The sequence below is a fragment of the Franconibacter helveticus LMG 23732 genome (assembly GCF_000463115.2).
Classification (GTDB): domain Bacteria; phylum Pseudomonadota; class Gammaproteobacteria; order Enterobacterales; family Enterobacteriaceae; genus Franconibacter; species Franconibacter helveticus.
On sequence record NZ_AWFX01000007.1, the window covers coordinates 56183 to 113853 of the forward strand.

The 57671-nt window shown below is 56.5% G+C and carries 52 protein-coding genes and 1 pseudogene (1 of these 53 cut by a window edge); 24 read left to right on the plus strand and 29 right to left on the minus strand.

Going from position 1 to position 57671, the window contains the following annotated elements; all coding sequences use genetic code 11:
- Positions 1-55: 55 nt before the first annotated feature.
- Positions 56-721 (minus strand): iron-sulfur cluster repair protein YtfE, encoded by a 666-nt coding sequence (gene ytfE, locus DW56_RS02575; RefSeq protein ID WP_024553688.1) that lies wholly within the window; start codon positions 719-721, stop codon positions 56-58.
- Positions 722-963: 242 nt separating this feature from the next.
- On the opposite strand from ytfE, the gene DW56_RS02580 reads away from it, so the two are divergent.
- Entirely contained in the window at positions 964-2631 is a 1668-nt protein-coding gene (locus DW56_RS02580; protein WP_024553689.1) for a methyl-accepting chemotaxis protein, read from the plus strand.
- A 15-nt stretch (positions 2632-2646) separates the two neighbouring features.
- On the opposite strand, the gene DW56_RS02585 is transcribed toward DW56_RS02580, so the two are convergent.
- From DW56_RS02585 to DW56_RS02605, 5 genes are all read right to left on the minus strand, one after another.
- Entirely contained in the window at positions 2647-3630 is a 984-nt protein-coding gene (locus DW56_RS02585) for a DMT family transporter (RefSeq protein WP_024562012.1), read from the minus strand.
- Between the two features lie 76 nt (positions 3631-3706).
- Complete coding sequence (locus tag DW56_RS02590) at positions 3707-4288, minus strand: DUF1349 domain-containing protein (RefSeq protein ID WP_024555298.1); 582 nt, start codon at positions 4286-4288, stop codon at positions 3707-3709.
- 50 nt (positions 4289-4338) lie between these two features.
- A complete protein-coding gene (locus tag DW56_RS02595) occupies positions 4339-5163 on the minus strand; it encodes an AraC family transcriptional regulator (protein WP_024555297.1) in 825 nt (274 codons plus the stop codon).
- Positions 5164-5248: 85 nt separating this feature from the next.
- The gene (locus DW56_RS02600) at positions 5249-5620 is read right to left on the minus strand and encodes a lysozyme inhibitor LprI family protein (RefSeq protein WP_024555296.1); all 372 of its coding nucleotides are present in this window, start codon (positions 5618-5620) and stop codon (positions 5249-5251) included.
- 102 nt (positions 5621-5722) lie between these two features.
- Complete coding sequence (locus tag DW56_RS02605; protein WP_024562011.1) at positions 5723-6580, minus strand: SDR family oxidoreductase; 858 nt, start codon at positions 6578-6580, stop codon at positions 5723-5725.
- Positions 6581-6663: 83 nt separating this feature from the next.
- Between DW56_RS02605 and DW56_RS02610 the strand changes: the two genes are divergently transcribed.
- Entirely contained in the window at positions 6664-7068 is a 405-nt protein-coding gene (locus DW56_RS02610) for a winged helix-turn-helix transcriptional regulator (RefSeq protein ID WP_024551442.1), read from the plus strand.
- Here DW56_RS02610 and DW56_RS02615 read toward each other — a convergent pair.
- Positions 7065-9011, minus strand: a complete 1947-nt coding sequence (locus tag DW56_RS02615) for a bifunctional 2',3'-cyclic-nucleotide 2'-phosphodiesterase/3'-nucleotidase (RefSeq protein ID WP_024551443.1) — start codon at positions 9009-9011, stop codon at positions 7065-7067. The two genes, DW56_RS02610 and DW56_RS02615, sit on opposite strands and share 4 nt — an antisense overlap.
- A gap of 213 nt (positions 9012-9224) precedes the next feature.
- On the opposite strand from DW56_RS02615, the gene cysQ reads away from it, so the two are divergent.
- A complete protein-coding gene (gene cysQ / locus DW56_RS02620; RefSeq protein ID WP_024551444.1) occupies positions 9225-9968 on the plus strand; it encodes a 3'(2'),5'-bisphosphate nucleotidase CysQ in 744 nt (247 codons plus the stop codon).
- On the opposite strand, the gene DW56_RS02625 is transcribed toward cysQ, so the two are convergent.
- A complete protein-coding gene (locus DW56_RS02625; RefSeq protein ID WP_024551445.1) occupies positions 9958-10515 on the minus strand; it encodes a YtfJ family protein in 558 nt (185 codons plus the stop codon). The genes cysQ and DW56_RS02625 overlap by 11 nt on opposite strands.
- A 331-nt stretch (positions 10516-10846) precedes the next feature.
- Here DW56_RS02625 and DW56_RS02630 point away from each other — a divergent pair, with 331 nt between their 5' ends.
- Positions 10847-11053, plus strand: coding sequence for a DUF1107 domain-containing protein (locus DW56_RS02630; protein ID WP_024551446.1), 207 nt, complete (start codon positions 10847-10849; stop codon positions 11051-11053).
- Positions 11054-11175: 122 nt separating this feature from the next.
- On the opposite strand, the gene paeA is transcribed toward DW56_RS02630, so the two are convergent.
- Positions 11176-12507 carry a polyamine export protein PaeA gene (gene paeA / locus DW56_RS02635; RefSeq protein WP_024551447.1) on the minus strand — a complete coding sequence of 444 codons (1332 nt, stop codon included), beginning with the start codon at positions 12505-12507 and terminating at the stop codon, positions 11176-11178.
- Positions 12508-12837: 330 nt separating this feature from the next.
- Positions 12838-13476: a peptide-methionine (S)-S-oxide reductase MsrA gene (gene msrA, locus DW56_RS02640; RefSeq protein WP_024551448.1), complete on the minus strand. Its 639-nt coding sequence runs from the start codon at positions 13474-13476 to the stop codon at positions 12838-12840.
- A 223-nt stretch (positions 13477-13699) separates the two neighbouring features.
- On the opposite strand from msrA, the gene tamA reads away from it, so the two are divergent.
- Genes tamA through DW56_RS02655 form a run of 3 tightly spaced genes read left to right on the plus strand, consistent with a single transcriptional unit; the run spans position 13700 to position 19568 of the window.
- Positions 13700-15436, plus strand: coding sequence for an autotransporter assembly complex protein TamA (tamA, locus tag DW56_RS02645; RefSeq protein WP_024551449.1), 1737 nt, complete (start codon positions 13700-13702; stop codon positions 15434-15436).
- Positions 15433-19215, plus strand: a complete 3783-nt coding sequence (tamB, locus tag DW56_RS02650) for an autotransporter assembly complex protein TamB (protein WP_024551450.1) — start codon at positions 15433-15435, stop codon at positions 19213-19215. Before tamA ends, tamB begins: the two co-directional genes overlap by 4 nt.
- Before the next feature lie 2 nt (positions 19216-19217).
- Entirely contained in the window at positions 19218-19568 is a 351-nt protein-coding gene (locus tag DW56_RS02655; protein WP_024551451.1) for a gamma-glutamylcyclotransferase family protein, read from the plus strand.
- 33 nt (positions 19569-19601) lie between these two features.
- Here DW56_RS02655 and DW56_RS02660 read toward each other — a convergent pair whose 3' ends face one another.
- Together DW56_RS02660 and ppa are read right to left on the minus strand one after the other, a co-directional pair.
- Positions 19602-19796 (minus strand): hypothetical protein, encoded by a 195-nt coding sequence (locus DW56_RS02660; protein ID WP_024551452.1) that lies wholly within the window; start codon positions 19794-19796, stop codon positions 19602-19604.
- Positions 19797-19939: 143 nt separating this feature from the next.
- Complete coding sequence (ppa, locus tag DW56_RS02665; protein ID WP_024551453.1) at positions 19940-20470, minus strand: inorganic diphosphatase; 531 nt, start codon at positions 20468-20470, stop codon at positions 19940-19942.
- Between the two features lie 401 nt (positions 20471-20871).
- Between ppa and ytfQ the strand changes: the two genes are divergently transcribed.
- From ytfQ to DW56_RS02700, 7 genes are all read left to right on the plus strand, one after another.
- Positions 20872-21828, plus strand: coding sequence for a galactofuranose ABC transporter, galactofuranose-binding protein YtfQ (gene ytfQ / locus DW56_RS02670; protein WP_024551454.1), 957 nt, complete (start codon positions 20872-20874; stop codon positions 21826-21828).
- 273 nt (positions 21829-22101) lie between these two features.
- A complete protein-coding gene (gene ytfR / locus DW56_RS02675) occupies positions 22102-23601 on the plus strand; it encodes a galactofuranose ABC transporter, ATP-binding protein YtfR (protein WP_024551455.1) in 1500 nt (499 codons plus the stop codon).
- A gap of 10 nt (positions 23602-23611) precedes the next feature.
- The gene (gene ytfT, locus DW56_RS02680; protein WP_161808545.1) at positions 23612-24634 is read left to right on the plus strand and encodes a galactofuranose ABC transporter, ATP-binding protein YtfT; all 1023 of its coding nucleotides are present in this window, start codon (positions 23612-23614) and stop codon (positions 24632-24634) included.
- Complete coding sequence (gene yjfF / locus DW56_RS02685; protein WP_024551457.1) at positions 24621-25622, plus strand: galactofuranose ABC transporter, permease protein YjfF; 1002 nt, start codon at positions 24621-24623, stop codon at positions 25620-25622. Before ytfT ends, yjfF begins: the two co-directional genes overlap by 14 nt.
- 99 nt (positions 25623-25721) lie before the next feature.
- A complete protein-coding gene (locus DW56_RS02690) occupies positions 25722-27293 on the plus strand; it encodes a methyl-accepting chemotaxis protein (RefSeq protein ID WP_024551458.1) in 1572 nt (523 codons plus the stop codon).
- Between the two features lie 199 nt (positions 27294-27492).
- Entirely contained in the window at positions 27493-28344 is an 852-nt protein-coding gene (locus DW56_RS02695) for a DUF3289 family protein (protein WP_024551459.1), read from the plus strand.
- On the plus strand, positions 28345-28872 hold the full coding sequence (locus DW56_RS02700) for a DUF943 family protein (protein ID WP_029589717.1): 528 nt from the start codon (positions 28345-28347) through the stop codon (positions 28870-28872). It abuts the gene before it with no gap.
- A 33-nt stretch (positions 28873-28905) separates the two neighbouring features.
- Here DW56_RS02700 and fbp read toward each other — a convergent pair whose 3' ends face one another.
- On the minus strand, positions 28906-29904 hold the full coding sequence (gene fbp, locus DW56_RS02705) for a class 1 fructose-bisphosphatase (RefSeq protein WP_024551461.1): 999 nt from the start codon (positions 29902-29904) through the stop codon (positions 28906-28908).
- Positions 29905-30081: 177 nt separating this feature from the next.
- Here fbp and mpl point away from each other — a divergent pair, with 177 nt between their 5' ends.
- Positions 30082-31449 (plus strand): UDP-N-acetylmuramate:L-alanyl-gamma-D-glutamyl-meso-diaminopimelate ligase, encoded by a 1368-nt coding sequence (mpl, locus tag DW56_RS02710; RefSeq protein ID WP_024562010.1) that lies wholly within the window; start codon positions 30082-30084, stop codon positions 31447-31449.
- 78 nt (positions 31450-31527) lie between these two features.
- Here mpl and DW56_RS02715 read toward each other — a convergent pair whose 3' ends face one another.
- A complete protein-coding gene (locus DW56_RS02715; RefSeq protein WP_024551463.1) occupies positions 31528-32736 on the minus strand; it encodes an aldose 1-epimerase family protein in 1209 nt (402 codons plus the stop codon).
- A gap of 278 nt (positions 32737-33014) precedes the next feature.
- Positions 33015-33566, minus strand: a complete 552-nt coding sequence (gene yjgA, locus DW56_RS02720) for a ribosome biogenesis factor YjgA (protein WP_024551464.1) — start codon at positions 33564-33566, stop codon at positions 33015-33017.
- A gap of 104 nt (positions 33567-33670) precedes the next feature.
- Here yjgA and pmbA point away from each other — a divergent pair, with 104 nt between their 5' ends.
- Both pmbA and cybC read left to right on the plus strand, forming a co-directional pair.
- A complete protein-coding gene (gene pmbA, locus DW56_RS02725; protein ID WP_035889409.1) occupies positions 33671-35023 on the plus strand; it encodes a metalloprotease PmbA in 1353 nt (450 codons plus the stop codon).
- Between the two features lie 58 nt (positions 35024-35081).
- Positions 35082-35471 carry a cytochrome b562 gene (cybC, locus tag DW56_RS02730; RefSeq protein ID WP_024551466.1) on the plus strand — a complete coding sequence of 130 codons (390 nt, stop codon included), beginning with the start codon at positions 35082-35084 and terminating at the stop codon, positions 35469-35471.
- Positions 35472-35507: 36 nt separating this feature from the next.
- Here the strand turns inward: cybC and nrdG are convergent, their stop codons facing one another.
- The 3 genes from nrdG to DW56_RS02745 form a co-directional block, all read right to left on the minus strand.
- Positions 35508-35972, minus strand: coding sequence for an anaerobic ribonucleoside-triphosphate reductase-activating protein (gene nrdG / locus DW56_RS02735; protein WP_024551467.1), 465 nt, complete (start codon positions 35970-35972; stop codon positions 35508-35510).
- 63 nt (positions 35973-36035) lie between these two features.
- Positions 36036-38171 (minus strand): anaerobic ribonucleoside-triphosphate reductase, encoded by a 2136-nt coding sequence (gene nrdD, locus DW56_RS02740; protein WP_024551468.1) that lies wholly within the window; start codon positions 38169-38171, stop codon positions 36036-36038.
- 292 nt (positions 38172-38463) lie between these two features.
- Positions 38464-39345, minus strand: coding sequence for a LysR family transcriptional regulator (locus tag DW56_RS02745; RefSeq protein WP_024551469.1), 882 nt, complete (start codon positions 39343-39345; stop codon positions 38464-38466).
- A gap of 102 nt (positions 39346-39447) precedes the next feature.
- Between DW56_RS02745 and DW56_RS02750 the strand changes: the two genes are divergently transcribed.
- A complete protein-coding gene (locus DW56_RS02750; protein ID WP_024551470.1) occupies positions 39448-39978 on the plus strand; it encodes an NAD(P)H-dependent oxidoreductase in 531 nt (176 codons plus the stop codon).
- A 24-nt stretch (positions 39979-40002) separates the two neighbouring features.
- Here the strand turns inward: DW56_RS02750 and treC are convergent, their stop codons facing one another.
- The 3 genes from treC to treR form a co-directional block, all read right to left on the minus strand.
- Positions 40003-41661, minus strand: coding sequence for an alpha,alpha-phosphotrehalase (gene treC / locus DW56_RS02755; RefSeq protein WP_024551471.1), 1659 nt, complete (start codon positions 41659-41661; stop codon positions 40003-40005).
- 57 nt (positions 41662-41718) lie between these two features.
- Positions 41719-43137, minus strand: a complete 1419-nt coding sequence (gene treB / locus DW56_RS02760; protein ID WP_024551472.1) for a PTS trehalose transporter subunit IIBC — start codon at positions 43135-43137, stop codon at positions 41719-41721.
- 131 nt (positions 43138-43268) lie between these two features.
- Positions 43269-44216, minus strand: coding sequence for a trehalose operon repressor TreR (treR, locus tag DW56_RS02765; protein WP_024551473.1), 948 nt, complete (start codon positions 44214-44216; stop codon positions 43269-43271).
- Between the two features lie 400 nt (positions 44217-44616).
- Here treR and mgtA point away from each other — a divergent pair, with 400 nt between their 5' ends.
- Positions 44617-47328, plus strand: coding sequence for a magnesium-translocating P-type ATPase (gene mgtA / locus DW56_RS02770; RefSeq protein WP_029697280.1), 2712 nt, complete (start codon positions 44617-44619; stop codon positions 47326-47328).
- A gap of 60 nt (positions 47329-47388) precedes the next feature.
- On the opposite strand, the gene ridA is transcribed toward mgtA, so the two are convergent.
- From ridA to pyrB, 3 genes are all read right to left on the minus strand, one after another.
- The gene (gene ridA / locus DW56_RS02775; protein WP_024551474.1) at positions 47389-47775 is read right to left on the minus strand and encodes a 2-iminobutanoate/2-iminopropanoate deaminase; all 387 of its coding nucleotides are present in this window, start codon (positions 47773-47775) and stop codon (positions 47389-47391) included.
- 69 nt (positions 47776-47844) lie between these two features.
- Entirely contained in the window at positions 47845-48306 is a 462-nt protein-coding gene (pyrI, locus tag DW56_RS02780) for an aspartate carbamoyltransferase regulatory subunit (RefSeq protein ID WP_024551475.1), read from the minus strand.
- A gap of 13 nt (positions 48307-48319) precedes the next feature.
- Complete coding sequence (gene pyrB, locus DW56_RS02785) at positions 48320-49255, minus strand: aspartate carbamoyltransferase (RefSeq protein WP_024551476.1); 936 nt, start codon at positions 49253-49255, stop codon at positions 48320-48322.
- 415 nt (positions 49256-49670) lie between these two features.
- On the opposite strand from pyrB, the gene DW56_RS02790 reads away from it, so the two are divergent.
- Positions 49671-50123: a YhcH/YjgK/YiaL family protein gene (locus tag DW56_RS02790; RefSeq protein WP_024551477.1), complete on the plus strand. Its 453-nt coding sequence runs from the start codon at positions 49671-49673 to the stop codon at positions 50121-50123.
- A gap of 418 nt (positions 50124-50541) precedes the next feature.
- On the opposite strand, the gene argF is transcribed toward DW56_RS02790, so the two are convergent.
- A complete protein-coding gene (gene argF, locus DW56_RS02795; protein ID WP_029697279.1) occupies positions 50542-51546 on the minus strand; it encodes an ornithine carbamoyltransferase in 1005 nt (334 codons plus the stop codon).
- A gap of 5 nt (positions 51547-51551) precedes the next feature.
- Positions 51552-51611 (minus strand): annotated as a pseudogene (gene argL / locus DW56_RS23100) (putative translational regulatory protein ArgL); the annotation flags it as partial.
- A 99-nt stretch (positions 51612-51710) separates the two neighbouring features.
- Here argL and rraB point away from each other — a divergent pair.
- From rraB to DW56_RS02810, 3 genes are read left to right on the plus strand one after another with little or no spacing between them, the layout of a single operon-like run.
- Positions 51711-52130 (plus strand): ribonuclease E inhibitor RraB, encoded by a 420-nt coding sequence (rraB, locus tag DW56_RS02800; protein ID WP_024551479.1) that lies wholly within the window; start codon positions 51711-51713, stop codon positions 52128-52130.
- 47 nt (positions 52131-52177) lie between these two features.
- Positions 52178-52936, plus strand: coding sequence for a tRNA isopentenyl-2-thiomethyl-A-37 hydroxylase MiaE (miaE, locus tag DW56_RS02805; protein WP_024551480.1), 759 nt, complete (start codon positions 52178-52180; stop codon positions 52934-52936).
- Between the two features lie 43 nt (positions 52937-52979).
- Positions 52980-53795 (plus strand): topoisomerase II, encoded by an 816-nt coding sequence (locus DW56_RS02810; RefSeq protein WP_234409174.1) that lies wholly within the window; start codon positions 52980-52982, stop codon positions 53793-53795.
- Between the two features lie 49 nt (positions 53796-53844).
- Here the strand turns inward: DW56_RS02810 and DW56_RS02815 are convergent, their stop codons facing one another.
- On the minus strand, positions 53845-54351 hold the full coding sequence (locus tag DW56_RS02815) for a phenolic acid decarboxylase (RefSeq protein WP_024551482.1): 507 nt from the start codon (positions 54349-54351) through the stop codon (positions 53845-53847).
- A gap of 98 nt (positions 54352-54449) precedes the next feature.
- Here DW56_RS02815 and DW56_RS02820 point away from each other — a divergent pair, with 98 nt between their 5' ends.
- Entirely contained in the window at positions 54450-55331 is an 882-nt protein-coding gene (locus DW56_RS02820; protein WP_024551483.1) for a LysR family transcriptional regulator, read from the plus strand.
- Between the two features lie 2 nt (positions 55332-55333).
- Here DW56_RS02820 and DW56_RS02825 read toward each other — a convergent pair whose 3' ends face one another.
- Positions 55334-55837 carry a GNAT family N-acetyltransferase gene (locus DW56_RS02825; protein WP_024551484.1) on the minus strand — a complete coding sequence of 168 codons (504 nt, stop codon included), beginning with the start codon at positions 55835-55837 and terminating at the stop codon, positions 55334-55336.
- Between the two features lie 135 nt (positions 55838-55972).
- Positions 55973-57671: the 3' portion of a valine--tRNA ligase gene (locus DW56_RS02830; RefSeq protein ID WP_024551485.1), read on the minus strand. It continues 1157 nt past the right edge of the window; the window shows 1699 of its 2856 coding nt (coding positions 1158-2856); the start codon falls outside the window, past its right edge; its stop codon occupies positions 55973-55975.

A 57671-nucleotide genomic window follows, 5' to 3' on the forward strand; every position in this document is an offset into this window, starting at 1 on the left:
GCCCACGTATCGGGCCCGAAGGGTCAAACGAAGAGGCGCTCGATGGGCGCCTTTTTTATTTTTCGCCTGCGAGGGCACGCGGGAAGAGAACGTTATTTTCCAGGCTGATGTGGTTCATCAGGTCATCAATCAGGTCGTTAATGCCGTTATACATGGCGCGCCAGGTCGTGCAGGCTTCCGGCGGCGGCGTCACGTTATTGGTGGTATGTTTGATAACTTCCAGCAGTTCGCCCGCCTCGTCATGCTCGCTTTCCATGACGCTGACCGGCCCCGCCGCATGGCTGCCCATGCCCTGTTTAATCATCGGAAACAGCACGCGCTCTTCTTTCATCATGTGGCTGGAAAGTTCTTCGTGCAGCATGGTCAGGTATTTGGCGAGACCTTTCGGTACGCCAGGCTTGTCGGCATGAACGCGCTCGACTTTGGTGGCCTGCAAAATCAGCTCCGGCAGCTGTTCGCGGTGCCGGTCGTGGTAGCGCACGATGATGTGGTCGATGATTTCCGCCAGCGGCGCGCTATGCCACGCTTTCTCCAGCGGCGTTTCTGAAAGCGAAGCAAGCTCCGCCTCGATGCGCTCCAGATCCAGATTCTGCCGGGTCGCGGCGCGTAGCAGGGTCTGCTTGCCGCCGCAGCAAAAGTCGAGTTCGTATTTACGGAACAAGGCGGAAGCGCGTGGGATAGTAAGTGCTAACTCACCAAGGGGCTGGTCGCGGAAGGCCATAAACGTTACCTCATCAACAGGAATATAAGTTGCATTTTAAATACATCTTTCAGGCGAGGCTATAACCCCTTAGAGGTGGGGGATTAAAATGAGACATGCGTCACAAATATTTTCTGCATTTAACCTGCTGATTGGCATAAAGAAAAAGCAGTTTGCAGAGGTGAACGGCTGGAGGGTTATTAAATAACCGGCTTTGCCTGCCGATAGATACACGTCTGACAACACCTGCAATAAGGCAATTCATGTTTAAACGTATAAAAGTTATAACCCTTTTGATTACCGTTCTGGTCGTTCTGGGGGCGATGCAGCTCATTTCTGCGGGCATCTTTATCAGCGCGCTTAATAACGACAAAGAAAATTTCTCTGTGTCTCAGATCTCCAGCCAGAACGTGGCGGAGTTTACCGACGCCTGGATTAGCCTCAACCAGACGCGCGTTACCCTTAACCGCGGCATGCTGCGTCTGCAAAGCAGCATGGCGAACCAGATCAACGGCGGTCAGCTCAACGAGCTGGTAAAGACGGCCAATAAACTGCTGGCAGAGGCGCAAAGCCATTACGATAAATATTATGCGCTGCCGGAAACACCGGGGATGGACGAGCATCTCGTTGATAATCTCGAAGAACACTACGGCATTTATCACGCCACGCTTGCGCGCATGAACACTTTCCTTGCTCAGGGCAACCTGGAGGAGATGTTCAAACAGAACGCCGAGCAGAAACAGGTCGCTATGCAGAAGGTGTATCGCGAGTGGCGTGCGGCCCAGGCGCAGCTCGCCAGCGCAGGCGTTAAAGACAACGAAAAAGATTACAAACGTATTCTTTGGGTGCTTACCGCCATCATGGTGGTGGTGATAGCGGTGATTGTCGCAAGCTGGATGGCGATGCGCCGGGTGCTGTTAATGCCCCTGCATGATGTTATGGGCCATATCCGCACTATCGCCGCGGGCGACCTGACGCAAACTATCGACGCGCACGGCAAAAACGAAATGGCGCTGCTGGCCCGTAATCTGCACGACATGCAGCAGGCGCTGATCAACACCGTCAGCGCCGTGCGCGACAGCACCGACACTATCTTTACCGGCGCAGGCGAAATTTCCGCGGGCAGCAACGATCTCTCTTCGCGCACCGAGCAACAGGCCGCCTCGCTGGAAGAGACCGCCGCCAGCATGGAACAACTCACGGCGACGGTGAAGCAAAACGCCGATAACGCGCGTCAGGCAACTCAACTGGCGCGCAGCGCCTCGGAAACCGCGCAGAAGGGCGGCAACGTGGTCAGCAGCGTGGTGAAAACCATGGATGAGATCGCGGCGAGTTCCGGCCAGATCGCGCAGATCACGAATGTCATCGACGGTATCGCTTTTCAGACCAATATCCTGGCGTTGAACGCAGCGGTAGAAGCGGCGCGCGCAGGCGAGCAGGGGCGCGGTTTCGCGGTCGTGGCGGGCGAAGTGCGCACGCTGGCGCAACGTAGCGCGCAGGCGGCGAAAGAGATCAAAGCGCTTATCGAAAACTCCGGCAACCGCGTTGACGCAGGCAGCACGCTGGTGCGCGAAGCGGGCGATACCATGAAGGAAATCGTCGGCGCAGTAACGCGCGTAACCGATATCATGGGCGAAATCGCCTCGGCTTCTGATGAGCAGAGCCGCGGCATCGACCAGGTCGGCCAGGCGGTGGCGGAAATGGACAAGGTGACTCAGCAGAACGCCTCGCTGGTGGAAGAGTCCGCAGCGGCAGCGGCGGCGCTTGAAGAGCAGGCGGCGCGTCTTAACGAAGCGGTCGCCGTGTTTAAATTACGCCGTCAGGCAGCAGCAACAGGCGAAATGAAAACCGCGCTCAAAACGCCGCTTGCGGCGCCCGTGTTGAAAGCCAGGCCGGCAGGCCCGGCTGACAGTAACTGGGAAACCTTCTGATGATAACGCGCCGCTTTATGCGGCGCGTTTATTTTCCCCGGCGGCGGCTGGCGCAAGCGAAGGCTTTTCCGGTCGCGCCCGCACAGCCATGATGACGCCGCCTGACAGCAGCGCGATGCCCGCCAGCGTGATCAGCGGCGGCATGCTTTGTCGCAGCAGGAAGGTATAGAGCAGCCCGGCCAGCGTTTCAAAAACAATCAGCGGCCCGAGGATCACCGTCGGCAGACGCTGGCTCGCCTGGTTCCAGCAAAGCGCGCCAATCCACGAGCAGCACACCGCAATAGCCACCATCAGGATGATAAAAATCCCCGGACGCGGCCCGAAAGGCAACGTGAAGTCAGGCTGGGCCGCATTCAGCCAGAAGCAGGCGCCGACATAACCCGCCAGCGACACCGGCAGCGTAACCAGCGCCTGAGCCGTGGCCCACATCATCGGATGCTTGTCGGGGTTTTCGCGCAGCCAGCGCGCGTTACGCAGCGCATACCACGCCCAGCAGCCTACGGAAACCAGCGCCAGCATAATGCCGCTAAGGTAACGCCAGAGGCTAAAATCGGGCAGGCCGCGGTTCAGTTCGGCAATATTGACAAAGACCAGGCCAAAAGCGGTGCAAATGAGCGCAGGCGCCATACGCCGCCATGGCAGTTTTCCGTCACGCTGGCTGTAAAGCAGGTTGGCGAAAACCGGGATCACCACCGGCAGCGTGCCGATTATCATCGTTGAAACCGGCGCGCCGGTGCGCTGGATAGCGCTTGCAAGACAGACGTAATAAATCAGGTTGCCCATCATGGTCAGCGCCAGAGCCGTTAGCCAGTCCTGGCGGGAGAGTTGCTTCAGCCGCCTGCGCCCAAGCCAGGCGACAGGCAGCGCAATCAGCCCGAGCGCCAGATAGCGTCCCATTGATTGCAGCGCCGCCGGGTATTCCGGCACGATAAGCGGCCCGACAAAAATCAATCCCCAGAAAAGCCCCGCCACGAGGGCATACACTACGCCTGTTAACATCGAAACCTCGCTTTTTTCCACTGCCTTTCAGCATAGGAAAGGGCCAGGCTGGCGTATTGTATGAAATTGCGCATTCTCAGCTGAGATCGTGCAGCGCTTTTTGCAGCGGTTCGCTGAGCCGCATCTCGCTGAAGGTGACGTTTAACCCGCCGCGTTGCGGGGAGCAGCACATCGCGCCGACAAAATAACGCGCCGCTTCAGGGAAAGGGCACAGGCGCAGCAACGGCCAGGTCTGGCCATCGGCGGAATATTGCAACCGCAGCGCCCCTTTCAGGTGGGTCAGGCGCAACCAGAAATGGTTTTGCCGCGCCGGGAAAATGCCGGTAGCCCAGTCGGAATGCAGGTTTGTCAGCACGCTGCCTATCATCGGCGCATCGTCGTTATATTCAATACCCGCCTTAAGCCAGCGCTGTTCGTCGATAAGCAACATCAGCCCGGCCTGGTCGTACAGCGTGGTGAAATCGCCTTCGACGCGCAGTTGAAAAGTGAAGTCGCCGCTCACCTCCACGCCATAGACATGGCCGGAGTGGCGCTGAAAGCCATACCAGGTGTTTTGCCAGAAGTCAGTTTCCTGGCTGGTGGTTGCCTGCAACACGCCGTTATGTAGCGACCACTGCTGCGGCGCATTCAGCCAGCGCCAGCTTTCCGCCTGTTCCATATCTGCTCCCCGCCCAAAGATGTGCCTGAAGTATAGCGGGGAAGCGCGTCTCAGCGCGCCACCTGTTTCTGGTAGCGCACCGGCGTAATGCCGTAGCGGCGGGTAAACGTGCGGGTGAGGTGTGACTGATCGACAAGGCCGGTCGCCGCCGCGACTTCTGCCGCTGGCATGCCCAGCGCAAGGAACTGCTTGGCGCGCCACAGGCGAATGGCCATCAACATTTGATGGGGCGTGACGGAAAAGCGCGCCCGGAACTGGCGCTGGAAATGATACGGGCTCAGCGCCGCCACGTCCGCCAGCGCGTCCAGCGTTAATGGCTGCATATAGTTATCGTGCAGATAGTCGCGCACCCGATCAAAGCGTTGCTGCCCCTGCGGCGCGCCGGGCGGCGCATGCCGGGCATAGGGGCGAAAAGCGTCGATAAGCTCAAGCAGCAGCCCTTGCCAGGCGAGCGGGTCCGGCTGCGCCCAGAGCTGATGGATAAGCTGTCCGACCTGGCGAGAGCGCTGCGGATCATGGCGCTCGACCTCGCCAAACCACCAGTTTTTCTCGCCGGTGAGCTGTTCAATAAGCTGCGGCTCCAGATAAATCATCCGGTAACGCCAGCCCTCTTCGGTTGCCGCCTCGCCGGTATGCAGTTCATCCGGGTTCATGGTGACAAGCGAATTTACCGCCGCTACGTGCTGCGCGCCGCGATAGCGAAACCGCTCCGCGCCAAGCTCAACGGTGCCGATACCGAAGGCTTCATGGGTATGCGGTTCAAAGGCGTAGCGGGCGATATGGGCGTGATAAAGCTCAACGCCCGGCAGTTGCGGCAGTTGCCGGAAGCGGGCGCGGTCTTTTTCATCGGGAAAATGTTCAGGTACGCCTTGCACGGTGGCCCTCCGCTAAGGGTGAGGCTTCATTATAAGAACAAGCCGCAAAGGCGCCACCGTTATTAACGTTTATTTAACGTTTCGGTTACTCAACGCGGGAGAGATTAGCGTTGTCGCAGCCTGCGTTGCGGCATTCGCGCTCAATGCTTTTCAGCAATGCAATACGGGAGGCCATTTTTTCATTTACGCAGCCCAGCAGCAGGGTGGAGCCTTCCGCACACGCCTGATCGCGGGTTTTGAGCCAGGCAATCTGCGCTTTTTTCACAATGGGTTTTTGCGCAGGCGTCAGCGCATCCATCGTGTTTTTGTACTGCTGGTTTAAATCACGATCGCTTTGCACCATTTCCAGCGCGGCGCAGTAGGTTATGTCGTAGGCGCTGCGCGGGTTTTCGCAGCTCATCGACCAGGCGGCGGAGCTGCCAAGCAGCAGAGAAAAAGCGATAAGGCGTGCCTTCATGAAACGTTCCTTTTATAAGCCACAGGCTTGAATCATCAATGAGAGCGCGCATTGTATACGGCAGGCTGAAAGCGCGCAGCCTGCCAGAATTAACTTTCTGAATTAGTTAGCCGCAAGCAGATCGCGCACGCTTTCGGCAAGGGGAGTGGCAGGGCGGCCAATCAGCGCGCTGAGCTGGCGGCTGTCGTCAAAAAGCCCGCCTTTCGATGCGCCCGCATCCGAGTTGGCAAGCAGCGCGGCAAGCGGCTCCGGCAGGCCGGCGCCCAGCAGCGCGGCTTTGAAATCCGCTTCGCTCAGGTTCTGGTAAACCACCGGTTTGCCGCTCTGCTGGCTTAACAGCGCGCTCAGATCGGCAAGCGTCCAGGCCTCGTCGCCCGCCAGCTCATAAACGTTGCCTGCCTGGTTATCCAGCGTCAGCACGCGGGCGGCCGCTTCGGCGTAGTCCGCACGGGTTGCCGAGGCAATTTTCCCGTCTCCGGCGCTGCCGATAAATACGCCGTGCTCCAGCGCGGGCGGCACGCTCGCCAGATAGTTCTCGGTATACCAGCCGTTACGCAGCAGCGCGAACGGAATACCCGACTCCGTGAGCATACGCTCGGTAGCGACATGCTCTTGCGCCAGACCCAGCGGCGAGCGGTCGGCGTGCAGCAGGCTGGTATAAGCGATGAAGCCGACGCCCGCCGCTTTTGCCGCCTCGATAACATTGCGGTGCTGCGCCGTGCGCTGCCCCACTTCGCTTGAGGAGATCAGCAGCAATTTTTTCACGCCAGAGAGCGCTGCGGTCAGCGCCGTGGCGTCGCCGTAATCGGCTCGCCTCACCTGTACTCCTTTTGCCGTAAGGTCGGCCGCTTTCGCCGGGTCGCGCGCGATGGCGACAATCTGTTCTGCCGCCACGGTTTTCAGTAAAGCGTCGATAACAAGATGACCAAGCTGGCCGGTAGCGCCGGTAATGGCAATCATGGTTTATTCCTTCATGTTGAGTGACTGTTGTGGCACACTATCACCCAAACTAACTTTTAGTAAGTACGTACAAAAAGGTAAGTATGAAAAAAACGACGCTTCCTGCAAGCCTGAGCGACCAGATGCGCAGCGGCAATCTTTTCGCCGAGCAGTGCCCTTCGCGCGACGTGCTTAAACATGTCACCAGCCGTTGGGGCGTGCTTATCCTTGTGGCGCTTCGTGAAGGCACCCACCGCTTCAGCGACCTGCGGCGTAAAGTGGGCGGCGTAAGCGAGAAGATGCTGGCGCAGACGCTGCAATGGCTGGAGAGCGACGGCTTCGTTAACCGTAAGTCGTTTCCGGTCGTACCGCCGCATGTGGAATACAGCCTGACGCCGCTTGGGCTGGAAGTGAGTGAAAAGGTGGCGGCGCTGGCCGACTGGATAGAGCTGAATCTGCCGCAGGTGATGGCGTCCCGCCCTACGGAGCAGGACGCCAGTACAGATTAATGCGCGGTTAAATCAAGCTGATAAAGCGCGAAGCCAATATCATCGCTGCCCACGTGCCGCATGGGATACTGCGCTTTCTCGTTGATAAAGGCAGCCGCTTTTTCTGAAGGCGAGGTTTCAAAGCGGATGTCGGGCTTGTTAGCGCTGTGAATGGGCGCGAGCCGCCAGTTGTTGTCCGCCGCCGGGTGAATTTCGCCTGCGCGTTTGGTTTCCGCGCTGATCCACGCCGCCAGCACCGCGCGGTTTTCATCCGGCGAGGCGAAGGCGATGTGGCTGTCGCCCGTTCCCGCAAACTTGCCGCCGTAGGCGCGGTAGTTGTTGGTGGCGACAAGGAACGTTGCGTTGGGGTCGATGGGTTTGCCGTTGAAGGTGAGATCTTTAATACGCTCCGCGCCTTTGTTCATAAGCTGGCATTCGCCGTCGTATCTGGCGGGTTGCGTCACGTCTATCTGATACTTCACGCCATCAATCACGTCGAAGTTATAGGTACGAAATCCATCCCAGTTGATAAGCGGCTGCGGTTTCGTGCTGTTGACGTCAATCTGGTTAAACTGCCCGGCGGAACACTCCAGCCACTCTTTCACTTCCGCGCCCGTCGCTTTCACCACCACCAGCGTATTGGGATAGAGGTAAAGATCGGCGGCATTACGGAAGGTCAGTTGGCCTTTTTCCACTTCGACGAAGCTTGCCGGGTCGTTCTTGCGCCCGCCCGCTTTAAACGGCGCAGCGGCGGAGAGCACCGGTAAATCCGCCAGGTTTGGGTCGCCCTGAATAAAGTGTTTTACGTAAGCGAGCTGGGCGTTGTTGACCACCTGCACCGTTGGGTCGTCCTGCACCAGCGAAAGGTAGCTGTACATGTTATCGGCGGATTTCCCGATGGGCTGGCTGACAAATTCCCGCGTGGCGTCATGGTCCGCCTTCAGCACCTTCACCAGGTTTGCGTCTTCCGCCGCCAGCGACTTCTTCGCCGCCGCGTCGTAAACAGGCCGCGCCTGCGCTTTGCCCTGCGTAACCTGCCATTTGCCGCCGTCGTTGTTAAGCGTTAAATCCACCACGCCCAGGTGATCGCCCCACATGCCCGGCATGACCGCAGGCACGCCGTTGAGCGTGCCTTTTTCTATGTCGGCGCCTTTAATCGCGGCGAAATCTTTGCCCGGAAAGACAGCGTGCGCGTGGCCGAACAGAATGGCGTCTACGCCCGGCACCTGGCTTAAGTAGTAGACCGAGTTTTCCGCCATCGCTTTATAAGGTTCGGCGGCGAGGCCGGAATGCGCCACCACAACCACCAGATCGGCGCCTTTCGCGCGCATTTCCGGCACATACTGGCGCGCCGTTTCGGTAATGTCATTCACCGTGACTTTGCCGCTCAGGTTAGCTTTATCCCAGGTCATGATTTGCGGCGGCACAAAGCCGATATAGCCAATCTTCAGCGTGTGGGCTTTGCCTTCTTTATCTTTAACTTCAGTCTTCTGGATAAGATAGGGCGTGAAGAGCGGCTTATGGGTTTTTGCATCGATAATATTGGCGTTAACGTAGGGGAACTTCGCCCCCGCCAGCGCCTTATGCAAATAATCCAGCCCGTAGTTAAATTCGTGGTTGCCCAGGTTGCCGACGGCGTAGTTCAGCGTATTCAGCGCCTTATAAACCGGATGCACATCGCCTTTGTTCAGCCCCTTCGCCGCCATGTAATCGCCAAGCGGGCTGCCCTGAATAAGGTCGCCGTTATCCACCAGCACGCTGTTGGCCGCTTCTGCGCGCGCAGCGCTGATAAGGCTTGCGGTACGCACCAGCCCGAACTTTTCAGTCGGCGCGTCTTTGTAGTAGTCGAAGTCCATCATGTTGCTGTGCAGATCGGTGGTTTCCAGAATGCGTAACTCCACCGTGGCGGCGTGAGCGCTGGCGGCAACCAGCGTGGCGAGCAGCGTTGCACTAAACTTAATCATCATGCAGGTCCTTTTTTAAGAGCAGAGCCACAAAAGTTTATGTATCTATCTTCTGTTGCTTACAAAAGTGTGAATCCTGACAGAAAAAAATGCCCGGAACCGGGGAACGCTTCACAGATAGCGCAAACTGCATCGTGTGATATAAAAATCATATCGATAAAACAATGTGTTAATCTGCGCAGATGCACTGTCGCGACACAAAAGAGGTGGACGATGTTAGAGAAAATTTGCCAACTGGCGCGCGAAGCGGGGAGCGCCATCATGGACGTCTACGAAGGGAAAAAGCCGCTTGAGGCCACCAGTAAATCCGATGATTCCCCGGTGACGGCGGCGGACATTGCCGCGCATAAAATTATCGCCGACGGGCTTCAGGCGCTAACGCCGGACATCCCGCTGCTTTCTGAAGAAGATCCGCCAGGCTGGGAGGTTCGTCAGCGCTGGCAGCGCTACTGGCTGGTAGACCCGCTTGACGGCACCAAAGAGTTTCTCAAGCGCAACGGCGAGTTTACCGTGAATATCGCGCTGATTGAAAACGGTAAGCCAGTGCTTGGCGTGGTGTACGCACCAGTGCTGAACGTGATGTACAGCGCCGCGGAAGGCAAGGCGTGGAAAGAAGAGTGCGGGGTGCGCAACCCTATTCATATTCGCGACGCCCGCCCGCCGCTGGTGGTCATCAGCCGCTCTCACGGCAACAACGAAGAGCTGAAGGAATACCTGCAACAGCTGGGCGAGCATCAAACCACATCGATCGGTTCGTCGCTGAAATTTTGCCTGGTGGCGGAAGGGCAGGCCCAGCTTTATCCGCGCTTCGGACCGACGAATATCTGGGATACGGCCGCCGGCCACGCGGTAGCGGTAGCGGCCGGGGCGCACGTGCACGACTGGCAGGGCAAAACGCTGGACTATACGCCGCGCGAATCTTTCCTGAACCCCGCCTTTCGCGTCTCTATTTACTGAGCAACTTATGCAGCAGGTCCATTACCTGCTGCACTTCCTGCTGCGTCAGCGCGCCATCTTTCGCAAACTGAATGCGTCCTTCTTTATCCAGCACCACGACCGCCGAGCTTTCTGACTCCAGCTGCCAGGCTTTGGCCACTATGCCGTTGCTGTCGACAATAAACTGCGACCAGGGGTAGAGCTTTTTATTATCTTCAAGGCTGCTGCGCACAAACATGGCGGAGCCGGGGATGGCGTCGTCGGTATTAACGATAGTGGTGGTCTGGTAAACGTCATGCGGCAGATTTGCCGCTTTGATGGCCTCCACCAGCGCCGCGTTTTTCTCTTTTGCAGAAACGCGCCCGGCAATATGTTGCACCACTCGCACTTTTCCAGAAAGCTGCGCGCTGTTCCAGTTTTTGTAGCTAAACTTGTCATTACTGTACAGCAGCTCGCCCCGGTCGCTGATGCCGACAGGCGCTACGCGCTGGTTCTTCTCGAAGTTGTGTGCCGAAGCCATCAGAGGCAGCAGCAGGCAGGTAAGCGCCAGTGTTCCGCGCAGGGTCATACTTGATTCCTTATCTTTGTGGTTTGCAGGTGATCGGACCACTTGGTCCCGGCCCGTTAAGCATAAACGCTCCCGGCCGCCTTTACCCGCAACAGAAATGCCAGTTTTGCGGGCTAAGCCACATATCCTAAGAAAAAAGTATGGTTGTTCTGCACTTTTAAAGGTTATGAAAAGATAATTCTGAAAGATTGTAATAAAAGCGTAAATAAGACCGGGTAAAGTGCGCATCAATGAGCTTCTGGTCTATAGTTTTCTGGCAACAAAATTTGCGCCTTAACTATGTCGGGCCGAATGTGGACCGCAGGGGCGTATGATTACGCAGGAGAGAACAATGAAAATTTTCCAACGTTACAACCCGCTTCAGGTGGCGAAGTACGTGAAGATCCTGTTTCGTGGACGGTTGTACATCAAGGATGTTGGCGCTTTCGAGTTCGATAAGGGCAAAATCCTGGTCCCGAAAGTGAAGGACAAGCAGCATTTATCGGTTATGTCCGAAGTAAACCGTCAGGTTATACGTCTCCAGACTGAGATGGCTTAACGAAAAGGTTGTGCATGCAGTGCAGTAAAACAAACGGCCCCCGATGGGGCCGTTGATGTTTCTGGCGGCAGGCCACGATAAGCGCGGACAAAAGAAAAGGGCGGCCAGGCCGCCCTTAATCATTAAGCCGCCGATTGCTCATCCGGCAGCTTTGGCGCAAGCGTCGTAGGCTTGCTGTCGATACGGGTCACCAGCAGCTGGTCGATGCGATAGTTATCAATATCCACCACTTCGAACTTATAACCGGAATATTTCACTGAGTCGGTGCGTTTGGGGATCTTTCGCAGCATAAACATCATGAAGCCGCCGATGGTTTCATAGTTGCCGGACTGCGGGAACTCGTCGATATCCAGTACGCGCATGACGTCGTCAATGGGCGTGCCGCCGTCGATAAGCCAGGAGTTTTCGTCGCGGGCGACAATCTGCTCCTCCAGCCCCTGACCCACCAGGTCGCCCATCAGCGTGGTCATTACGTCGTTAAGCGTAATCAGGCCCACAACCAGAGCATACTCGTTCATGATAACCGCGAAATCTTCGCCCGCGGTTTTAAAGCTTTCCAGCGCTTCGGAGAGCGTCAGCGTATCAGGCACAATCAGCGTATTGCGGATTTGCACGCCGCTGGTGAGCGCAAGGCTCTGGTTAGCCAGCACGCGGTTGAGCAGATCTTTGGAGTCAACGTAGCCGATAATGTGGTCGATATCCTGATTGCACACCAGAAATTTGGAGTGCGGATGCTCGGCCACCTTGTTCTTCAGGCTCTGTTCATCTTCATGCAGATCGAACCAGACGATGTTTTCGCGCGACGTCATGGAAGACGGCACGGTACGCGACTCCAGCTCAAACACGTTCTCAATCAGCTCATGTTCCTGCTTACGCAGCACCCCGGCCAGCGCGCCTGCTTCCACCACCGCATAAATATCGTCGGAGGTGATGTCGTCTTTACGCACCATCGGCAGTTTGAAGATGCGGAAGATAACGTTCGCCATGCCGTTAAAGAACCAGACCAGCGGGCGGAAGATAAACAGGCAGAAGCGCATCGGGTTGATGATGCGCAAAGCCACGGCTTCGGGCGCAATCATACCGATGCGTTTCGGCGTCAGGTCAGCAAACAGAATGAACAGGCTGGTGACGAGCGTAAAGGAGAGGATAAAGCTGACCTGCTCGGCCGCTTCCGGTGACATAAAGTTGATCAGCATGCCGTAAAACGCCGGGGAAAACGCCGCGTCGCCGACGATACCGCCCAGAATAGCGACAGCGTTAAGGCCTATCTGCACCACGGTAAAGAAGGTGCCGGGGTTTTCCTGCATTTTCAGGATGCGTTGCGCGTTAATGTTGCCTTCATCGGCCATCAGCTTGAGCTTGATTTTGCGGGAAGCGGCCAGCGAAATCTCAGAAAGCGAGAAGAACGAACTGACGCCGATCAGACAAAGTATTATCAAGATACTGTTTAACATATCTTATCCAGTCATTGACCGGATCCTCGGAAGGGAAGTGGATTTGGGTTGAGTAAAACACAGGTGAATGCTGTCTCGTAGCGTGTGAGTCCAGCAAATTCAACGGCTAGTATAGCGTAAGCCCCAATAAGGCTGCCAGTGGGCGAAAGTGGGTACGCCAATTGATGATAAGCATTCTCATTTAAATAATGTTCGCCGCGCCAACTATAACCAACTCCGGGTGAACGTGACAGAAAGAAATGAACATTTTTCATTCAGTGTTCAGCGCGAAACGTAAAAGCCATGCAGAAGGCAGAAAGAAAAGGCAGCTTAACGCTGCCTTTTTGCGCGTTACGCCTGAGCAGGCAAACAAACGCCGATGCCGCCAATGCCGCAATAGCCATACGGATTTTTATGCAGATACTGCTGATGATCGTCCTCTGCATAGTAAAACGGCGTGGCGTTAGCTATCTCGGTAGTAATATGACGATGGTCGCCTGCCGCTTCCATCGCCGCCTGGAAACGCTTAATGCTTTCATGCGCCGCCGCATCCTGCTCCGGCGTTAATGGATAGATCGCCGAACGGTACTGGCTGCCGATATCATTCCCCTGACGCATGCCCTGCGCCGGATCGTGATTTTCCCAGAACACGTGCAGCAATTGTTCATAGCTGACCACTTTCGGGTCATACACCACGCGTACCGCTTCCGCATGGCCTGTTCGGCCGCTACACACTTCGCGATAAGTCGGATTAGGTGTATAGCCACCGGTATACCCTGCCGCAGTACTATAGACGCCCGGCAACTGCCAGAAGAGGCGTTCCACGCCCCAGAAGCAGCCCATGGCAAACAACGCTATCTCCATACCGTCCGGTACATTGGTCATAGAATGGCCGTTAACGGCGTGCAGCGTCGCGACCGGCATGGGTGTATTACGTCCCGGTAACGCCTCGGACTGAGTAACCAGCTGTTTCTTATCAAAAATACTCATAATGAGGGCCTCCAGGTATGGGATGGAAGAGCAAAAGCGGCGCGGCGGTTGTCACGAAGCGACTCTTTGCTCACAATAAATCTGGTGAATACGACTAGATTAAACATAAGAAATATTTGGGGTGTCGTCGCTTTTTCAACTCCATTATTGGAGATTTGTTAAGCCGCGGAGCGGCACTAAAGTTTCCTGACAGGGGTGGAAACAAGGCTATTCAGGAGAAATTGTGCCACGAATCCGTATGTTATGCTGCGCCAGCCTGCTGCTGGCGGGCGGAGCCGTTGACGCTGCCAGCGTCCGGCTCCAGGTAGAAGGGCTGAGCGGGGAGCTGCAAAAAAACGTCCGCGCCCAACTGTCCACCATTGAAAGCGATGAAGTGACACCAGACCGGCGTTTTCGCGCACGCGTGGATGACGCCATTCGCGAAGGGCTGAAAGCGCTAGGCTATTACGAACCGAAAATTGATTTTACGCTGCGTCCGCCGCCGGCGAATGGCGGCAGACAAGTCTTGATCGCCCGCGTTTCGCCGGGCGAGCCGGTGCGCGTCGGCGGCACGAATGTCATTTTGCGCGGCGGCGCGCGAAATGATGAAGAGTACCTTTCTTTATTAAAAAAGCGCCCGGCCATTGGCACCGTGCTTAACCACGACGATTACGATAGCTTCAAAAAGGGGCTGACCAGCGTGGCGCTGCGCCGGGGCTACTTCGACAGCGAGTACAAAAAAAGCCAGCTCGGGATCTCGCTTGAGCGCCACCAGGCGTTCTGGGACATCGACTACGACAGCGGCGAACGCTACCGTTTCGGCGAAGTGACCTTCGCCAATTCACAAATCCGCGAAGAATATCTGCAAAACCTCGTCCCTTTTAAAGAGGGCGAATATTACCACTCAAGCGACGTAGGCGAGCTGAGCCGCCGTCTCTCCGCCACCGGCTGGTTTAACTCCGTGGTGGTGGCGCCGGAGTTTGAAAAATCCCGACAGACGAAGGTGCTGCCGCTGCGCGCCGTGGTATCGCCGCGCACCGAGAACACCATTGAAACCGGCGTGGGGTACTCCACCGACGTCGGCCCGCGGGTAAAAGCGACCTGGCGCAAGCCATGGATTAACTCTTACGGCCACAGTTTCACCACGACCGCCAGCGTCTCAGCGCCGGAACAGCAGCTTGATTTCAGCTACAAAGTGCCGCTTCTGAAAAACCCGCTGGAGCAATATTATCTGGTGCAGGGCGGCTTCAAGCGTACCGATCTTAACGACACCGAAGCGGATTCCACCACGCTTGCGGTTTCCCGCTACTGGGATCTCTCCAGCGGCTGGCAGCGCGCCATCAACCTGCGCTGGAGCCTTGACCACTTTACGCAGGCAAACGTCACCAATACCACCATGCTGCTCTACCCGGGCGTGATGATAAGCCGCACCCGTTCGCGCGGCGGCCTGATGCCGACCTGGGGCGATTCACAGCGCTATTCCATTGACTACTCCGACACCGCATGGGGTTCGGATGTCGATTTCGTGGTGTTGCAGGCGCAAAACGTCTGGATCCGCACGCTCTATGACAAGCATCGTTTTGTGGCGCGCGGCAATCTTGGCTGGATCGAGACTAACGATTTCGAACGCGTGCCGCCGGATCTGCGTTTCTTCGCGGGCGGCGACCGCAGCATTCGCGGCTACAAATACAAATCCATCTCGCCGAAAGATGACGACGGCAAGCTGACCGGCGCGTCGAAGCTCGCCACCGGATCGCTGGAATACCAGTACAACGTAACCGGTAAATGGTGGGGCGCGGCGTTTATCGATTCCGGCGAAGCGGTGAACGACATCAAACAAAGCAACTTCAAGACCGGCGCGGGCGTCGGGGTGCGCTGGCAGTCGCCGGTCGGCCCCATCAAGCTCGATTTCGCCGTGCCGGTTGGCGATAAAGAGGAGCACGGTTTGCAGTTTTACATCGGTCTGGGGCCTGAATTATGAGTCGTTGGAAGAAAATCAGCCTCGCCGTGCTGGTCTTTGTTTTATTACTGCTGGGCACAGTGGCGTTTCTGGTGGGCACCACGACGGGTTTGCATCTATTGTTTAACGCTGCGAACCGCTGGGTGCCAGGCCTTGAGATAGGCAGCGTGACGGGCGGCTGGCGCAATCTGACGCTTAAAAACGTGCGCTACGAGCAGCCGGGCGTAAACGTCGCCGCAGGGGAACTGCATCTGGCGGTGAAGCTCGCCTGTCTGCGTGACAGCAGCCTGTGTGTGAACGACCTGTCGCTCAAAGAGATCAACGTCGTGGTCGACACCAAAAAAATGCCGCCCGCAGCGCAAGCCGAGGAAGAAGACAGCGGGCCGCTTAACCTCTCAACGCCTTATCCCATCACGCTTTCGCGTGTGGCCCTCAATAACGTCAACATTAAAATCGACGATACCACCGTTTCGGTAATGGACTTTACCTCCGGGCTAAGCTGGAAAGATCGCGACCTGACGCTGATGCCCACTTCGCTGCAAGGGCTGCTTATCGCGCTGCCGAAGGTAGCGGAAGTGGCGCAGGAAGAGGTGGTGGAGCCGAAGATTGATAAGCCGCGCCCGGAGGAGAAACCGCTTGGCGAAACGCTACGCGACCTTTTCTCAAAACCGGTGCTGCCGGAGATGACCGATGTGCATCTGCCGCTCAACCTCACGATTGAGGAATTTCGCGGCGAACAGCTGCGCCTGACGGGCGATACGGACATTACCGTGCGCAATATGCTGCTGAAAGTGAGCAGCGTCGACGGGTTGACGAAGCTCGATGCGCTGGATATTGATTCCAACCAGGGCACCGTGAACGCCACCGGCACCGCAGAGCTGCGCAACAGCTGGCCGGTAGACATTACGCTTAACAGCACGCTGAATGTGGAGCCGCTTAAAGGCGAGAAAGTGAAGCTGAAGCTTGGCGGCGCGCTGCGCGAACAGCTGGAGCTTGGCGTCAACCTCTCCGGCCCGCTTGATGCGGTGCTGCGCGCCCAGACGCGGCTTGCCGAACCGGGGTTGCCGCTAAACCTCGATCTCACCAGCGAACGGCTTTCCTGGCCGTTGACCGGCCCTGAGCAGTACCAGGCGGATGACATCAAGCTGAAATTCACCGGCAAGATGACGGACTACACGCTCTCGTTCCGCACCGCCGTGCGCGGCGAGCAGCTGCCGCCCGCCACCATTACGCTTGACGGCAAGGGCAACGAACAGCAAATCAATATCGATAAACTGGACGTGGCGGCGTTGCAGGGCCATACCACGCTAAAAGCGCTGCTCGACTGGCGACAGGCCATCAGCTGGCGCGGTGAACTGGCGCTCAACGGCATTAATACCGCGAAGCAGTACCCGGACTGGCCTTCGAAGCTGGATGGCCTGATGAAGCTGCGCGGCAGTTACTATGGCAGCAGCTGGCAGCTTGATGTGCCAGAGCTGAAGCTTGCCGGCAACGTGAAGCAAAATAAAGTGAACGTTGAAGGCAAGCTTAAGGGCAACAGCTATATGCAGTGGACCATTCCGGGCCTGCATCTGGCGCTTGGCCGCAATAAAGCGGACGTAAAAGGGGAGCTGGGCGTAAAAGCGCTGGCGCTGGACGCCAACATCGACGCGCCGGGTCTCGATAATGCGCTACCGGGTCTGGGCGGTACGGCGAAGGGCGTTGTGAAGATTCGCGGCAACGTAGAAGCGCCGCAGGTGCAGGCGGATGTGACCGCTCGCGGCCTGCGCTGGCAGGAACTCTCTGTCGCCGATGCGCGTTTGCAGGGCGACATTACCTCTACCGATCAGATAGCGGGTAATCTCGATTTACGCGTAGAGCGGCTGGTGCAGGGCGATATCAATATGCGCCTGATTACGCTGAACGCGAAAGGCAGTGAAAAAGCGCATCAGCTCCAGTTGCGCGCGCAGGGGCAGCCCGTTTCCGGTCAGCTTGATCTGCGCGGCAGCTTCGATCGCAAGACCACCCGCTGGCGCGGCACGCTGGATAACACCCGTTTTGAAACGCCGGTTGGGCCATGGTCGCTGACGCGCGCCATCGCGCTGGATTACCGCGGCGAAGAGCAGAAAGTCAGCATTGGACCGCACTGCTGGGCGAACCCGAATGCCGAGCTGTGCGTGCCGCAAACGGTAGATGCAGGCGCCGCCGGGCATGCGGTTGTTAACCTTAACCGCTTCGATCTCGCTATGCTCAAGCCGTTTATGCCGCAAGCGACCCAGGCAAGCGGCACCTTCAGCGGCAACGCGGATGTTAGCTGGGATACCACCAAAGAAGGGTTGCCGCAGGGCAAGGTGCAGCTGGCGGGCCGGGGCGTACGCGTAACGCAAATCGTTAATGACAATGCGCTGCCGGTCGCTTTCGACACGCTCAACCTGAGCGCGGAGCTGCGTAACAACCGCGCCGAACTCAACTGGCTGATTCGCCTGGTTAACAATGGCCAGTTTGATGGACAGGTGCAGATAAGCGACCCGCAGAACCGTCGAAACCTGGCGGGGAATGTGAACATTCGCAACTTCTCGCTGGCGATCGCCAACCCGGCGTTTTCCCGCGGTGAAAAAGCCGCGGGTACGCTGAACGCCAGTTTACGGCTTGCCGGTAACGCTGAACGTCCCCAGCTCTTCGGCCAGATGCAGCTTAACGGCGTGGATATCGAAGGGAATTTTATGCCGTTCGATATGCAGCCAAGCCAGCTGGCGATGAACTTCAATGGCATGAGCTCGACCTTGCAGGGCGTGGTGCGCACGCAGCAGGGCGAGATTGCCCTGAACGGCAACGCCGACTGGAGCCAGCTTGATAACTGGCGGGCGCGCATCGCCGCGAAAGGCAGCCGGGTGCGCATCACGGTGCCGCCGATGGTACGGCTGGACGTTTCGCCGGACGTCGTACTGGAGGCAACGCCGAACCTGATTACGCTTGACGGCAGCGCCGACGTGCCCTGGGCGCGTATCGTCGTGAAAGATCTACCGGAAAGCGCGGTCGGCGTCTCGAAAGATGAAGTGATGCTCGATGAAAATCTAAAACCGGAAAAAGACCCGAGCGCATCCATTCCAATTAATAGTAATCTGACCGTCCACGTAGGTAACAACGTGCGGATAGATGCTTTTGGGCTGAAGGCGCGGCTGACGGGCGACCTGAAGGTCGGCCAGGATAAACAGGGGCTGGGGCTTAACGGTCAGATCAACATTCCGGACGGCGAAGGACGTTTCCACGCTTATGGCCAGGATTTGATTGTGCGCAAAGGGGAGATCCTCTTCGCCGGCCCGCCAGACCAGCCGGTATTTAACATCGAAGCTATCCGTAACCCGGATTCCACCGAGAACGACGTCACTGCGGGCGTGAAAGTCACCGGCACGCCGGATGCGCCAAAAGTTGAAGTCTTCTCTGACCCGGCTATGTCCCAGCAAGAAGCGCTCTCTTATCTGCTTCGGGGACAAGGGCTTGAGAGCAATCAGAGCGACAGCGAAGCGATGACTTCCATGCTGATCGGTCTGGGGGTTGCACAAAGTGGGCAGGTTGTGGGTAAAATCGGCGAGACGTTTGGCGTGAAGAATCTGGCGCTGGATACCGAAGGGGTGGGCGATTCGTCCCAGGTGGTGGTCAGCGGCTATGTACTGCCGGGTCTACAGGTGAAGTATGGCGTGGGTATTTTCGACTCGCTGGCAACGCTCACGCTGCGCTACCGCCTTATGCCTAAGCTATATCTGGAAGCGGTGTCTGGCGTAGATCAGGCACTTGATTTGCTCTATCAGTTTGAGTTTTAGCAATGCGAATATTTGTCTACGGCAGTTTACGACGCAAACAAGGCAACAGCCACTGGATGACCAACGCCCAGTGGCTGGGCGACTACGACATCGACAATTACCAGCTCTACAGTCTTGGCCACTACCCAGGGGCGGTGCCAGGCGAAGGAACGGTAACGGGGGAAGTCTATCGCATTGACGCCACGACGCTTTCCGAACTGGATGCCCTGCGCACCAGCGGCGGCGAATACAAACGGCAGTTGATCCAGACGCCGTACGGCAGCGCCTGGATGTATGTTTACCAGCGCCCGGTCGAAGGCTTAAGGCGTATCGACAGCGGCAACTGGCTGGATCGTGACAAAGAAATAAAATAATTTGCGCTCGCGCGTTGCGCGGCCTGGGTATAGTCAGTAAGTCTTAATTAAAAAGCCACTCTTGCGAGTGGCTTTTTGCTTTCTGCCAGGCACGCTTTCGTCACGCAGCCCCGGACGAAACACGTTGACCGTTGCAGGCAACCGCTGCGCCTGCTCCTGCATTGACTGCGCCGCCACGGCGAAGCTTCGCCCTTCGCTGCCGGCGCGGGCCGCTTCCAGAATAAACATGATCGGCTTAACAGGTGGAGCCGGAAGGGATTTACTGAATCGTGAGAGTTTTATGAAGCGCGCGGATCGCTGTAAAAAGCGGCGGAGGAGCGGAGAAACAAACACACCGCCCGCAGGCGGTGTGCAGCAGAACGCGGGAAGAATTACTTCTTCGCAGCGCGTTCGAAAGAGGTGCGGATCTCTTCTTTTGCGGCTTCGGCGTCAGCCCAGCCATCCACTTTAACCCACTTGCCTTTTTCCAGATCTTTGTAGTGCTCGAAGAAGTGAGCAATCTGCGCTTTCAGCAGTTCCGGCAGGTCATTCACATCTTTAATGTGATCGTATTCTTTAGAGAGCTTGGTGTGCGGTACGGCAACCAGCTTCGCATCTTCGCCCGCTTCGTCGGTCATTTTCAGTACGCCAACCGGACGGCAGCGGATCACGGAACCCGGCTGCAACGGATACGGCGTCGGGACCAGCACGTCAACCGGGTCGCCATCCAGGGAAAGGGTGTTATTGATGTAGCCGTAGTTGCACGGATAGAACATGGCGGTGGACATAAAACGGTCAACGAACAGCGCGCCGCTCTCTTTATCCACTTCGTATTTGATAGGGTCGGCATTCGCCGGGATTTCAATAACAACGTAGATGTCTTCCGGCAGATCTTTGCCCGCAGGTACGTTCAGTAAGCTCATGTCTGTTTCCTTAAAAATGTATGGCAAACAAGTGCCCGGTATTATAGCCAGGTGGAAGTAAATGTCTTTGCCTGTTTTCGAAGACCAGGCGCAGCGGGGCGATTTTAAGACCTTTCAGGCGCCCGGAAAATCCATAAAGCCAGCCGCTTTCTTAATAAATTTATGTAACCGCTTACAAAGCAGGTTCAGGACAGATTTATTGTTCCTAAAAAGCCCTTCGTAGCATCTGGTGCGGCAGCCGCGCCAGAGCTAGTCCTGCGTCACCTTTTGTCACTCACGGGATTTAACGTTTTCGTTACTTTTTTGAATTGTGATGTAACGCATTCAGTTACATCTCGTATTGTCTATAGTTTCGGCGCAGGTGGAGTTTTAACCAACAATAACCCTACGAGGATGCACTTATGTGGAAGCGCTTACTTCTGGTCACAGCAGTTTCGGCAGCCATGTCGTCTATGGCGATGGCTGCCCCGTTAACCGTGGGATTTTCTCAGGTAGGTTCCGAGTCTGGCTGGCGAGCGGCGGAAACTAACGTCGCCAAAAGCGAAGCGCAGAAGCGAGGCATTACGCTGAAGATTGCCGACGGGCAGCAAAAACAGGAAAACCAAATCAAGGCGGTGCGCTCTTTCATCGCCCAGGGCGTGGATGCCATCTTTATTGCGCCGGTCGTTGCGACGGGCTGGGAGCCTGTGTTGCAGGAAGCGAAAGAGGCAGAGATCCCTGTCATCCTCCTTGACCGCTCCATCGACGTGAAAGACAAGTCGCTCTATATGACTACCGTTACTGCTGACAACGTGCTGGAAGGCAAGCTGATAGGCGACTGGCTGGTCAAAACCGTCGCCGGTAAGCCATGTAATGTGGTGGAGTTGCAGGGCACCGTTGGCGCAAGCGTGGCGATTGACCGTAAAAAAGGCTTCGCCGAAGCCATTTCCAAAGCGCCAAATATCAAAATCATTCGTTCGCAGTCCGGCGACTTTACCCGTTCGAAAGGTAAAGAAGTGATGGAAAGCTTTATTAAAGCGGAAGGCAACGGCAAGAACATTTGCATGGTTTACGCCCATAACGACGACATGGCTATCGGCGCCATCCAGGCCATCAAAGAGGCTGGCCTGAAGCCGGGTAAAGATATTCTTACCGGCTCAATCGACGGCGTGCCGGATATCTTCAAAGCGATGATGGACGGCGAAGCCAACGCAAGCGTTGAGCTGACGCCGAACATGGCGGGCCCGGCCTTCGACGCGCTGGAAAAATTCAAAAAAGATGGCACCCAGCCTGAGAAGCTGACCATCACCAAATCCACGCTCTACCTGCCGGATACCGCCAAAGAGACGTTAGAACAGAAGAAAAACATGGGGTACTGATAAGCCTTAAGCAGTGGCGGCAGCCCGGGTAAATCTTTTTCTGGCGAGGGGGCGGTGAGAAAGAAACATTCTCACCGCAGCCCCCTCCCTGGAAAGCCAACAGAAACCCGGCAAGCGGGCATAACACCATTTCGCCCGGACCAGTTATCACAAATAAAGTCACCCTGTTATCGCTTCCTTCAAAAGGAAGGGGACACAGGCTCTGAAAGGTTCCCGGGAGCGCGCGCAGCGTAGCCGCAACCCGGAAGGTGCGTAGGTAAGGGGAGTCCGGCAATGCATAACGAACAGCAGGAGATCCTGCGCACGGAAGGCTTAAGCAAACATTTTCCGGGCGTAAAAGCGCTTGAAGAGGTTAATTTCAGCCTGCGGCGCGGCGAGATTATGGCGCTGCTTGGCGAGAACGGCGCCGGAAAATCGACGCTGATTAAAGCCCTGACCGGCGTTTATCAGCCGGATGGCGGCACCGTCTTTCTTGAAGGCAAACCGGTGCGGCCGAGAAACACCGCCCATGCTCAGGAGCTTGGCATTGGCACCGTATACCAGGAAGTTAACCTGCTGCCCAATATGTCGGTGGCGGATAACCTGTTTATCGGCCGCGAACCCCGGCGCTTTGGGCTGCTTCGTCGCAAAGAGATGGAACAGCGCGCCGCCAGGCTCATGGAGTCTTACGGTTTTAAGCTCGACGTGCGCGAGCCGCTAAACCGCTTTTCCGTGGCGATGCAGCAGATTGTCGCCATCTGCCGGGCCATCGATCTCTCAGCCAAAGTGCTTATCCTGGACGAGCCCACCGCGAGCCTCGACACCAAAGAGGTGGAGATGCTTTTCACCCTGATGCGCCAGTTGCGCGACCAGGGCGTGAGCCTGATTTTCGTCACCCATTTTCTCGACCAGGTTTATGAAGTGACCGACCGCATCACCGTGCTGCGCAACGGCAAATTCGTCGGCACCCGCGAAACCGCCGAACTGCCGCAAATCGAGCTGGTGAAAATGATGCTGGGGCGCGAGCTGGAAACCAACGCGTTGCAGCGCGCCGGGCGCACGCTGCTGAGCGAAAAACCGGTGGCGGCCTTCAGCGGCTTTGGCAAGAAAGGGGTGATTACGCCTTTTGACCTGCAAGTGCGTCCGGGGGAAATCGTCGGTCTTGCCGGGCTGCTCGGCTCCGGGCGCACCGAAACCGCCGAGGTGATTTTCGGCATTCATCCCGCCGACAGCGGCACCGCCATCATCAAAGGCAAGCCGCAGACGCTGCGCTCGCCGCATCAGGCCTCCTGCCTTGGCATCGGCTTTTGCCCAGAAGATCGTAAGACTGACGGCATCATCGGCGCCGCCTCGGTGCGCGAGAATATCGTGCTGGCGCTCCAGGCCCAGCGCGGCTGGCTGCGGCCCATTCCCAGGCGCGAGCAAACAGAGATAGCCGAGCGTTTCATTCGCCAGCTTGGCATTCGTACCCCCGGCACCGAGCAGCCGATAGAGTTTCTCTCCGGCGGCAACCAGCAAAAGGTGTTGCTGTCGCGCTGGCTACTCACGCGGCCGCAGTTTTTGATTCTGGATGAACCGACGCGCGGCATCGACGTAGGCGCGCACGCCGAAATCATTCGCCTGATTGAAACGCTTTGCGCCGACGGGTTGGCGTTGCTGGTGATTTCATCAGAGCTGGAGGAGCTGGTGGGCTATGCCGACCGGGTGGTGATCATGCGCGACCGGCAGCAGGTGGCGGAAATTCCGCTTGAGCAGCTTTCGGTCAGCGCGATTATGAATGCCATTGCGGCATAAGGAGTCTGGAGTGATGGGATCATTACCTGAAGTGGGCAGGCCAAAACGCCGCTTTCGCTGGCCGCCGGGCATGCCGCAGCTTGCGGCGTTGCTGCTGGTGCTGCTGGTAGACAGCCTGGTGGCGAGCCACTTCTTTGAGATTGTGTTGCAGGATGGGCGCCTGTTCGGCAGCCCGATCGATATCCTCAATCGCGCCGCCCCGGTGGCGCTGCTGGCGATTGGCATGACGCTGGTCATCGCTACCGGCGGCATTGATCTTTCCGTTGGCGCGACCATGGCCATCGCCGGAGCGACTGCCGCGGCAATGACGGTGGCGGGCCACAGTCTGGCGGTCGTGTTGCTGGCTTCTTTAGGCGTAGGCGTGCTGGCGGGGCTGTGGAACGGCATTTTAGTGGCGGTGCTGAAAATTCAGCCCTTTGTCGCCACGCTGATACTAATGGTGGCCGGTCGCGGGGTGGCGCAGCTTATCACCTCGGGGCAAATCGTCACTTTTAATTCACCTTCGCTCTCCTGGCTTGGCAGCGGTTCGCTGCTGCTTTTCCCAACGCCCGTTATTATCGCGCTCGTGACGCTTGTGGTTTTCTGGCTTTTCACCCGCAAAACGGCGCTCGGCATGTTTATCGAAGCGGTGGGGATTAACATCCGCGCGGCAAAAAACGCCGGTGTTAACACCCGCAGCGTCGTGATGCTGACCTACATCCTGAGCGGCGTCTGCGCCGCTATCGCCGGGGTTATCGTCGCCGCGGATATTCGCGGCGCGGATGCCAATAATGCAGGGCTCTGGCTTGAGCTGGACGCGATCCTCGCGGTGGTGATCGGCGGCGGCTCGCTGATGGGCGGGCGCTTTAACCTCGCGCTTTCGGTGGTGGGCGCGCTGATTATCCAGGGGATGAATACCGGCATTTTGCTTTCTGGCTTTCCGCCGGAGCTGAATCAGGTGGTGAAAGCGGTGGTGGTGCTCTGCGTGCTGATTGTCCAGTCGCCGCGCTTTATTGGTTTGCTGAAGGGAGTGCGCCGTCATGATAAAACGTAACCTGCCGCTGATGATTACGCTTGCGGTGTTTGTGCTGGGCTACCTCTATTGCCTGACGCAGTTCCCCGGCTTCGCCTCGACGCGTGTCATTTGCAACATTCTTACCGATAACGCTTTTCTGGGGATCATTGCGGTTGGCATGACGTTTGTGATCCTCTCCGGCGGGATCGATCTCTCGGTCGGTTCAGTGATCGCCTTCACCGGCGTCTTTCTCGCCAAAGCGATAGGCTTCTGGGGACTCTCGCCGCTGGTGGCTTTCCCGCTGGTGCTGGCGATGGGGTGCGCCTTTGGCGCCTTTATGGGGCTGTTGATCGACGCGCTGAAGATCCCGGCGTTTATCATTACGCTTGCGGGTATGTTTTTCCTGCGCGGCGTAAGTTATCTGGTCTCCGAAGAGTCGATTCCCATTGATCACCCGATTTACGACACCCTCTCAAGCCTTGCCTGGAAAATCCCCGGCGGTGGGCGTTTAAGCGCGATGGGGCTGCTGATGCTGGGCGTGGTAGTGATTGGCATTTTCCTTGCTCACCGCACCCGCTTTGGCAACCAGGTTTACGCCATCGGCGGCAGCGCGGTTTCGGCGAACCTGATGGGCATCTCCACACGCAGCACCACCATCCGTATTTATATGCTTTCCACCGGGCTCGCCACGCTGGCTGGCATCGTTTTCTCTGTTTACACCTCGGCGGGCTATGCGCTGGCGGGCGTTGGGGTGGAGCTCGACGCCATCGCTTCGGTGGTTATCGGCGGCACACTGCTCTCCGGCGGTGTGGGAACCGTGCTCGGTACGCTGTTCGGCGTGGCTATTCAGGGGTTGATCCAGACTTATATTAACTTTGACGGCACGCTCAGCTCGTGGTGGACCAAAATCGCCATCGGCATCCTGCTGTTTATTTTTATCGCGCTGCAACGCGGCCTGACCGTGCTGTGGGAAAACCGCCAGAGCGCCGACGTTAAGCGCGTTAGCACCATTTCAACAAGCCAGTAACACCCTGAAATGGCTAAAAATGATTAAACTTTCTCCGGTAATTGCCGATAACGCTCTATTCATCCGTTTTGAGCTATCGCGATTACCGGGAAAAGTACCATGCTGAAAAATCTCTCCATACGTACCGGCCTGCTGACTCTGCTGGCGGCCATGACGTTGTTGCTGTTGTTAGTCAGTGGAATAGGTATTTACGCGCTGACGCAAAGTTCCACTTCGCTCCAGCGAATCAATGCCCTACAGGGCGAAAAGATGGTGCGCCTGAACGAAGGCTACACGCTGCTTTTGCGGGCGCGTAACGAAGCCGGGCAAGCGGTGCGCCAGATGGAGGTCGGCCTGCTGGACGACGCCGGTAAATCGGTGAAAAACGTGACGGCGGAAGTTGCCCGGGCGCAACAGACGCTGAAAGGATTGATAGCGAGCGGCGTCGGCGTGGATGACGAACAGGGCGCCGCGCTGCTGAAAAAACTCACGGAGAGCTACACCGCCTACAACAGCAAAGGCATTACGCCGATGCTGGCGGCCCTCAACAAACAAAGCCCCGATGACTATTACGACCTGCTGGAAAACGGGCTGATCCCGCTTTCACTGCGCTTCGATAATGACATGCAGGCTTTTCAGCGCTGGGGCGAGCAGCGCGGCAATGAAGAAGTGGCTACGGTACTCGCACACAAGCGAACCGTAATGGGGCTGATGGTGTTCGCCGTGTTGCTTACCGCCGCGTTAATCGCGCTGGTATGGCTGGCGCTGCGCCATTTGCTGTTGCAACCGTTGAGCCGCTCTATTGAACAGCTGGAGGTCATTGCCGCAGGCGATCTCACTCATACAACCCCGGATGCGGGAAGCAACGAACTGGGGCGGCTGGCAACCGCCATTGAAAGCATGCGCCAGGCGCTGATGGCTTCGGTATTGCGCGTGCGCGACGCCAGCGCGCAAATCGATACCGGCAGCCGCGAGCTTTCAGCAGGCAACGTCGATCTTTCTCAGCGCACGGAATCCACCGCGACCTCTCTTGAGCAGACCGCCGCAAGCATGGAAGAAATCACCGCCACGGTGAAACAGAACGCATCCAACGCCGAAGCGGCGCATAAAATGGCGCAAACCGTTTCCGATACCGCCGATCGCGGCAGCGAAATGGTCTGCTACGTTATCGAGAAAATGCGCGATATCTCTGGCAGCGCCGGGCGCATCGCCGACATCCTGAGCGTTATCGACGGCATCGCCTTCCAGACCAATATTCTGGCGCTGAACGCGGCGGTGGAAGCGGCGCGCGCCGGCGAGCAGGGCAGAGGATTCGCGGTGGTGGCGGGCGAAGTGCGCAGCCTCGCCAGCCGCAGCGCCGAGGCGGCGAAGGAAATTCGCACGCTGATCAGCGATTCGCAAACCCACGTCGGCGAAGGCAGCGAGCTGGCGCAGCAGGCGGGTGAAACCATGGATGAGATAGCCGAAGAGGTGTTGCGCATGACGAAGCTGATGCGTGAAATCGCCAACGCATCGCATGAACAGAGCCGCGGCATTGAGCAGGTCAATATCGCCGTCAGCCAGATGGACGAAGTGGCCCAGCAGAACGCCGCGCTGGTGCAGCAATCTTCCGCAGCGACCCGCTCGCTGGAGGAGCAGTCGCAGCAGTTGGTCGAAACCATGTCAGGTTTTAAGTTGCAGATGCAGGCATAAATACGCTTTGGTAAATTCATAAAAAACGCCAGCGACTGACTGGCGTTTTTTTTACGGTGTTAATGGTGTGCTGAAAAATCATATTGCTTAATAATCCTGTCTCAATATGGACATGATTATTAATGTTATTAGGTCTGCTTAAATCAATATACTTGTACAAGTATAAATGAAATTTATATATTGATTTAAGGAATGATTCATGAACTTCGATATGGCTTTATTTATACAATTGCCGTATGATATTTTTCGTTCTGCCAAATCCTTTAATGATAAAACAACTGATGATATGCAATATGGAGATTTGGATGATGATGATTTTATAAGGATGGGGATTACTGATATATCTGCTCGGGTTAATCCCTTTAAATTAATACGTTATGATAATCCCAGTCTATCTCAATCCCTTGATACAGGTTTCGGTTCACCAATCCCATCAGGAACTTCAATTACCAAAGATGAATGTAAACAGATTTTATTTGATGAAATGAAAGAACTTTCAACGATGTTTGCGCAAGAGAATAGTAAATATCGTATTCATGAGTTAATTGAACATTTTCATTATGGCGATGGTGCTCCCTGGCGAAGTGTGCAACTGGATCTTGCTTATAAAGAGATTATTGAATGGAAGGACCCAAAAAGTACACTAGGTAAAATCGTAAAAGCCATAGATAACTTTTTTATTTATAAACAAAAAATTAAGTTTGATCTTTTTGTGGCTAAAGAAGTCAGAGATTCTGTTTATGATAGCAGGCTTCCTAAATTCAACCGCTTCGAGGACAACTATAATGGCCTCGGAATAAGTGTGCATGATATTTATGCACAAAATATAAAGTTAATTCGCTTGCAAAGAAATGCACTATCGTGGGAAGGGTTGTTATATTTTAGCGGACAAGATCACTTTGGTTTAGATAAAACTGATGTGACCAATGGTGTTTATAAAAACTTCCGTTTTTTCAGAATATGGTTCTTTTTGCAAAGACATAAACATTATGCCTTTAAACCCTTTTTCACCAATTTTAACGCTTATGTTAATATCAAGGGGGGAATATAAGTGAGATGGTATAAAAAAATAAAAATTGTGATTTTTGTTGCTCTATTGGTTTATCCTTTTTTGTTTTTTTTATGGCAGTTACGTCCCGTTAAAATTATAACAGCAAGTCGTTATCCCGCTTATGAAGACAGCTATTATAGAGGAAGCGATGAAGGATTTACTGAGCGAGTTATGTATTTTGTTGTGGTTGATCATCTTCCTTTGTCAATTGATGATAAGGTAAAATGGTATCTTGCAAATAAAAATAATTTAAAAATGAATTATTCAATCCCCATGTCATTGTCATATACTATTATCGTTTGGGATATTGGTGATGGGTTTATTGACTTAAACGCTTCCGATGATAGTGATTTAATTTGCTTCCCTAAAATTGAAGCCGCAGAAAGATGCATAGAAAAGAATGATCTACTGTCTGTCACTACAAATGAAGAGGGTAAAGAAAGCTTCTCTTTTGCTGATGATGATAATTCATGGTCATTGACAGATCAGGGCAATCTGACAGATGGAAAGATCACCTTTGGACTATAAAAAAGCCGGGCATTATCACCCGGCTTTGTCGTTTTACGCGTCCGGGTATTCGCGAATGAAGCGCTCAACGTCATCGACCATATGGTCGGTGCCGACGAAGAACGGGCGGCGCTGGTGCAGGCTGTCCGGCACGATATCCAGAATGCGCTGTTTGCCGTCGCTCGCTTTACCGCCCGCCTGTTCCGCGAGGAACGCCATCGGGTTGCATTCATACAGCAGGCGCAGCTTGCCTTCCGGATGGCTGGCGGTGCTTGGGTAAAGGTAGATGCCGCCTTTGAGCAAGTTGCGGTGGAAATCCGCCACCAGCGAGCCGATATAGCGCGAGGTGTAAGGACGCTGGGTCGCTTTATCTTCTTCCTGGCAGAATTTGATGTACTTCTTCACGCCGTTCGGGAATTTAATGTAGTTGCCTTCGTTAATGGAGTAGGTGTTGCCTTTCTGCGGGAAGCGCATACGCTCCTGGCAGAGGCAGAACACGCCCAGCGAAGGGTCGTAGGTGAAAGCGTGAACGCCGCAGCCGGTGGTATAAACCAGCATGGTGGAGGAGCCGTAAACCACATATCCCGCGGCGACTTGTTTGCTGCCAGGCTGCAAGAAATCTTCCATGGTGACCGGCGTCCCAACCGGGGTGACGCGGCGGTAAATCGAGAAGATGGTGCCGACAGAGACGTTAACGTCAATGTTAGAAGAGCCGTCCAGCGGGTCCATCAGCACCACATACTTCGCATGCTCGCACCCTTCGAAAACGACGATTTCATCTTCTTCTTCAGACGCGATGCCCGCCACGATGTCGCGCGCGCGCAGCGCTGCTTTCAGCTTTTCGTTGGCGAACAAATCGAGCTTTTGCTGCACTTCGCCCTGTACGTTTTCCGCGCCGCTGGCGCCGAGGATATCAACCAGGCCTGCTTTATTGATATCACGGTGGATGATCTTCGCGCCCAGCTTTATTGCCGACAGCAGCGCCGTCAGTTCACCGGTCGCATGTGAAAATTCATGCTGCTTTTCGACAATAAACTCACCTAACGTTTTCATAACACTTTCCCTGCATCCTGAGTTTTGAGTAAAGCGATCACAACAATATTAACAAAGTTTCAAATTGTCGCGCAGAAGTGAATCGTGTAAGCCAAATACAGATAATCCTGAAAGGCATTTCTCCGGCCCCCTTCCTGCGGGTAGAATATGCGCCGGACTAATAAAGGACAGTGACGTATGCGCATTCATATTCTGGGTATTTGTGGCACTTTCATGGGCGGACTCGCGATGCTGGCGCGTTCGCTTGGCCACGAGGTGACGGGCTCGGATGCTAATGTCTACCCGCCAATGAGCACCCTTCTTGAGAAAGAAGGTATCGAACTAATCCAGGGCTACGACGCCGCGCAACTGGAGCCGCGTCCGGATCTGGTTATCATCGGCAACGCCATGACCCGCGGCAACCCCTGCGTAGAAGCAGTGCTGGAGCAGGGCATTCCTTATATGTCCGGCCCGCAGTGGCTGCATGATTTCGTGCTGCGCGACCGCTGGGTCGTCGCCATCGCTGGCACACACGGGAAAACCACCACCGCCGGTATGGCGACATGGATCCTCGAAGCCTGCGGCTATAAGCCGGGCTTTGTAATAGGCGGCGTGCCGGGTAATTTTGACGTATCGGCACGGCTCGGCGATAGCCCATTCTTCGTAATTGAAGCAGACGAATACGACTGCGCCTTTTTCGACAAGCGCTCCAAGTTTGTTCACTACGCGCCGCGCACGCTGGTGCTGAATAACCTGGAGTTTGACCACGCCGATATTTTTGACGATCTGAAAGCGATTCAGAAACAGTTCCACCATCTGGTGCGTATCGTGCCGGGGCAGGGGAAAATCATCTGGCCGGAAAGCGACGCCAATCTGAAGCAAACGCTGGCGATGGGCTGCTGGAGCGAACAGGAAACGGTTGGCGAGCAGGGCCACTGGCAGGCGAAAAAGCTGAACACCGACGCGTCGCACTGGGAAGTGTGGCTCGACGGCGAAAAAGTGGCGGAAGTGAACTGGGGGCTGGTTGGCGAGCACAACATGCATAACGGGCTGATGGCGATTGCCGCTGCGCGTCATGTCGGCGTAACCCCTGCCGACGCCGCGCAGGCGCTGGGGTCGTTTATCAACGCCCGTCGCCGCCTTGAGCTTCGCGGCGAGGCGAACGGCGTAACAGTCTATGACGACTTCGCCCACCACCCGACCGCCATTCTCGCCACGCTTGCCGCGCTGCGCGGTAAAGTGGGCGGCACGGCGCGCATTCTGGCAGTGCTGGAGCCGCGCTCCAACACCATGAAGATGGGCGTCAGCAAAGACGATCTCGCGCCTTCGCTCGGGCGCGCCGATGAAGTGTTTCTTTTCCAGCCGCACCATATTCCGTGGCAGGTCGCGGAAGTGGCGGAAGCCTGCGTGCAGCCAGCCCACTGGAGCGCCGATCTCGACACGCTGGTGGAGATGATTGTGAAAACCGCACAGCCGGGCGACCACATTCTGGTAATGAGCAATGGCGGTTTCGGCGGCATTCATCAGAAGCTGCTGGAGGGACTTGCGCAAAAAGCGCAGGCCTGAAAATAAAAAGGGCGTCTCCCGCGCCCCTGGCTTCATCCCTGCAAAAACGAAAGGCCGCTTCCTGAGAAGCGGTTTTTTTTACTCTCTGGCGATGGGCGTGTCGCTGGTCTGCGTTGATTTGTCGCCCTGGATGGCGGCGATTTGTTTTTCCACTTCCGCCACCTGTTCGCTGCTGTGCAGCAGGGTATAGGTTAAGTCGAACTGCGTGCTGGCGCCCGGCGCGAGTTGCTTCACGCGCTTTTGCTCGCGTTCAATGGTGACCGGATAGGCGTAGCTGGTGCCCGGCTCAATGCCGGTGACATAGCCCTGTTTCTCTGTATCGGTGTTTTTCCACATCGTCAGTACCGGCAACTGCGAGACGTTAAAGCCGATGGCGGCCCCTTTGTCGCCCGCCTTGTTGACCACGGCCGCTACGGTTTGCTGGTTCGCATCGGCAAGCGGCGTCAGGTTAAAGACCATTTCGTCAAAGCCTTTGGTCGGCGCGCTGTAGGTATTCCACGTTTTCATGCCGCCTTTGGCGTAGTCATTGAACGGACTAACGTTCGCCAGCGGGGCGATAAAGCGCGCGCCGTCTTCCAGCACCGGCTTGCCGAAGTTGCTGTGATAAATTATCTGGTAGTCGTGAGGATAATCAGCATGGTTCGTCAGCACGTCATGCAGGCTGAAACTGTTGCTGCCGGGCACGTAGCGCAGTTCGGTCATGGTTTGCAGGTCCGCTTTTTTAAAGGTGCTCTCTTTAATGAGCCCGCGGATGCGAATTTCATACGGCGCGCTTTCGCTCACCTCGACTTCCACGCGGGAAGCTGGCGTGTTGCCCGCTTTGCCGTGTAGCGTGTAAAGCTGGCCCTCAGCCGTGGTGGGGTGGCCGGTCCATTCATAACCGCAACGCACCATCATCTCATTGAACCCTTCCAGCCAGCCCAGGCCGTTGCGGCTCTCAAGGTTAATAAACGCCGGGTTGACCACCTCTTTAACAGGCGAATCCCAGCCCAGGCGTACGCCAAACCCTTGCGCATGCAGCAGGTTCATGCCGCGGGTCGGGCTTAAGACGATAGTCAGGCCGTTTTCACTGGTCAGCGTAATGATTTTGCTGCCTTCCTGCTTACCGCCATGCAGAACTTTTTGTTCAATGCTGAAGTTGGGGCCTTGCAGGTTCAGCTTTTGGCTGCTGATGCTCCAGTCTCCTTTGTCTGTGCCTTTTTCAGCGTTAGTCAGCACCCAGGTCTGGGCAGAAACCTGAGCAGAAACCAGCAGCGCGAGCGAGGTCAGAAGCAGCGTCTTTTTCATCTTTTTATCCTTTTGCTGAATCGTTTTAAGTTAATGGCCTGTGAAGACTAGTTTCTGCTGCCCGGGAGAAACGTGATCTTTTTCACTGCGTGAGAAAAAGCGTAATGGGAGAGGTTTTTTTGCGAGGTAACTCTTTTTTCTATGAAAAAGAGATAGGCGGTTACGGTAAAAGTGTGAAGGGAAACATGATTAGCTTTAACGTTTCAGCTTCTGTCTGTGAAAGATGCAGAGAAGGCGTGCTCAGGGCGAAAAAAAGCCCGGCTAAACCGGGCTTTTTATTATTGCTGGCCTTCAGCCAGTTCGCGAAGGTACTGGAAAATCAGGCGGGCGGATTTCGGCGGCTTGTTGCCTTCCTTTTCCTTTTTCGCGTTGCGGATAAGCGAACGCAGCTGCTGGCGGTCTGCCTGCGGCCACAGGTTCAGCACTTCCGGCACCGCATCGTCGCCTTCTTCAATCAGGCGGTCGCGCAGGTGTTCAAGCTTGTGGAACAGCGCGACCTGCTGGTTGTGGCGGTTTTTCAGCTTATCCAGCGCCTGACGAATGGGCTCATCATCCCGCTGACGCAGCATTTTACCGATAAGCTGCATCTGTCGGCGGCGGCCTTCTTTCTTAATACGCTGCGCAAGCTCAATGGCTGCGCGCAGATCTTCATCCAGCGGGATCTTATCAAGGGCGTTTTTGCCCAGATCCACCAGCTCGGCGCCGAGACGTTTTAACTCTTCGGCATCGCGCTTAATTTCGCTTTTGCTGACCCAGATAATTTCATCATCGTCGTCTTCGTTTTCATTATCAGGGACTTCATCGAGCCAGTCTTCGGGCTGCTTTGTCATCTCAGGCTCCTCAAAAAAAGAGGCTAATACTACCAGTTAAGGCGCGCACTGCGAAATGGTTCTCTGTTAGACTCAAAAATACGTTTCTGTTTTCACCTTACATTATGGCATTCGCGATGAAACTAATCACACAAGTTGCGCAACAGCGCAAAACACTGGAAGAGGCCGTCGCCACTGCGCTGGAACTGGCGTCCGGCAAAGCGGACGGCGCGGAAGTGGCGGTGAGCAAAACCACCGGGCTTAGCGTCAGCACCCGCTACGGTGAGGTGGAAAATGTGGAATTCAACAGCGACGGGGCGCTCGGCATTACTGTTTATCACCAGAACCGCAAAGGCAGCGCGTCATCAACGGACTTAAGCCCGCAGGCTATCGCCCGCACGGTGCAGGCGGCGCTGGATATCGCTCGTTATACCTCGCCGGATCCATGTGCAGGCGTGGCGGATAAAGATCTGCTGGCGTTTGACGCGCCGGATCTGGATCTTTTCCACCCGGCGGAAGTGGACCCGGATCACGCTATCGAACTGGCGGCGCGCGCCGAGCAGGCTTCGCTGAAAGCGGATAAGCGCATTACCAATACCGAAGGCGGCAGCTTCAACAGCCATTACGGCATTAAAGTGTTCGGCAACAGCCACGGCATGTTGCAGAGCTACTGTTCAACCCGCCACTCGCTTTCAAGCTGCGTGATTGCCGAAGAGAACGGCGACATGGAACGCGATTACGCCTACACCATTGGCCGCGCGATAGACGATTTGCGCTCGCCGGAATGGGTAGGCGAAGAGTGCGCGCGCCGCACCCTGTCGCGCCTCTCGCCGCGTAAGCTTTCCACCATGAAGGCGCCGGTGATTTTCGCCCATGAAGTGGCGACCGGGCTGTTCGGCCATCTGGTGGGCGCCATCAGCGGCGGCGCGGTTTATCGTAAATCCACTTTCTTACTGGATTCGCTGGGCAAACAGATCCTGCCGGAATGGCTGACCATTGAAGAGCATCCGCACCTGCTGAAAGGGCTTGCCTCTACGCCGTTCGACAGCGAAGGGGTACGCACCGAGCGCCGCGATATTATTAAAGATGGCGTGCTGCAACAGTGGCTGCTGACCAATTATTCCGCGCGCAAGCTGGGGCTGAAAAGCACCGGTCACGCGGGCGGTATTCACAACTGGCGCATCCAGGGTCGTGGCCTGAGCTTTGACGAACTGCTGAAAGAGATGGGCACCGGGCTTGTGGTGACCGAACTAATGGGGCAGGGCGTAAGCGGCATCACCGGCGACTATTCGCGCGGCGCGGCGGGTTACTGGGTGGAAAATGGCGAAATCCAGTATCCGGTGAGTGAAATCACCATTGCCGGCAACCTGAAAGATATGTGGCGCAACATGGTCACCATCGCCGACGATATTGAAACCCGCAGCAACATTCAGTGCGGTTCCGTCTTGCTGCCGGAAATGAAAATAGCCGGGCAATAATCCCAGGGGCGCCCGCAGCGGCGCCCTTTTTTTGTCAACATAATAATAAGGTAAGCCGATGCGTAAGCACCTGTTAGCAATGTTAGCGGTCTCCTCCGTGCTGTTCGCCAGCACCGCAGCCCTGGCGGCGGATCTGGAGGATGATATGGATATCCTCAATGAAAACCTGAAAACGGTACAAAAAACCAGCGATGCAGCGGAAATGAAAACGGCATTAACCAAAATGCGCGAAGCGGCGCTGGATGCCAAAAACGCCACGCCGCCGAAGCTTGAAGACAAACCCGCAGACAGCCCGGAGCTGAAAGATTTTCGTCACGGGCTGGATACGCTGGTCGGTCAGATTGACGGCGCGCTGAAGCTTGCCGAAGAAGGTAAAGTAAAAGAGGCGCAGGCGGCGGCGGAAGAGTTTAAAACGACCCGCAACACCTATCACAAGAAATACCGTTAATAGCCGCGCAGCCAGCGGCCCCGCTGGCTTTTGCGTTTAACGTAAATAATGAATGACCTGGTTGCTGCTGCCGCGCCAGATAAGCGCCGGGTCTTTTAAATCCTGCACGAACTTGCCGTCCACCAGCACATTAATAAGCCCGACGACCTCAAGCTGGGGCGCCGTTAACTCCTCAAGCTTATAACCCGTCCAGACCCAGATATCTTTGCCAGGGCATTCGCTGCGCACCCGGCGCGCCAGGCGAAGAATATCCGGCACGTTCTGCGGATGCAGCGGGTCGCCGCCCGAAAGCGACAGCCCCTGGCGCTTCACCCGAACATCGTTGAGATCCTGGATTATCCGCTCTTCCATTTCAGGCGTAAAAGGCACGCCGGAGTTAAGCCGCCAGGTGCTTTTGTTATAACAGCCAGGGCACTCATGAACGCAACCCGCCACAAACAGCGTGCAACGGGTACCCGGTCCGTTGACGATATCAACCGGGTAGTACTGGTGATAATTCATTCCGCTTCTCAATTGACACCATAGCGGCGTTAGCCGCGCTCGCTTGTTCGCTTGCTGCCTGGCTTACCCAAGCTGCCCGTTGCCCAGATGCTTCACGCGGCGTTTAACTTCTTCCTGTTTGCCGGCGTTAAACGGACGGGCGTCCGGGCTGCCGAGATAGCCGCACACGCGACGGGTAACAGAGACGCGCGCGGCGTCGTGGTTGCCGCATTTCGGGCAGGTAAACCCTTTGCTGGTGCACTCGAACTCACCGGTAAAACCGCACTCATAGCATTCGTCTATCGGCGTGTTAGTGCCGTAGTAAGGCACATGCTGATAGCTATAATCCCAGACATCTTCCAGCGCCCGCAGGTTATGCTGAATGTTCGGATACTCGCCGTAACAGATGAAGCCGCCGTTCGCGAGCGGCGGGGAGGGCGCTTCAAAGTCGATTTTGTCGTAAGGGTTAACCTTTTTCTCGACATCCAGATGGAAGCTGTTGGTGTAGTAGCCTTTGTCGGTGACGCCAGGCACCACGCCGAATTCGGCGGTATCGAGACGGCAGAAGCGGTCGCAAAGGTTCTCGCTTGGCGTGCTGTAAAGGCTGAAGCCGTAGCCGGTCTCTTCTTTCCACTGGTCCACCGCTTCGCGCAGCCGCGCCACAATGGCGATGGCCTTGGCGCGCAGCGCCTCGCTGTCATAGACATGCTGGTTGCCGCTGAGCGCGTTAATCGTTTCATGGATGCCGATATAGCCAAGGGAAATCGAGGCGCGGCCGTTTTTGAAAATTTCCGCCACCTCATCATCCGGTTTCAGGCGCACGCCGCAGGCCCCTTCCATATAGAGAATCGGCGCCACGCGCGCTTTTACGCCTTCAAGGCGGGCGATACGGGTCATCAGTGCTTTGCGCGCCAACGCTAAACGCTCATCCAGTAATTTCCAGAAGGCGGCTTCGTCGCCTTTCGCCTCCAGCGCGATGCGCGGCAGGTTAAGACTGATTACGCCCAGGTTGTTGCGTCCGTCGTGGATCTGCTCGCCATTCTCTTCGTAAACCCCGAGGAAGCTGCGGCAACCCATCGGCGTTTTAAAAGAGCCGGTCACTTTTACAACCTGGTCATAGTTAAGAATGTCCGGGTACATGCGTTTGCTGGCGCACTCCAGGGCCAGCTGCTTAATGTCGTAATTCGGGTCGCCAGCTTTATGGTTCAGGCCGTCGCGAATAGCGAAAACCAGTTTCGGGAAAACGGCGGTTTTACGGTTTTTTCCCAGGCCCGCAATGCGGTTGCGCAGAATGGAGGTCTGGATCAGGCGCGACTCCCAGCTGACGCCGAGGCCGAAGCCGAAGGTGACGAAAGGCGTCTGGCCGTTGGCGGTATGCAGCGTGTTAACTTCATATTCCAGCGACTGGAAGGCGTCGTAGCACTCTTTCTCCGTGCGGCTGCGGGCGTAGCCTTCCGCATCCGGGATCTGCCACGCTTGCGCCACTTCACGGTGCTTTTCAAAGCTTGCCGTGACGAAAGGCGCCAGCACCTCGTCGATGCGGTTGATAGTGGTGCCGCCGTAAATATGGCTTGCCACCTGAGCGATGATTTGCGCAGTGACGGCAGTGGCGGTAGAGATAGACTTCGGCGGTTCTATCTCGGCATTGCCCATTTTGAAACCCTGCGTCAACATGCCTTTTAAGTCGATCAGCATGCAGTTGAACATCGGGAAGAAGGGCGAGTAGTCGAGGTCGTGGTAATGGATTTCGCCACGCTCATGGGCCAGCACCACGTCGCGCGGCAGCAGGTGCTGACGGGCGTAATGTTTGGCGACGATGCCCGCCAGCAGGTCGCGCTGGGTCGGGATCACTTTACTGTCTTTGTTGGCGTTTTCATTGAGCAGCGAAGCGTTGGTTTGCTCCACCAGCCCCTGAATTTCGCGGTTCAGGCGGCCGCGCTTTTCGCGCTCTACGTCGCGGTCGTGGCGGTATTCAATATAGGCGCGCGCCAGTTGCTTGTGGTTGCCCGCCATCAGCTGGTTTTCAACGGCTGTCTGGATCTCATGGATATCGACCTGGCTGCGCCCCTGCATTTGCTGGCTGACCAGGGCGGCGACGGTGGCGCAATAATCGGCGTCATCGACTCCCGCTGCTTTTGCGGCACGAAGAATCGCTTCCTGAATGCGCGCTGAATCGAAAGGCACTTTGCACCCGTCTCTTTTCACTACATGCGGTGTCATGATCTCTCCATCTTAAACAGGTTATCCACAGAGGTGTGCAGGAGGTCAGCGCAGAGTTTTTGTTTCTTTTACCAGCGACTTCCCGCATTCCGGCCCGTTTATCCACAGCCTGAACGTTATTTCAGCGCAGCGTGAACTGTTGAAATAATAGACTAAAAATACAACATATTGGGCCGGGTGGGATTTTAAAGCCTATATATAGTGCTTTGCATCAAAGATTTTTGCGCTTTTATTGATGGAGGACAAAGCAATCGGGGCAGGGCGCAAAGGATGGGCGGTAAACATCCGGTATTCACTTTGTAAATGTTCTGAGTAAAAAATCGACAAATACCCGCGCGCGTGGCGCCAGCTGGTGGCTCGGGTACTTTACCCATAGCGGTTGCGGCTCAACCCATGCTTCGCGCAGCAAGGGCAGCAGCCTGCCCTCCGCTATGTGCGGCTCCAGATACCAGTCCGCGAGCGAAACAATGCCCATGCCCGCCAGCGCGGCATCGACTAACACATCCGGAAACGTACTAATAAGCCAGACATGTTGCTCCTCAAGCGTCAGCCCCTGGGCCAGCCAGCTTTGCAGGCGGCCATTGCCAGGGTTGCGGTGCGCCAGGCAGCGGTGATGCAGTAAATCCTCGGGCGAACGGGGCGTGCCGAACCGCGCAAGGTAAGCCGGCGAGGCGGCCAGCATCATGCGCATTGGGGCGATTTCCCGGGCGACTATCCGGGTGTCCTGTACGCTGCGCTGGCCAATGGCCACATCGATGCGCTCGCCAATCAAATTTACACGCCGCGGATCCATCGCCAGATCCAGACGCACTTTCGGGTAGCGCTGCTGAAAACCCGCCAGCGCAGGCATAAGGCGGTAGCGGCCGAACCCCGGGATAACGCTTATTCGCACCAGCCCTTCCGGCTCGTCGGCAGGTTTTTCAAGCGCCTGGTTGAGGGCGTGCCACAGCGGCGAAATCTGCTCGCGCAACGACACACCCTCTTCGGTCAACACGACATAGTGCGTGTTGCGCTGAAACAGCACCCGGCCCAGCCGCTGTTCGAGCAAACGCACGCTTTTGCTTACCGCGGCGGGGGTTATGCCCAGCAACCGCGCCGCTGCTGAAAAGCTCTCGCTCTGCGCCGCAGCCAAAAAAGCGGGAAGCAAGCGATGCACATCGGAAGGGAGCGCCATAGTTGATACCTTTAGTTGAAACAGAAATGCCAGAGGCCTGTCTACAGGTTACCCCTCCGGCCTGACAACATGAAGCCAACACCTTATAGCGAGGAGCGAAAAATGAAAAAAGTGTTGGTTCTGGCAGGCCATCGCACGCCGGATGAATCGCGTGTGAATCGTGCGGCTGTCGAGGCGTTCAAAACATTGCCGCAGGTCACGGTGCATGAGCTGATGCGCGAATACCCCGATTTTAAAATCGATGTCCGGCGCGAACAGGCGCTGCTACTGGCGCACGATGCCGTGGTTATGCTGTTTCCCTTCTGGTGGTACAGCTCGCCCGCTATTCTCAAAGAGTGGCAGGATAACGTGCTGGAGCATGGTTTCGCCTACGGTACCGGCGGCGACAGGCTGCACGGCAAACCCTTCCTGCTGATGGTTTCCACGGGCGGCGGCGAGCAGGCCTATTCGCCGCGGGGGTACAACCGTTATCCGATAGAAGAATTCTGGCTGCCGTTTAAAGCAATGGCGAACATGACCGGCATGGTCTGGCAGCCGCCCGCGCTTATCCAGGGCACGCACGTGCTGACGGATAGCGATCTTGATGCGGGCGTCAGCCGCTGGTTAAGCCATCTTCACGCCCTTTCTGTCTGAGAATGCCAAAGCCCGGCGCCAGGCTCAGGACTGAAGCCAGTAGACCGCCTCGAACGGCCGCAGCGTCCCTTCGCACGGCCTCGGCGCCGCGTCGGGATAGTTGCTCATCAGCACTTGCCAGTTGCCGCTGAACTCGCCCGGCATATACCACTGGTTCTCGCGGCTCAGGTTCGCCGCGACCACCAGCTGCTGGCCCTGCCGTTCACGACGGTAGCACCAGATAAACGGATGCTCCGCCAGCAGATCCTGATAGTTGCCCCAGGTGAACACGGCATGTTCTTTGCGCAGGCGTATCAGCTTCTGATAGGCGTAAAAGACCGAATCAGGATCCTCCAGCGCGGCTTTGGCGTTAATCGTGCGGTAGTTATCGCATAATCCTATCCACGGCGTGCCGGTGGTGAAGCCGCCATTGTCGCCGTCGTCCCATTGCATTGGCGTGCGGCTGTTGTCGCGGGATTTGCTGGCAAGGATAGCGAGCAGGTTTTCCGGCTGGTGCCCCTGGGCGCGCAGCTCGGCGAACATGTTGTGGCTCTCCACGTCGCGGTAATCAATGATGCGGGTAAAGTGCGGGTTGGTCATGCCCAGCTCTTCGCCCTGATAGATATAGGGCGTGCCCTGCATGCCGTGCAGCGCCATGGCTAACATTTTCGCCGACGGGACGCGCAGTTCGCCTTCATCGCCAAAGCGCGAGACGATGCGCGGCTGGTCGTGGTTGCACCAGAACAACGCGTTCCAGGCGACGTTGTGCATGCCCTGCTGCCAGTGGTTGAAGATAGCTTTCAGCGCCACGTAGTCAGGCGCCGCCAGCGTCCATTTTTGCCCGGCAGGGTAATCGACCTTCAGATGGTGGAAATTAAAGGTCATGGAAAGCTCTTTGCCATCGAGCGCCGCGTAGCGCTGGCAATTAGCGAGTGTCGTTGAGGACATTTCCCCCACCGTCATCAGCCCACGAGGGGCAAACACATCGCGGCTCAACTCCTGTAAATAATCATGGATGCGCGGCCCGTCGGTGTAAAAACGCCGCCCGTCGCCGCCGTTAACGTCGTCCGGAAAATCCTGGTCTTTGGAGATAAGGTTGATCACGTCGAGACGCAGCCCGTCCACGCCGCGGTCGGCCCAGAATTCGCAAACTTTTTTCAGCTCGGCGCGCACCTGCGGGTTTTCCCAGTTCAGGTCCGCCTGTTCCGGGGCGAACAGGTGCAGATAATATTGCCCGCTTTCGGCGTGCCAGCGCCAGGCGCTGCCGCCAAACTTCGAGCGCCAGTTATTCGGCGCCGCTTCCGGCGAGCCGTCGCGCCAGATATAGAAATCACGTCGCGGGTTCTCTTTATGCACCGCTTCATGAAACCAGGCGTGCTGGGTGGAGGTGTGATTAAACACCATGTCGAGAATAATGCGGATGCCGCGTTCATGCGCGCCCGCCACCAGCCGGTCAAAATCGTCCAGCGTGCCGTAAGCGGTATCGATGGCGGTGTAGTGGGCGACGTCGTAGCCGTTGTCCACCTGCGGCGAAATGTAAAACGGCGTGAGCCAGATGGCGTCCACGCCGAGCGTTTGCAGATAATCGAGACGCTGGATAACGCCCGGCAGGTCACCGGTGCCGTTGCCGCTGGTGTCCTGAAAACTCTTTGGGTAAATCTGATAAATAACGCCTTGTTGCCACCAGGGCGGGGTCATTTTCATCGCACTGTCCTGCTTTTGCTGAAAAGGCGCGGTTGCCCGCGCCTGTCATCACCGAAATTACACCACCAGCAGCGTGCCCTGGCGGAACTTACGCTTGTAGAGGAACGAGGTCAGGATCAAAGGAATAATTATCGCCACCCCCATCGCCAGCGCGAAAACCTGCCAGTAGCCGGGCTGAATAGAGAGGATCCCCGGCAGGCCGCCAACGCCGATGCCGTTCGCCATTACGCCGTTCAGGCCGCACAGCAGACCGGCAAGGCCGGAACCCACCATCGCGCAAAGCATCGGGAAGCGGTATTTCAGGTTAATGCCGTACATGGCAGGCTCGGTTACGCCAAGGAAAGCGGAGATAGCCGCTGGCACGGAGATCTCGCGCTCGTTGTGCTTGCGGCTGCTGATAATGATGCCTACAACGGCTGAAGCCTGAGCGATATTGGAAAGCGCAATCAGCGGCCATACCGGGGTGCCTCCCATGTTCTGGATCATCTGCATGTCGATGGCGAGCGTTGTCTGGTGCACGCCGGTGATAACCAGCGGCGCATAGAGGAAACCAAACAGCGCCGCGCCGATGGGCGCAAAGCTGCCGGTCATCAGGTAACGCACCGCAAATGCCACGCCGTCGCCAATCAAACGGCCGAATGGCCCGATAAAAGCGTGCGCCAGGAAGACCGCCAGGATCAGCGAGCAAACCGGCACCACCACCAGATAAAGATAGTCCGGTACCCACTTTTTGAGACGCGTTTCAATAAATCCGAGCGCAAGCCCCGCCAGCAGCGCGGGAATAACCTGCGCCTGATAACCCACTTTGGCTATCTGGAACAGGCCGAAATCCCATACCTCTGGCGTTTGCTGACCGAGCAGGTAAGCGTTCATCAGCTGCGGGGAAACCAGAGTTACGCCAAGCACGATGCCAAGGATCGGCGTGCCGCCCATCTTGCGCACCGCAGACCAGCAGATGCCGACCGGCAGATAGAAAAAAATCGCCTCGCCAATCAGCCATAAAAAGTCGTAAATCGATTTCAGTGCCGGGAACATTTGCGCCAGCGTCTGGCCGTTGCTCATGGGCAGGTCGCCGATGACGTTGCGAAAACCGAGGATCAGGCCGCCGCTAATCAGCGCGGGCAGCAGTGGAAAGAAGATTTCCGCGAAGTGGGAGATAAGGCGCTCATGCCACTTCATGTTCTGGCGCGCCGCAAGCTTTGCCTGCTCTTTATTGGCGCTGCTGTGGCCGCTGGTGGCGATAAGCGCCTGGTAGTAATCGCCCACTTCAGTGCCTATCACCACCTGAAACTGGCCGGCGTTAGTAAAGCAGCCTTTGACCATTGGCAGCGTCTCAATGGCTTTCGGATCCGCCTTTGCGGGGTTATTAAGTACAAAGCGCAGCCGGGTAATGCAGTGACTGACCGTCGCAATGTTTTCGCGGCCACCCACCAGTACTATCAGTCTGTCGATATCCTGTTGGTTTATTTTTCGCATAATGACGCCCCATAACGGAGAAAAAAGTAGGCTGAGGGTAAGACGGGCCAAGCTTATCCGTTTCCCTTAAACGGGAAAAAGGGAACGTTCCCGAAACAGGGCGACGATCACAATATATCCGCAGGCGGGAATTAACTCAGGGCGGCGGGAATGACTATCTGGCGTAGCGCTGCGTGTTGGGTCACCTGGGCGATAAGCTGCAACGCCGCTTGTTTGCCCGCCTGCGCGTAGCCGGGATCGACCGTGATGATCTCCGGGTGGAGAAACTTCAGCAGCGGGGTGTTACCGACGCTTGCCAGCTGCAAAGGGCTATGGGGGTGCTGTTGCAGATATTTGCTCGCGCCGATGGCGAGCGTGTCGGTGGCGCAAAGCAGAGCGGTGGTCTGTGCGTGCAGCACTGTCGAGACATGCTCATACCCTTGCTTCATCGCAAGCCCTGGCAGCACGGCATGAGGCGTGAGCTTATGCTGACGACAAAAAGCAAGATACGCTTCGTGGCGGCGCAGACCGGTCGTGATGTCGCTTTCCGGCACGCCAAGATAGCTAATGTGCCGGTGTCCCTGTTCGTAAAGGCGCTGCATCAGAATGCGGATAGCGCCCTCATCGTCATAACAGACCGAGGTGAAGCCTTCGGCATCCCGCGCCATCAGCACCAGGGTTTCGCGCCAGGGGTTAAGCATCGCCTCGTCGATGCCGGTAAAGCCGAAAAGGATCACGCCGTCGATATTGCGGCGGCTCAGCACGTCCAGGTGTTCCTGCACCAGCTTCGTTGAAAACTGGCTTTCCATCATGATGGGGTCATAGCCCTGTTCGTAAAGACAGGGGAGCATGGTCTGCACCGCGAGGTTTTCGGAAAGCGAATCCAGACGGGTAACGATTATCGCCACCACTTTGTCGCTCTGTCCGCGCATGGCCCGCGCCGAACGGGAAGGCGAAAACCCTTGTTGACGCATTACCGCTTCCACCCGCTCGCGTGTGCGTTCGCTGACGCCGCTTTCGTTGTTAAGCACGCGTGATACGGTCGACTTTCCCACGCCGCTTAAGCGCGCTATGTCTTTAATGGTCAGGCGGTTTTGCATCAGTCCATTCCCCTGGCTTATTTAAGGTTTTTATATTCAACAGCTTAGGTTATCGCTTTTACTGCAAGGCGCAATGGGTATTGTCTGGTTTAGGTTTGATTTAGTTTATTAAGGTTACTATAGGCCCACCTTTAACAAGGTTTAAGGTGAAAGCGTACCCGCTACCTTCGCCTGTCGCGTTCCGTTTTTCAACCACTTACCGGAGGCTGCATGGACCCCGATCCGACCCCTCTCCCTGAACGGGAGAAATTAACCCGGTAAGCCAGCCTGTTGTCGTTGTCTTGCCGGTCTTTCAGGACAGCGACGTGAATTCGTCCCTGTAAAAGAAAATGTCCTGCGGACAGGCTTGCCCCTGCCCGCAGAAAGCAACGCGCCGTAACCTGGCGCGGAGGGACCGCTTATGCACATTAAACACCGTACCTGGCGCTGGCTTTTCGCTCTCAGCCGCCATATTCCCCGCCGTTTTACAGAACGCGATCCGCTGCCGGACCGTCAGCGTCTGAACGGCGCGGCTATTCCGCCTTCGCTGAGCGAGACCTGTCTTAAAGCGGCGCGCGCCACGCAAGCGCAGCTGTGGCAGATGTTTAATAGCCATCCTGAAGGGCTAAACGCCCGGGAAGTGGTACAGGCGCGAGAAAAATATGGCGTAAACCAGATCCCCGGCGAACAGCCCTCGCCCTGGTGGGTTGACCTGTGGCGTTGCTACCGCAACCCCTTCAACCTGCTGCTGACGCTGCTTGGCGTTATCTCTTACGCCACGGAGGATCTGTTCGCCGCCGGGGTGATCGCCCTGATGGTCGGCATTTCCACGCTGCTGAACTTTATTCAGGAGAGCCGTTCCGGCAAGGCGGCGGACGCGCTGAAAGCGATGGTCAGCAACACGGCCACCGTGCTGCGCGTTATCAATAAAAAAGGGGCGCATGACTGGGTAGAGATCCCGGTCGATCAACTGGTGCCCGGCGACATTGTGAAGCTCTCGGCGGGCGATATGATCCCGGCCGATCTGCGCGTGTTGCAGGCACGGGATCTTTTCGTCGCCCAGGCCTCGCTGACCGGGGAGTCGCTGCCGGTCGAAAAAACGGCGCACAGCCGCCAGCCTGAGCAAAATAATCCGCTTGAGTGCGACACGCTCTGCTTTATGGGCACCAACGTGGTAAGCGGTACGGCGCAGGCGATGGTTATTGCAACGGGCGGCAACACCTGGTTTGGGCAGCTTGCAGGACGCGTGTCGGAACAGCCGGAAGAGCCGAACGCTTTCCAGCAGGGAATAAGCCGCGTGAGCCTGTTGCTTATCCGCTTTATGCTGGTAATGGCGCCAGTGGTATTGCTGATAAACGGCTTTACCAAAGGCGACTGGTGGGAAGCGGCGCTGTTCGCCCTCTCGGTGGCGGTGGGTCTGACCCCCGAAATGCTGCCGATGATTGTCACCTCTACGCTTGCGCGCGGGGCGGTGAAGCTCTCTAAACAGAAAGTGATCGTTAAGCATTTAGACGCCATTCAGAACTTCGGCGCCATGGATGTGCTTTGCACTGACAAAACCGGCACGCTGACCCAGGACCGCATTGTGCTGGAGACGCACACCGACATTACTGGCGAAGTGAGCGATCGCGTGTTGCAGGCGGCGTGGCTTAACAGCCACTACCAGACCGGCCTTAAAAACCTGCTTGATACCGCCGTGCTGGAAGGGGTTGAGGCGGAACAGGCGCAGCAGGCGGCGGCGCGCTGGCAAAAGGTGGACGAGATCCCCTTTGATTTCGAACGCCGTCGCATGTCGGTTGTGGTTCAGGAAATACCGGATTCGCACCTGCTTATCTGCAAGGGCGCTTTGCAGGAGGTGCTGGCGGTTTGCACTCACGCTCGCCTTGGGGAGAGCGTGACGCTGCTCAACGACGCCAGGCTGGGGCAAATAAAAGCGGTAACGGATACGCTCAACCGCCAGGGCTTGCGCGTGGTGGCGGTTGCGACCCGTCAACTTGCGGCGCGGGAAGGCGACTACAGCCGCGTGGATGAGTCAGACCTTATTCTCGAAGGCTACATCGCCTTTCTCGATCCGCCTAAAGAGACCACGGCGCCGGCGCTGAAAGCGCTGAAAGCGCATGGCGTGACGGTGAAAATCCTCACCGGCGACAGCGAGCTGGTGGCGGCGAAAGTCTGCCGTGAAGTAGGGATGGAGCCGGGCGACGTACTCACCGGCAGCGATATTGAGCAGCTGGAAGATGACGCGCTGGTCGGGCGCCTTCATAACACGACGCTTTTCGCTCGCTTAACGCCGCTGCATAAAGAACGCATTGTACGGTTGCTGAAAAGCGAAGGACACGTGGTGGGCTTTATGGGCGACGGGATTAACGACGCCCCGGCGCTGCGCGCGGCGGATATCGGCATCTCTGTTGACGGCGCGGTAGATATCGCCCGCGAGGCGGCAGATATCATCCTGCTGGAAAAAAGCCTGATGGTGCTGGAGGAGGGCGTCATCGAAGGGCGCCGTACCTTCGCCAACATGCTGAAATACATCAAAATGACCGCCAGCTCTAACTTCGGCAACGTCTTTAGCGTGCTGGTAGCCAGCGCTTTTCTGCCGTTTTTGCCCATGCTGCCGCTGCACTTGCTTATCCAGAACCTGCTTTATGATATCAGCCAGGTTGCTATCCCGTTTGATAACGTGGATGACGAGCAAATTAAAACGCCGCAGCGCTGGCAGGCGACTGAGCTGGGACGTTTTATGCTCTGCTTCGGGCCGATAAGCTCGTTATTCGACATTATTACTTTTTGCGTGATGTGGTGGGTATTTAAGGCCAACGTGCCGCAAGCGCAGACGCTGTTCCAGTCTGGCTGGTTCGTGGTAGGGCTGCTGTCGCAAACGTTGATCGTGCATATGATCCGCACCCGTCGCGTGCCATTCCTGCAAAGCCGTGCGGCATGGCCGTTGCTGGTAATGACGCTGGTGGTGATGACGCTCGGCATCGCGCTGCCGTTCTCGCCGCTTGCGGCATACCTGAGCCTTGAGCCGCTGCCGCTGGCCTACTTCCCGTGGCTTGTGGTGATCCTCGCCGGGTATATGGCGCTAACGCAGTGGGTGAAGAATGTTTACAGCCGTCGCTATGGCTGGCAGTAGCAGATGAGCGAACAGAGAAAAGGCCACCGAAGTGGCCTTTTTTATGCACGATTGCCGCGATTAACGACGCACGGCGATCGCTTCGATCTCAATCTTCACATCTTTTGGCAGTCGAGCCACTTCGACGCAGGAGCGTGCCGGGAAGGTCGCCTGATGTTCGGTGAAAAATGCCTCATAGGCAGCGTTAACGGTAGCGAAGTCGTTCAGATCTTTCACAAATACGGTGGTCTTGACGATATCGCCGACTTTCAGGCCCGCCGCTTCGACGATAGCCTTTACGTTTTCCAGCGACTGACGCGCCTGGGCTGCCACATCGTCCGGTACGCTGCCGGTTTTGGGATCGACCGGGATCTGGCCGGAGGTGATGATCATGTTGCCCAGATCAACGCCCTGAACATACGGGCCGATAGCTGCGGGTGCATTTTCCGTCGCGAGTGTGCGGGACATAATTTCTCCTGAGTTAAGCGGTTAGGCTCCCGCCATTATAGGGAGCCAGTTTCTCATTGCCAGCGTGAATTAATCCGCCAGCACCACGTGGTGGGCAAACTCTTTCTCGCAGTATTTGCACTTCAGCAGGATCTCATCATTACGCTGCTTTACGGCGAAACCGGAATCCACCGGCTCGCTGCGGCTGATGCAGTTGCTGTTCGGGCAGACCAGCACTTTATCGATGCGCGAAGGCAGGTGCGGACGGCTTTTTCCAACCACTTCATACTCGTCAATGCGGTTAACCGTCGCCTTCGGCGCATAGAGCGCCAGCTGGTTTACCTGCTCATCGGTCAGGAAGGTGTTTTCGATTTTAATCAAATCTTTGCGGCCCAGTTCGCCGGAAGGCAGATTCAGGCCGATGGTGATGCGCTGGTCGGTTTCGGTGAGCTTAAACAGCGTCAGCAGCTTAAAGCCCACCTGCGCGGGGATATGGTCAATCACCGTGCCGCGCTTAATCGCTTCTACCTGTAATTTATTATCGTGTGTCATTTAAGTTTCCTCCTTACAGAGCCAAATCGCGATTCAGAACCAGCGCCAGCAGCGCCTGGCGGGCGAAGATACCGTTGCCGGCCTGCTGGAAATACCAGGCGTGCGGCGTTTTATCGACGTCCGTCGTGATCTCATCCACGCGCGGCAGGGGGTGCAGCACTTTCATATTGGCGCGGGCGCCGTCAAGATCCGCCGCCCGCAGAATAAACTGCGCCTTCACGTTGGCGTATTCAGACGGATCCAGACGCTCTTTTTGCACGCGGGTCATGTAGAGAATGTCCACGTCGGCCACGACCTCATCTATCGCCTCGTGGCGGCTCCATGCAATGCCTTTTTCATCCAGCATGTCGAGAATGTATTGCGGCATCGCCAGCGCGTCCGGGGCGATAAAGTAAAAGCGGTTGCCATTGAACTTCGCCAGCGCCTGGGCGAGCGAATGGACGGTGCGGCCATATTTCAGGTCGCCGACCATGGCGATATTCAGGTTCTCCAGCCGCCCCTGAGTCTCCTGAATAGTAAAGAGGTCGAGCAGCGTTTGCGTCGGGTGCTGGTTTGCGCCGTCGCCTGCATTCAGCACCGGCACGCCGCTGGAAAATTCAGTGGCGAGGCGCGCCGCGCCTTCCTGCGGATGGCGCATGACAATCGCGTCCACATAGGTGCTGATAACCGAAATGGTGTCCGCCAGCGTTTCGCCTTTTTTGCCAAGCGAGGTGTTGCTGCTGTCGGAAAAGCCCACCACCGAAGCGCCAAGGCGGTGCATGGACGTTTCAAACGACAGACGGGTGCGGGTGGACGCTTCGAAAAAGCAACTGGCGATCACTTTATGCTTCAGCAGCTCCGGCTGCGGGTTGGCCTTCAGCTTCGCCGCCGTTTCCAGCACCAGTTCAAGCTCCTCCCGGCTGAGATCGTTAATGGAAATGATGTGTTTCTTGTAGAGCGAATTAGCCATTTCTGTCTCCTCTTCAGGCCGGCGGTCAAACGCAGGACAAAAAAAAGCCCCTCAAATGAGGGGCTTTCATAGAAATTGAATAGCGGAAAGAAAAACGGCGTGGTCGCCGCCAGCGTTGTGGCGACGCGGTAAGCGAGTGTGTCGAACAGACCTGACCATGCTTCCTCCCGGCAAATTGCCCGGCATTATACGCGCGCAGGCCAGCTTCGCAAGGGGATGAATGCACAATTTGACGTCGGTAATCGGTTTCGTGGCATAAAAAATCATTTTATTTGAATTTTTATTTATCTGGCGAATGAGCGAAAACGGGAATGTTGTTCTGACGCAGGTTTCTGGCAGAAAGCAGTAGCCGCTCAGGCTATTTCCTCGTATAAAACATAAAAATGAAACGGTGTTTTATATAAAGGAGAGTCTGATGATTATCGGCAATATTCACCATTTACAACCCTGGTTGCCAGCCGAACTACGCGACGCGATTGAGCATGTGAAGCAGCACGTGACGGCGGAAACGCCGACCGGCAAGCATGACATCGACGGCAACCGTCTGTTTTATCTTGTATCCAACGATACGACGCAGCCGATTGCCGAGCGCCGAGCCGAGTATCATGCGCGCTATCTGGATATCCAGATGGTGTTGAAAGGCGTGGAAGGCATGACCTTTAGCTGCCTGCCTGTGGGCGCGCCGGAAACCGACTGGCTGGCGGATAAAGACATCGCCTTCCTGCCGGAAGGGGCGCAGGAAAAAACCGTGGTGCTGGAGGAGGGCGATTTTGTGGTCTTCTACCCGGGTGAAGTGCACAAGCCGCTGTGCGCCGTAGGGCAGGCCGCGCCGGTGCGTAAAGTGGTGGTGAAGCTGCTGGTGGAGTAAGCCTTTTCTGGCAGGGTAACTTTACTTTCCTGCACATGCGCAACCAGTGATATATTCCGTTCACTATAGAGCTGCGCCCCTGTGAAATCTCTTATCCTGTGAACGTGCAAAGGGGGCTCGCCGCCGCCCCCTTTGCAATCCCGGCTCCCGGCGGAAAATCGCCCGCTGAAGCGGGAAACCTCATCTTTTCCCTGCTGGCTTAGGGTCGGGCATGACGGCACGTCCGTGTGCCGACATGCCCTCGCACCGGGTCCAACCGGTGCGACCCTGCCATCGTGAAAAAGCTGAGGCGATTTTTAGCCGGAGCAGGCTCTCTACTTTAGCGCTGGCGCCTTTTAAAAAGGAAAAAGCCTGGGCCGCTTTTTCCCTCTCCCCTTAAAAAAGAGCGCTGGGGTGATCGACAATCGCCAGTCGTCAGTTATTGCGCGAGTGTCGCCACCATCACCGCTTTGATTGTGTGCATGCGGTTTTCCGCCTGGTCGAAGACTACGCTGTTGGCGGACTCGAACACTTCATCGGTTACTTCCATGCCGCCGTGCAGGCCATACTGTTCCGCCATCTGTTTGCCAAGCGTCGTCTGGTCGTCGTGAAACGCCGGCAGGCAGTGCAGAAACTTCACCTGCGGATTGCCGGTAAGCGCCATCATTTCGCGGTTCACCTGATAGGGCCGCAGCAGCGCGATGCGCTCCGCCCACTTCTCTTTTGGCTCGCCCATAGAGACCCAGACGTCGGTATAAATAAAATCAGCGCCTTTAACCCCTTCGGCTACGTTTTCGGTTAGCGTGATCTTCCCGCCGGTCTGCGCCGCCAGCGCCTGGCACTCCGCCACCAGGCTCGCTTCGGGCCAGCAGGCTTTCGGCGCGACAAGGCGTAAATCCAGACCCGTCAACGCTGCCGCTTCAAGCATCGAGTTGCCCATGTTGTTGCGCGCGTCGCCCGCATAGACCAGCGTCATGTCGCTAAGCGCTTTGCCCGGCAAATGCTCCTGCATGGTAAGCAAATCTGCCAGCAGCTGAGTGGGATGAAACTCATTGGTCAGCCCATTCCACACCGGCACGCCCGCATACTGCGCCAGCGTTTCGACGATTTCCTGACCGTGGCCGCGATACTGAATGCCGTCATACAGACGGCCCAGCACCCGCGCGGTATCTTTTATTGATTCTTTATGCCCAATCTGACTGCCGCTCGGGCCAAGATAAGTGACCCGGGCGCCCTGGTCGTAAGCGGCAACTTCGAAAGAGCATCGCGTGCGGGTTGAGTCTTTTTCGAAGATGAGCGCAATATTTTTACCGGTCAGCTTTTGCACTTCACGCCCTTGTTTCTTATCGCTTTTCAGCTTCGCAGCAAGGGCGAGTAAATCGGTGATGTTAGCAGGCGTGAAATCCAGCAGTTTCAGAAAATGTTTTTGATAAAAGGTCGACATCATGTCCTCACATGGCGAACGCCACTTATTGAATTAAAATTCAATCTATATGTATGAATATTCATTTGCAACCCTGCATCGCAAAACTTTGCGGTGAAAGGTGGAGGCATTGGCGGCGGTATGTGAAAATAAAGGATATTCGGCGACACACAGAGGAACGAGCCATGGCAAACCCGGAATTACTGGAAGAGCAGCGTGAAGAGACGCGCCTGATCATTGAAGAACTGCTGGAAGACGGCAGCGATCCCGACGCGCTTTACACTATCGAACATCACTTCTCCGCGGATGATTTCGAAACGCTGGAAAAAGTCGCCGTAGAGGCGTTTAAGCTGGGTTACGAAGTCACCGATCCAGAAGAGCTGGAAGTGGAAGAGGGCGAAACCGTCATCTGTTGCGATGTGCTGAGCGAATGCGCGCTCAACGCCGAGCTTATCGACGCGCAAGTTGAGCAATTACTTAATCTCGCCGAAAAATATGAAGTGGACTACGACGGCTGGGGCACTTACTACGAAGATCCCAACGGCGAAGGCGAAGAGGACGACGAAGACTACGTGGACGAAGATGACGACGGCATCCGCCACTAAGTCGTTCAGGGCGGCAGCTTCAGGCTGCCGCATCGCAAGGATCCTGCATGAATTACGAAGAACCGCTCGCTCCCGTTCGGGAGTTTTTACATTGCGCCACGCCCGCCGCCTGGATTGAAAAAGCGCGCGCGCCGGAAAACCTTCCCCTGCTGCTCACCGATCACCTCGTTTGCGAACTGAAAGCGGCGCAAACCGCCATGTTGCTCATCCGCAAATATGTGGCGGATAAAAACGGGTCTGACGAACTGTTAGGCTGGCTGAAGCCTTATGAAGAGTTCACCTTCCGGGAAGGGCCGGAGCCCGATTTTATCGCCCTGCATAAGCGTATCGGCAAAAGCGTCATGCCTGAAACCGATGACCCGTGGGGGCAGGCGCTTATCAACAGCATGGTGCTGCTGATTAAAGAAGAGCTGCATCATTTCTGGCAGGTGCGCGAGGCGATGCTGGCGCGCAACATTCCTTATGTGAAGATCACCGCCAGCCGCTACGCTAAGGGCATGTTGCGGGAAGTGCGCACGCACGAACCTCTGACGCTGGTGGATAAACTTATCTGCGGCGCCTATATCGAGGCGCGTTCCTGCGAGCGTTTCGCCGCGCTGGCTCCTTATCTGGATGATGATTTACGCAAGTTCTACCTGTCGCTGCTGCGCTCGGAAGCGCGCCACTATCAGGATTATCTGGCGCTGGCCCGCCAGATCGCGCCGAAAGAGGTGGATGCCCGCGTGCGCTTTTTCGGCGAAGTGGAAGCATCGCTTATTACATCGCCAGACGACGAGTTTCGTTTTCACAGCGGCGTGCCGGTATAGCGGAGCGCGCTATGCTTAACGCATCAGTCACTATTCAGGAGCCATGATGGCCTTTATCCCTCTTATTGCCGTAGTGGGCGCAATGATTATTGTCGCCGCTTACCTGCTGACGCGTAAGCGTTCTAAAGCGATGCGCGCTGGCGCGCTGGTGGCCGCCTTCGCTATTGTGGTCGCGCTTAGCGCCTGGCTGCGTTATGCCCAGCAGCCCGTCGTGACGCAAACGGCAAGCGACAGCGCTTTCGACGCCAGCATGAGCCGTATTCCGCTCTGGCGCGCCATTCTCGACCATGACCCGGCCACGGCGCAGCAACTGCGCGATCAGGTAACGGCGATGGAGCGACAAGGGCGCAGCGAACAGGAAAAAATCGATGCTATTCAGCAGCAGATTTTGCTTATTTCCATGCAGCGTCTGCAACAGACCTCTGATGCTGAAGCGGTGGCTTATATGCGCTCGAACATGGAGATGACCGCCGCGCTGCAAAAACATGGCGATGATATCTGCTTTCGCTACCTCTTTCCGGCGGTAAAAGGGGGTGTGAACCCGGTGCGCTACCTTACGCAGGAGCAAATCGACAGCCGCATGGCGGCGGATGCCGACATGTATAACGCTTCCTTTGGCGCAAACAAACACAGCGTGACGGAAGCGGAGCGCGAACAGGCGCATCGCGATCTCCAGCCTATTTTGCAACGTATGAACGCGCGCTATGGCGCGGACCTGGACCTGATGGCGCACCCGGAAAAGGCGCAAGGGAAAGAAGGACAGCTATGCTATATGGTGCAGGGGTTATGGCAGGAAGTGTTTAATCTGCCGATGGCGAGCGCGGCAGGCGTGATTCGCTACTCAGTCAGCAGCCGTTAAAAAAAACGCCACACGCGGCGCGGGCGGCGTGTGGCATGGCTGTTGATGATTAACGCAGATTATTCGGGAAATCGGCGGGCAGCTCGCTCGCCGCACAGTTAATCACGCTGTCATCATCCGGGCCGCAGTCGCGCACGAAAGTGATCGTCGCGAACTCGTCAATCACTTCGGTCGGATAAGCCGGGCCCGCTTCACGATACGATTCCATTTCAGCGATGTGCTCATTCTGGAAGCAAACGGTTTTTTCCGGGTTATTCATCACCCAGCGCGGGAAGAAAATGGTGCCGTGGAACAGGCGGTCGCCAAGGTTCACAATCAGGCTGACGTCTGTACCGGTCGGCTCGGTCCAGGAAATTTTATAGATGCTTTCCCCTACGCGAACAATATAAGCGCGCTGGTCTTTCACCCAACGGTTGCCCACCAGCCCGCTGTGAATGCGGTAGTCCAGCGTGGTCTCGTTTTTCACATAAATTTCATAATTCCAGCCGTTGTCGTAGGTATAGACAAGGTGTTTACCCACGAAACCACTCAAATCTTGTTTATCGAACTGGCTCATAATGACCTCCTTTGTTTTGATGAGGTTATTCTATTGCTTCATTTTTTGAATGAATAACGCTAAATTTGAATTAAACCCATTCAAAAAATAGAACGGTTATGCATAAAACGACGCTTGAGCAGTGGAGCCTCTTAGAAAGCGTAGTGGAGCTTGGCAGCTTCGCTCGCACGGCGGACGCGATGTACCGTAGCCAGTCGTCGGTCAGCTACAACCTGGCGCAATTACAGGAGCGGCTCGGCGTTACGTTATTAACACTCGAGGGCCGACGGGCAGTGCTGACGCCGGCGGGCCGACTGTTGCTTGATCAAGCAAAGCCGTTGCTGGCCGCTTTTCATGCGCTTGAGAGCCGGGCGGCGGATCTGCACAACGGCGCGCGCGGCAGCATCGATCTGATCGTGGATACGGTTTTCCCGCGCCAGCGGCTGTTCGCCATACTGCGAGAGTTTCAGCAACGCCATCCGGCAACCCAGGTGCGGCTGACGGAGGTGCTGGAAAGCGACCCGGAAGCGATTGCCGCCAGTAAAGATGCCGATGTGCTGGTGTTGACGCGGCGGGAGGAGAGCGTCGGGCGGGGCGAATGGCTAATGAATGTCGACTTTGTCGCGGTCGCCCATCACGAGCATCCGCTGCACCAGTTAGCGTCAGCGGAAGTGGATGAGGCGCTGTCGCGCTATCCGCAGATCCGTATCGCCGGGCGCGAGCGCGAGCAGGCAGCGCGGGAGTCGCGCACCTCAGAGCAGTGGACCTTTTCCACGGCCGACGCAGCGATAGAAGCGGTGATGTACCAGGTGGGCTACGGCTGGCTGCCGCAAGAGCGCATTCAGGCGCAGCTTGCGGCAGGGACGCTAAAAGCGTTGCCGTTGGCCCACGGCGCCAGACGCGCCACGCCGCTGCATCTTATCGTTAAAGAGGCGCTGTCGCCGCCCGATGAGCAGGTGGCGACATTACTGGCGCTGTTTAAGGCGAACAGGGAAGCGTGACGTCAGAGGCTTTTCAGCATGCGTACTTCGCAATCCACATGGCCGGTGCAGCCGAGCGGCTCGTCAATATGCTCAAACCCAAGGCGTTCATAAAGCGCGATAGCCTGGGTCAGCGAGGCGGTGGTTTCCAGGTAGCAGCGGCGAAAGCCCTGCTCGCGGGCGAACGCCATCGCCTGCAAGGCCAGCTTTTTGGCAAGCCCCTGGCCGCGCGCCTGCGGCAGAAAATACATCTTCTGAAGTTCGCAGATATCCGGCTCGCTGCACTGTAAAGGCGCTATGCCGCCGCCGCCCACCACGTCGCCTTCATGCTCAACCACCCAGTAAGCATGGCCAGGCTGGCTGTAGACTTCATAAAGCGTATCCAGATTCGGGTCGGCGACCGTATAGCCTTTGTCTGCGGTTAAACCATATTCAGCGGAAACGGCGCGGATAACGCGGGCGATAGCAGGGTTATCCCTTGCGGTCAGCGGGCGCATAGTTAACTGAAGGGGAGTTACAACACTCATAGATAGATGACTTATTTACTTTGAACACATAGGCGCAGTAAATAGCACTACGTTTCTCAGGGCGCAAGCGAGGATCTTTCAGGCAGGGTATTGAGGTCAACAAAAAGGCCGGTTGCCCGGCCTTTTTTGGTTTGCTTACAGCGCGCTAATCACGCCTTGCTGTTCCACCAGTTTGGCTTTCGCCTCGTGGTAGCCCTGCAATTTTTCACGCTCTTTAGCGATAACCGCTTCCGGCGCGCGGGCGACAAAGCCCTCGTTGCCGAGCTTGCTTTCGATGCGGCTGATTTCATTTTCGATCTTCGCCACTTCTTTCGCCAGGCGCTCCAGCTCCGCCGCCTTGTCGATAAGCCCCGCCATCGGGATCAGCAGCTCCGCGCCGTCGATAATTTTGGTCACGGAAACCGGACCTTTATCATCGGCAGGCAGGACGGTGATGCTCTCCAGACGCGCCAGCGTTTTCAGGAAGTTCAGGTTGTCGTTAACGCGACGCGCAGCATCAGCGCTGCAACCGCGCAGCAACAGCTCCAGCGGTTTACCCGGCGCGATATTCATCTCAGCGCGAATGTTACGCACGGCGATGATCGCCTGCTTCAGCCACTCGGTATCCGCCGCCGCCGCTTCATCTACCCGCGCGGCGTCATAGGCCGGGAAAGGTTGCAGCATGATGGTGTCGGCGGTAATGCCTTTCAGCACTTTCACGCGCTGCCAGATGGTTTCCGTGATGAACGGGATTATCGGGTGCGCAAGACGCAGCAGGCCTTCCAGCACGTTTACCAGCGTGTTGCGGGTACCGCGCAGCTCGGCGTCGGAGCCGCCGTTCATCACCGGCTTGGTCAGCTCCAGATACCAGTCGCAGAACTGGTTCCAGGTGAACTCGTACAGAATGTTGGCGGCGATATCAAAGCGATAGTTATCCAGCGCGTCGCGATAGGCTTTCACCGTGCGGTTAAATTCCGCGAGGATCCAGCGGTCCGCCAGCGAGAAGGTCATTTCGCCGCCGTTGAAGCCGCAATCCTGCTCTTCGGTGTTCATCAGCACGAAGCGGCTGGCGTTCCACAGCTTGTTACAGAAGTTGCGGTAGCCTTCAAGGCGCTTCATGTCCCAGTTGATGTCGCGGCCGGTAGAGGCCAGCGCCGCGAGCGTGAAGCGCAGGGCGTCGGTGCCGTGCGGCTCAATGCCGTTCGGGAACTGCTTCTCGGTGCGCTTGCGGATCTTCTCTGCCAGCTGCGGCTGCATCATGTTGCCGGTGCGTTTTTCCAGCAGCTCTTCAAGGGAAATGCCGTCTACCATATCCAGCGGGTCGATAACGTTGCCCTTGGACTTGGACATTTTCTGCCCTTCGTCGTCGCGGATAAGACCGGTCATGTAGACGGTCTTAAACGGCACCTGCGGCTTGCCGTTTTCATCTTTGATGAAGTGCATGGTCATCATGATCATGCGGGCAATCCAGAAGAAGATAATGTCGAAGCCAGAGACCATGACGCTGGTCGGGTGGAACTGGCGCAGGGCGTCGGTGTTTTCCGGCCAGCCGAGGGTGGAGAACGTCCAGAGCGCGGAGGAGAACCAGGTATCCAGCACATCTTCGTCCTGGCGCAGCGCCACGTCGGCGCCGAGGTTGTTCTCAAGGCGTACTTCGTCTTCGTTGCGACCAACATAGACGTTGCCTTCGTTGTCGTACCACGCCGGAATGCGGTGGCCCCACCACAGCTGGCGAGAGATACACCAGTCCTGGATATCGCGCATCCAGGAGAAGTACATGTTCTCGTACTGCTTCGGCACAAACTGAATGTCGCCGTTTTCAACGGCTTCAACGGCCGGTTTCGCCAGCACGTCG

Bases quoted from the DNA above. Each gene is read 5' to 3' on its own strand.
- fbp (WP_024551461.1), bottom strand. From the start codon at position 29,904: ATGAAAACGTTAGGTGAGTTTATTGTCGAAAAGCAGCATGAATTTTCA.
- DW56_RS02825 (WP_024551484.1), bottom strand. From the start codon at position 55,837: ATGAGTGTTGTAACTCCCCTTCAGTTAACTATGCGCCCGCTGACCGCA.
- ytfE (WP_024553688.1), bottom strand. From the start codon at position 721: ATGGCCTTCCGCGACCAGCCCCTTGGTGAGTTAGCACTTACTATCCCA.
- DW56_RS02790 (WP_024551477.1), top strand. From the start codon at position 49,671: ATGATTATCGGCAATATTCACCATTTACAACCCTGGTTGCCAGCCGAA.
- treB (WP_024551472.1), bottom strand. From the start codon at position 43,137: ATGCGAAAAATAAACCAACAGGATATCGACAGACTGATAGTACTGGTG.
- rraB (WP_024551479.1), top strand. From the start codon at position 51,711: ATGGCAAACCCGGAATTACTGGAAGAGCAGCGTGAAGAGACGCGCCTG.
- DW56_RS02655 (WP_024551451.1), top strand. From the start codon at position 19,218: ATGCGAATATTTGTCTACGGCAGTTTACGACGCAAACAAGGCAACAGC.
- DW56_RS02815 (WP_024551482.1), bottom strand. From the start codon at position 54,351: ATGAGCCAGTTCGATAAACAAGATTTGAGTGGTTTCGTGGGTAAACAC.
- nrdG (WP_024551467.1), bottom strand. From the start codon at position 35,972: ATGAATTATCACCAGTACTACCCGGTTGATATCGTCAACGGACCGGGT.
- msrA (WP_024551448.1), bottom strand. From the start codon at position 13,476: ATGAGTATTTTTGATAAGAAACAGCTGGTTACTCAGTCCGAGGCGTTA.
- ytfQ (WP_024551454.1), top strand. From the start codon at position 20,872: ATGTGGAAGCGCTTACTTCTGGTCACAGCAGTTTCGGCAGCCATGTCG.
- DW56_RS02600 (WP_024555296.1), bottom strand. From the start codon at position 5,620: ATGAAGGCACGCCTTATCGCTTTTTCTCTGCTGCTTGGCAGCTCCGCC.
- DW56_RS02625 (WP_024551445.1), bottom strand. From the start codon at position 10,515: ATGACCCTGCGCGGAACACTGGCGCTTACCTGCCTGCTGCTGCCTCTG.
- cybC (WP_024551466.1), top strand. From the start codon at position 35,082: ATGCGTAAGCACCTGTTAGCAATGTTAGCGGTCTCCTCCGTGCTGTTC.
- treC (WP_024551471.1), bottom strand. From the start codon at position 41,661: ATGAAAATGACCCCGCCCTGGTGGCAACAAGGCGTTATTTATCAGATT.
- DW56_RS02610 (WP_024551442.1), top strand. From the start codon at position 6,664: ATGAAAAAAACGACGCTTCCTGCAAGCCTGAGCGACCAGATGCGCAGC.
- DW56_RS02750 (WP_024551470.1), top strand. From the start codon at position 39,448: ATGAAAAAAGTGTTGGTTCTGGCAGGCCATCGCACGCCGGATGAATCG.
- DW56_RS02690 (WP_024551458.1), top strand. From the start codon at position 25,722: ATGCTGAAAAATCTCTCCATACGTACCGGCCTGCTGACTCTGCTGGCG.
- mpl (WP_024562010.1), top strand. From the start codon at position 30,082: ATGCGCATTCATATTCTGGGTATTTGTGGCACTTTCATGGGCGGACTC.
- DW56_RS02745 (WP_024551469.1), bottom strand. From the start codon at position 39,345: ATGGCGCTCCCTTCCGATGTGCATCGCTTGCTTCCCGCTTTTTTGGCT.
- DW56_RS02630 (WP_024551446.1), top strand. From the start codon at position 10,847: ATGAAAATTTTCCAACGTTACAACCCGCTTCAGGTGGCGAAGTACGTG.
- DW56_RS02585 (WP_024562012.1), bottom strand. From the start codon at position 3,630: ATGTTAACAGGCGTAGTGTATGCCCTCGTGGCGGGGCTTTTCTGGGGA.
- ytfR (WP_024551455.1), top strand. From the start codon at position 22,102: ATGCATAACGAACAGCAGGAGATCCTGCGCACGGAAGGCTTAAGCAAA.
- argF (WP_029697279.1), bottom strand. From the start codon at position 51,546: ATGTCGACCTTTTATCAAAAACATTTTCTGAAACTGCTGGATTTCACG.
- tamB (WP_024551450.1), top strand. From the start codon at position 15,433: ATGAGTCGTTGGAAGAAAATCAGCCTCGCCGTGCTGGTCTTTGTTTTA.
- DW56_RS02810 (WP_234409174.1), top strand. From the start codon at position 52,980: ATGATGGCCTTTATCCCTCTTATTGCCGTAGTGGGCGCAATGATTATT.
- DW56_RS02605 (WP_024562011.1), bottom strand. From the start codon at position 6,580: ATGATTGCCATTACCGGCGCTACCGGCCAGCTTGGTCATCTTGTTATC.
- DW56_RS02590 (WP_024555298.1), bottom strand. From the start codon at position 4,288: ATGGAACAGGCGGAAAGCTGGCGCTGGCTGAATGCGCCGCAGCAGTGG.
- ridA (WP_024551474.1), bottom strand. From the start codon at position 47,775: ATGTCCCGCACACTCGCGACGGAAAATGCACCCGCAGCTATCGGCCCG.
- mgtA (WP_029697280.1), top strand. From the start codon at position 44,617: ATGCACATTAAACACCGTACCTGGCGCTGGCTTTTCGCTCTCAGCCGC.
- cysQ (WP_024551444.1), top strand. From the start codon at position 9,225: ATGTTAGAGAAAATTTGCCAACTGGCGCGCGAAGCGGGGAGCGCCATC.
- ppa (WP_024551453.1), bottom strand. From the start codon at position 20,470: ATGAGCTTACTGAACGTACCTGCGGGCAAAGATCTGCCGGAAGACATC.
- DW56_RS02820 (WP_024551483.1), top strand. From the start codon at position 54,450: ATGCATAAAACGACGCTTGAGCAGTGGAGCCTCTTAGAAAGCGTAGTG.
- DW56_RS02660 (WP_024551452.1), bottom strand. From the start codon at position 19,796: ATGTTTATTCTGGAAGCGGCCCGCGCCGGCAGCGAAGGGCGAAGCTTC.
- nrdD (WP_024551468.1), bottom strand. From the start codon at position 38,171: ATGACACCGCATGTAGTGAAAAGAGACGGGTGCAAAGTGCCTTTCGAT.
- DW56_RS02580 (WP_024553689.1), top strand. From the start codon at position 964: ATGTTTAAACGTATAAAAGTTATAACCCTTTTGATTACCGTTCTGGTC.
- pyrI (WP_024551475.1), bottom strand. From the start codon at position 48,306: ATGACACACGATAATAAATTACAGGTAGAAGCGATTAAGCGCGGCACG.
- pyrB (WP_024551476.1), bottom strand. From the start codon at position 49,255: ATGGCTAATTCGCTCTACAAGAAACACATCATTTCCATTAACGATCTC.
- treR (WP_024551473.1), bottom strand. From the start codon at position 44,216: ATGCAAAACCGCCTGACCATTAAAGACATAGCGCGCTTAAGCGGCGTG.
- DW56_RS02695 (WP_024551459.1), top strand. From the start codon at position 27,493: ATGAACTTCGATATGGCTTTATTTATACAATTGCCGTATGATATTTTT.
- pmbA (WP_035889409.1), top strand. From the start codon at position 33,671: ATGGCATTCGCGATGAAACTAATCACACAAGTTGCGCAACAGCGCAAA.
- yjfF (WP_024551457.1), top strand. From the start codon at position 24,621: ATGATAAAACGTAACCTGCCGCTGATGATTACGCTTGCGGTGTTTGTG.
- yjgA (WP_024551464.1), bottom strand. From the start codon at position 33,566: ATGACAAAGCAGCCCGAAGACTGGCTCGATGAAGTCCCTGATAATGAA.
- DW56_RS02615 (WP_024551443.1), bottom strand. From the start codon at position 9,011: ATGATTAAGTTTAGTGCAACGCTGCTCGCCACGCTGGTTGCCGCCAGC.
- DW56_RS02715 (WP_024551463.1), bottom strand. From the start codon at position 32,736: ATGAAAAAGACGCTGCTTCTGACCTCGCTCGCGCTGCTGGTTTCTGCT.
- paeA (WP_024551447.1), bottom strand. From the start codon at position 12,507: ATGTTAAACAGTATCTTGATAATACTTTGTCTGATCGGCGTCAGTTCG.
- miaE (WP_024551480.1), top strand. From the start codon at position 52,178: ATGAATTACGAAGAACCGCTCGCTCCCGTTCGGGAGTTTTTACATTGC.